Genomic DNA, 56,191 nt, shown 5'->3' with positions numbered 1-56,191 from the left:
GAGTCCCGTCGGCCCTACTCAGCCGAAACGACCCGTCCGGCCGGAACTCATCGACCGGGCGGGTCGCGGCGCATCGCCTTGGGCCATGATCTCGGGATGGATCTTCCCGCGGAGTTGGTTGAGTCGTTGTCGGAGCCGGAGTTCTGGGCGCGCTACACCTTTGCGCATGAGGGGGAGCCCGGGTCGGAGCGGCTGGGTGACCTGGATGTCGAAGAAGACGACGAGGATGAGGACGACTCCTCGGTCAGTGTGGTCTTTGCGGTGGGTGGGGGCTACGCGTTGACGCTCGAGGTCGACACCGGGCTCGACCTGCATGAGCTGGGGCTGGTCGGGCCGGGGGACGAGGAACCCGTGGAGCTCGGGTGGGACGACCTCGCGCACTGGCATCCGTGGGCGCTGCGGTGGTCGGAGCTCGAGCTGATCTGCCAGGCGGTCGGCGATCACTCGGGAGCGGCGCTGGCTCTGCTGTGCCGGTTCGCGGCGGTGTTCGAGGATGACGATGTGGAGTCGGCGGTCGCGCGGGTGGAGGCGGCGTTCGCGGGGTTGAGGCCGGCCGGCTGGGACGGGTACTGGCCCAGTGGTGCGGATTGGCTGGCCCGGGCGGACTTCCGCGGGCAGGGCGTGCACTGGGAGCGGGACAGTGACGGCAGTCTGACCGCGCGGCAGGAGGACGGGCAGAAGCGGGACTTCTACAGTCGCCGGCTGTCGGCGTCGTTCCCCTATGCCGAGTTCGGTGCGCTGCTGGCCACAGCGGAGGCCACCTGCGGCGGGCGATGAAGAGCGCGTGGGCTCGTCAGCCTGGCCAGGCGCGACCCGTCCTCGCCACCCCACGCAATCGTAGGGTCAGCCTAGGGTGGGGCTATGGAGATCAGCGCGCTTCACTCGTACCCCATCAAGGGTTGTCACCGCCTTGACCACGACGAAGCGCGAGTGGACCCGTGGGGTCTCGCCGGTGATCGGCGGTGGATGGTCGTCGACGCGGATGGCGTCGGCATCACGCAGCGTGAGACGCCTCGCCTCACCCAGCTCACCGCGAGGCCGCGTCCCGGTGGTCTGGTGCTCAGCGCGCCCGGACTCCCCGAGCTGGACATCGACGAGCCCGCCGACGGGCCCAAGATCGCCATCAGGGTGTTCCGCAACAAGCCGGAGTACCCGGCCCGAATCGCGGAGAGTGACTGGATCAGCGAGCTGCTGGGGCGGGAGGCACGGCTCGCCTGGCAGGCCGACCCGGGGAGCCGGACGATCTCCGAGACCGGTGAGCCGGTCAGCTTCGCGGACGGCTATCCGGTGCTGCTCGCCAACACCGCCTCGCTGGACGCGGTCAACGACTGGCTGCTCGAGGACGGCGAGGAGGCGGTTCCGATGCACCGGTTCCGGCCGAACGTGGTGGTGAGCGGTGCGCCGGCCTGGGCTGAGGACGACTGGATCGGCAAGCGGCTGCGGATCGGCGAGGTGACGTTCCGCGCGGACAAGCCGTGTGATCGCTGCCGGGTGACCACGATTGATCAGGAGACCGGCGAGACCGGGCGGCAGCCGCTGCGGATCCTCGGCAGGTACCGCAACATCAACCAGAAGCTGCTCTTCGCGATCAATCTGGTCCCGGAGCTCGCACCCGGTGGGACGGGCATCCTTCGCACAGGTGACAGCCTGACCGTTTCGCCTTAGAAGTCTCTTAGATGAGTTGCCCCGGCGGGCGGAGTGCCACCAGGATGCCCCGGTGAGTGCTAAACGATGGCTCGCCGCCGGCGGTGCCGCGGTCCTCGCCGGGTTCCTCGGCGTCGCCCTTCTCCTGCAGAACAGCGGATCGGCCTGCGCCGCGCCCCCGAGCACCTCCACGAAGTCCGGCAAGGCCACGTTCTACGACCTGGCCTCCACGTCCGGCAACTGCTCGTTCGAGGTGCCCGCCGACGATCTGTACGTCGCGCTCGGCCCGGAGCAGTACGCGGCCGGTGCCTCCTGCGGCGCGTACCTCGACGTCACCGGCCCCAAGGGCAAGGTCCGCGTCAAGGTCTTCGACTCCTGCCCGGAGTGCGCCGCCGGCCACCTCGACCTGAGCCGCACCGCGTTCAAGAAGATCGGCAACGAGGTCGACGGGATCATCGCGATCAAGTACAGGCTGGTGACGAACCCGAGCGTGCCGGCACCGATCAGCGTGCGGATCAAGGAGGGCGCGTCGCAGTACTGGTTCGCCGCCCGCATCGACAACCACGCCAACCTGCTGTCATCGGTCAAGGTCGCCGGCCCCGGCCGCAGCCTCACTCCCGCGCATCGCACCGACTTCAACTACTGGATCATCGACAGCGGCGCCGGATCCGGGCCTTTCAAAATCAAAATCACCGATGTGTACGGAAATAGCACGACCGTCTCGGGAGTCGACATGAAGCCCGGCACCGTGCAGAAGACCGGCGCTCGAATGACCGGCGGCTCCAGCACGGTCGTCGCGCCCGCCAAGAAGCCGGTCGTGAAGAAGTCCTCACCCGCCACCACGAAGAAGGCGACCCCGGCCTCCCCGTCAGCGTCCGCACCGGTCCTGGAGTCCGCGACGAGCGCACCGGCCGCGCCGGCCGCTCCCGCTCTCACCGAGGACCAGCCGCCGGTGGATCTGGCAGCCGCCGAGCCCACCTGCTGAGCAGCCGACCGAGGCCCCGCTCCCATCCGGGAAGCGGGGCTGAACGTCGGCAATGATGCTGACTTTCCCGGTCACGGGCGCAGCAACAGCCACCGCGGCGACCCAGGGCGAGATCAACAGAAGAACCTCGGTGAGCACAACGCACTCCGAAAGGCAGAAGAGCCCCCGTCGTGCGGGAGGCTCCTCCGGGCTGCGACAGGCCCGATGCGGCGTGTTTTTTCCGCACTCGAGGGGATTTCTATCCGGCGCCGTGTGAGATCGAGTCTTTCTCACCAACAGCCCCTGCGCCGAAGCCGGGCGCGACCGAGCGCGTCGCGCTGCGATCATCCTTCTCGGCATGTCACACGCTCCGCACATGCGTAAGCACCCTGAGGAGTCACCCCACGGCGGCGACGACGGCGGAGGGCCGGAACAGTCGTTGGAACGCTGAGAGCTCTGGTGCACTGAAAGTTCTTATGCATAAGCTGCACTTGTGAATGGTGGGGTGATCAAGACGGCCGAGCGGGTGCTTGACCTCTTCCAAGGTGCGCGGCTCACTCCGACTCAGCGGCGGATTGCGCACAGCCTGGTGGAGCATGCGGCGAAGGCTGCCTATCTGTCCGCGGCCGAGGTCGCCGAGCTGGCCGGGGTCAGTCAGCCGAGCGTGACGCGGTTCGCGATGGCACTGGGGTATTCCGGGTATCCGGCGCTGCGGCGGGAGTTGCGGGCGCTCACCGCGACCGGGCCGGCTGAGCCGGCCGGGCAGAACGCGATGCAGCGTGCGGTGCATGCCGAGACGGAGCACCTGCGGCGGCTGGGTGAGGACCTGCACACCCTTGATGGCGTACGCGACGCGGCGCGCCTGCTGACCGCCAGTGAGCCGCTGCCGGTCCTCGGTCTGCGGGCCGCCGCGCCGCTCGCCGCGTACTTCGGGTATTTCGCGGCGAAGGTGTTCCCGGACGTGCGGGTGCTTGACGGTGGTGGGACGGGGCTGCTGGACCGTCTCGATCAGGCCCGCGCGGCCGGTGCCGGTGCGATGCTGGCCATCGTGTTGCCCCGCTATCCGCGTGAGGCCGTCGAGGTGGTCCGGGAGGCGAAGGCGGCCGGGCTCGCGATCGTGGCGATCACCGATTCGGCGGTGAGCCCGGTGGCCGAGCTGGCCGATGTGGCGCTGCCCGCCGCAGTCGGTACGCAGCTGGTGTTCGACCTGCACACCGGCCCGATGGCGATGTCCATGGTGCTGCTGCAGGCAATGTGCGACGCGGCTCCGGAGCCGGTGCAGCGCCGGCTGGAGGAGTTCGAGGCGACCGCCGCCCGGCGGCACATCTTCATGGCGTGAGGGAGGAGACGACGATGTCCGAGATTCGCGCGCCGCGCGGTTCCACGTACACCTCAAAGGGTTGGCCGCAAGAGGCCGCCAAGCGGATGCTGATGAACAACCTTGACCCCGACGTGGCTGAAAGGCCGCAGGATCTGGTGGTCTATGGCGGCACCGGGCGCGCGGCCCGCGACTGGCGTTCGTTCCACGCGATCATCCGTGAGCTGGACGAGCTGAAGGGTGACGAGACGCTGCTGGTGCAGTCCGGCAAGCCGGTCGGTGTGCTGCGCACGCACGAGTGGGCGCCGCGGGTGCTGATCGCGAACTCGAACCTGGTCGGCGACTGGGCCACCTGGCCGGAGTTCCGACGGTTGGAGCAACTCGGCCTGACCATGTACGGGCAGATGACCGCCGGTTCGTGGATCTACATCGGGACGCAGGGCATCCTGCAGGGCACCTATGAGACGTTCGCCGCGGTGGCCGCCAAGAAGTTCGGTGGCAGTCTGGCCGGGACGCTGACGCTGACCGGCGGCTGTGGCGGCATGGGTGGCGCCCAGCCGCTCGCCGTGACGATGAACGGCGGCGTCTGCCTGATCGTGGACGTGGACCGCACCCGGCTGCAGCGGCGGATGGACACGCGGTACCTGGACGTGATCGCCGACGACCTCGACCAGGCCGTGGAAATCGCCATCACGGCGAAAAGGGAGCGCCGAGCGCTTAGTGTCGGCGTGGTGGCGAACGCCGCAATTGCCTTCCCGGAACTGCTGGTCAAGGGCATCGAGATCGACATCGTGACGGACCAGACAAGCGCACACGACCCGCTCAGCTACCTGCCGGTCGGCGTCGAACTCGACGACGCCGCGGAGTATGCGCGGACCAAGCCCGACGAGTTCACCGACCGGGCGCGGGCAAGCATGGCCAAGCAGGTCGCCGCGATGGTCGGGTTCCAGGACGCCGGTGCCGAGGTGTTCGACTACGGCAACTCGATCCGGGGCGAGGCGAAGCTGGCCGGTTACGAGCGGGCGTTCGACTTCCCCGGGTTCGTCCCGGCGTACATCCGGCCGCTGTTCGCCGAGGGCAAGGGCCCGTTCCGCTGGGCGGCGCTCTCCGGTGACCCGGCCGACATCGCCGCCACCGACGCGGCGGTGCTCGACCTGTTCCCGGAGAACGAGCAACTGGCCCGCTGGATCCGGATGGCCGGCGAGCGGGTGGCGTTCCAGGGTCTGCCCGCCCGGATCTGCTGGCTCGGGTACGGCGAGCGCGACAGGGCCGGCGTCCGCTTCAACGAGATGGTCGCCGACGGCACGCTGAAAGCGCCGATCGTGATCGGCCGCGACCACCTGGACTCCGGGTCGGTGGCCTCGCCGTACCGGGAGACCGAGGCGATGCTGGACGGCTCGGACGCAATCGCCGACTGGCCGCTGCTGAACGCTCTGGTGAACACCGCGTCCGGCGCGAGCTGGGTGTCGATCCACCACGGCGGCGGTGTGGGTATCGGGCGCAGCATCCACGCCGGTCAGGTCTGTGTGGCCGACGGCACCGCACTGGCCGGGCAGAAGATCGAGCGGGTGCTGACCAACGACCCGGCGATGGGCGTTCTGCGCCACGTGGACGCCGGGTACGAGTCGGACTCCGCCTCCGGCGTGACGATTCCGATGAGCCGATGAGCACGTTCGGCGACCTCTGGGCGGAGATCGCGCCGGTCGGACGGGACGCCGGCGGCGGTTACCTGCGGTATGCGCTGACCCCACCCGAGCTGACGCTGCGCGACTGGTTCCGCACTCAGGCCGAACGAAGGGACATGCTGGTCACCGACGACGGCAACGGGAATCTCTTCGCGTGGCGGGACGAACCGTGGGCGCCCGGGACGGTGCTGACGGGTTCGCATTTCGACTCCGTTCCGTACGGAGGCGGATATGACGGCCCGCTCGGGATCGTGAGCGCTTTCCTGGCCGTGGACCGGCTCGACCGGGGGCGCAGGGTCGGGATCGCGGCGTTCGTCGAGGAGGAGGGTGCCCGGTTCGGCGTACCCTGTCTGGGTTCGAGGCTTCTGACCGGTGTGATGGACCCGGACCGCGCGGCCGGGCTGACCGACCGCGACGGCGTCTCCTTCGCCGAGGCGCTCGGCGCCCGGCCGGTGGGCGCACTGAAGGAATTCGGACAGATCTCGGCCGTCGTCGAGTTGCACATCGAGCAGGGCCGCGCCCTGGAGACGCCGGTCGGCGTGGCGAGCGCGATCTGGCCGCACGGTCGCTGGCGGATCGACTTCGCCGGCGTCGGCGACCACGCCGGCACCACCCGGATGACCGACCGGCACGACCCGATGCTGACGTTCGCGTTCACCGTGCTGGCCGCCAACAAGGAGGCCCGGCTGGCCGGCGCGCACGCCACGATGGGCCGGGTCCAGGCCGAGCCGAACGCCACCAACGCCATCCCGTCACTGGTCCGGGGCTGGCTGGACGCCCGCGCCGCGGACACCGCCACGTTGGACCGGCTGGTCGACGCGCTGGTGAAGAAGGCGACCGAGCGGGCCGGCCGGGACGGCACCGAGCTGACCGTGACGCCCGAGTCGGTGACCGGCGAGGTCGCGTTCGACACCGAGCTGGCCCGCCGGATCTCCGCCCTTCTCGGGGACGCGCCGATCCTGCCGACCGGCGCCGGGCACGACGCCGGGGTGCTCTCCGCGTTCGTGCCGACCGCGATGCTGTTCGTCCGCAACCCGACCGGGGTGTCGCACGCTCCCGCCGAGCACGCCACCGACGCCGACTGCCAAGCCGGGGTGGAGGCGCTGGCCACGGTGCTGGAGGAACTGACGTGAGGTACTTCGCGGAGCACGCGTGGGTCGCCGGCCGCGTCGAGCGGGACGTGCTGATCGAGGTGAGCGACGGCCGCTTCGCCGCGGTCACGCCCGGCGCGCCCGCGGACGGCGAGCGGCTGCCCGGCCTGGTCCTGCCGGGGCTCGCGAACGCGCACTCGCACGCCTTCCACCGGGCGCTGCGCGGGCGTACCCAGGGGAAGGGCAGCTTCTGGACCTGGCGGGAGCAGATGTACGCGGTGGCCGCCTGCCTCGAGCCGGACACCTACCTGGCGCTCGCGCGGGCCGTCTACGCCGAGATGGCGCTGGCCGGGATCACCTGTGTCGGCGAGTTCCACTACCTGCACCACGCGGCGGGCGGCGTCCGTTACGCCGATCCGAACGCGATGGGCGCGGCGCTGATCCAGGCGGCCGCCGAGGCGGGCATCCGGATCACGCTGCTGGACACGCTCTACCTGACGGCGAACGTGGACGGTGCGCCGCTGTCCGGCGTTCAGGAGCGGTTCGGCGACGGTGACGCGGAGGGCTGGGCCGCGCGGGTGGGCGCGCTGGGTGCGGCGGCGCACGCCCGCGTCGGTGCGGCAATTCATTCCGTACGGGCGGTGCCCGCCGACCAGCTGAAGGTGCTCGCCGGGCGCGGCCCGCTGCACGTACACCTCTCCGAGCAACGCGCCGAGAACGAGCAGTGCCGGGCCGTGCACGGCTGCTCCCCCACCGAGCTGCTCGACCGCCACGGAGTTCTCGGTCCCGCCACGACCGCGGTGCACGCCACCCACCTCACCGGCGGCGACATCGAGACGCTCGGCCGCACCGGCACCGGGGTGTGCCTCTGCCCGACCACCGAGCGCGACCTCGCCGACGGCATCGGCCCGGCCGGGCGGCTGGCCGGTGCCGGGGTGCCGCTCAGCCTCGGCAGCGACAGCCACGCCGTGATCGACATGTTCGAGGAGGCGCGCGGGCTGGAGATGCACGAGCGGCTCGCCGCCGAGAGCCGCGGGCACTTCGCGGCGCCGGACCTGGTCGCGGCGTCCACCGGGCACGCGGCCCTGGGCTGGGACGACGCCGGCGCGATCGAGCCCGGCAGGCACGCCGACCTGGTCGCGGTGTCGTTGTCGAGCGTGCGGACCGCGGGCGCGGCACCGGAACAGGCGATCTTCGCGGCCACGGCGGCCGACGTCACCCACGTGATCAGCGGCGGCCGGGCGATCGTGGCCGGCGGCCGTCATCTGACCATCGACGTGCCGAGGGCACTGGCCGAGTCGATCGGAGCTGTCACATGAGTCTGGTTGTCACGAACATCGGTGAGCTGATCACCAATGATCCGGAGCGGGGCGTCCGGCGCGATGCCGCGGTGGTCGTCGACGGCGACGAGATCGTCTGGGTGGGCGACTCCGCCGAGGCGCCGGCGGCCGACCTGCGGCTGGACGCGGACGGTGCCGCCGTGCTGCCCGGGTTCGTGGACAGCCACTCGCACCTGATCTTCGCGGGTGACAGGGCTGCGGAGTTCGGGGCGCGGATGGCCGGCGAGCGGTACACCGGTGGCGGTATCCGTACGACGGTCGAGGCCACCCGCGCGGCGAGCGACGACGAGCTGCGCCGCAGCGCGCGGCGCCTGGCGAGCGAGGCGCTGCGGCAGGGCACCACCACGCTGGAGATCAAATCGGGGTACGGGCTGAGCGTCGCCGACGAGACCCGGTCGCTGCGACTGGCCGCCGAACTGACCGAGGAGACCACGTTCCTCGGCGCGCACGTGGTGCCGTCCGAGTACGCCGACCGGGGCGCCGACGAGTACGTCGACCTGGTCCGCGGCGAGATGCTGGAGGCGGCCGCCAAACACGCGAAGTGGATCGACGTCTTCTGCGACCGCGGCGCGTTCGACGGTGAACAGGCCCGCGCCATCCTGAAGGCCGGCGCCGAACGTGGCCTGGGCCTTCGGGTGCACGCCAATCAGCTCGGCCCGGGACCCGGAGTGCGGCTGGCCGTCGAGATGGGTGCGGCCAGCGCCGACCACTGCACGCATCTGGACGACGCCGATGTGGACGCGCTGGCCGGCTCGGACACCGTGGCGACCCTGCTCCCGGGTGCGGAGTTCTCCACCCGCTCGCCCTATCCGGACGCGCGCCGACTTCTGGACGCGGGGATCACGGTCGCGCTGGCCACCGACTGCAACCCCGGTTCGTCCTACACGACGTCCATGCCTTTTTGTGTAGCTCTCGCCGTACGCGAAATGGGTCTGACCCCGACCGAAGCCGTCACCGCGGCAACCGCTGGTGGCGCCGCGGCCCTGCGCCGCACCGACCTCGGCCGCATCTCACCCGGCGCCCGGGCCGACCTGATCGTGCTTGACGCCCCCTCCCACCTGCACCTCGCCTACCGGCCCGGTGTGCCCCTGATCCGACACGTCCTGCAGCACGGAGCCCCCCGATGAACGTCACCGTCCAGCACACCGGCATCACCCCCGCCGACGTGCTCGCCGTCGCCCGCGGCGACGCCCGCGTCGAGATCTCCCCCGCCGCCGTCGAGGCGATGGCCACGAGCCGCGCCATCGTCGACGACATCGAGTCGTCCGGTCGGCCCGTCTACGGCGTGTCCACCGGCTTCGGCGCACTCGCCAACACCTCGATCGCCCCGCAGCGCCGCGCCGAACTGCAGCACGCGCTGATCCGCTCGCACGCCGCGGGTGTCGGCGCACCGATGCCGCGCGAGGTGGTCCGGGCGATGATGCTGCTGCGGGTACGCTCGCTCGCCCTCGGCCGCTCCGGCGTGCGCCCGGTGCTCGCGCAGGGCCTGGTCGACCTGCTCAACCACGACATCACCCCGTGGGTGCCGGAGCACGGCTCGCTGGGCGCGTCCGGCGACCTGGCGCCGCTCGCACACTGCGCGATCGTGCTGCTCGGCGAGGGCTGGGTGCTCGGCAAGGACGGCGCCCGGATCTCCGCCGCCGAGGCACTGCACGGCGCCGGGCTGCGGCCCCTCGACCTGGCCGCCAAGGAGGGCCTCGCGCTGATCAACGGCACCGACGGCATGCTCGGCATGCTGCTGCTGGCGATCGCCGACGCCGCGCACCTGTTCACCATGGCGGACGTGACCGCGGCGCTGGCGATCGAGGCGATGCTGGGATCAGAACGACCGTTCCTGCCGGAGCTGCACACGATCCGCCCGCACCCGGGGCAGGCGGCGTCGGCCGCCAACATCCACCGGCTCCTGCAGGACTCCTCGATCATGGACTCGCACCGGGACGACCTGGCGCACGCGGTGCAGGACGCGTACTCGATGCGCTGCGCGCCGCAGGTGGCCGGCGCGGCACGGGACACCCTGGACTTCGTCCGGCTGGTCAGCTCGCGCGAGCTGGTGTCCGTCGTGGACAACCCGGTGGTGCTGCCGGACGGCCGGGTCGAGTCCACCGGCAACTTCCACGGCGCGCCGCTCGGGTTCGCCGCCGACTACCTGGCGATTGCCGCGGCCGAGGTGGGCGCGATCGCCGAGCGCCGGGTGGACCGCCTGCTGGACGTCACCCGCTCCCGTTCACTGCCACCTTTCCTGTCACCCGACGCGGGTGTGAACTCGGGCCTGATGATCGCCCAGTACACGGCGGCCGGCATCGTCGCCGAGAACCGCAGGCTGGCCTCACCGGCGTCGGTGGACTCGCTGCCGACAAGCGGCATGCAGGAGGACCACGTGTCGATGGGCTGGGCGGCGGCGAAGAAGCTGCGCACGGTCCTGGACAACCTGACGAGTCTGCTGGCTGTGGAGTTGCTGTCGGCGGTCCGGGGGTTGCAGCTGCGCGCGCCGCTGGTGCCGTCGCCGGCTGGGCGGGCGGCGGTCGCGGCGGTGACGCCGTTCGCCGGCGGGCCGGGACCGGATGTGTTCCTGGCGCCGGTGCTGGAGCAGGCACGTGAGGTGGTCGCCGGGCCTTCGCTGCGCGCGCAGATCGAGGCGGCGGTGGGGCAGCTCAGCTGACCTGCCACAACGCGCTCACCGGGACCGCACGCATCTTCTCGCCGAACGGAAGTGTGCTCGTCCCGGTGTAGAGGACGATCCCGGCGATCAGGTCGTCACCGAGCCGTTCCCCGATGCGTCGCAGCCCGCGGAAATCGTCGGAGCGGACCGTCGAGGACGCCTTCACCTCGATGGCGACGACCTGGCGTCGCCGGTTCTCCAGGATGACGTCGACCTCGACCTTGTTATGGTCGCGGTAGTGGAAGATGTCGACGAGTTGCTCCGACCAGGTCGCCTGGCGGGCCAGCTCGGAGATCACGAAGCCCTCGAGCAGCGGGCCCAGCGGCTCACCCGGGCGCAGCAGCCGGTGTGTGTCCACCGACAGCTGCTGGGAAGCGATGCCACTGTCGACGAAGACCAGTTTCGGCGCCTGGGTGACGCGGCTGCCCAGGTTGCGCGACCAGCCCGGGATCCGCTTGATCAGGAAGACCTCTTCGAGGATCCGCAGGTAGCGGGCGATGGTCGGACGGCTCAGTCCCAGTTCTGACTCGAGCGCTCCGGCGGCGATCAGGCCGGCCGACCGGGCAGCGAGCAGGCGGACCAGCGCGCGCAGCTGGGGCGCCTGCTCGATCCGCACCAGTTCGCGCACGTCGCGGTCGATGAGGGCCTGAACGTAGCTGTCCAGGAAGCGGCTTCGGCGGCGGCCGTCGGACCGGGAGACCGCCTCGGGCAGCCCGCCCCGCACGATGCGGGCCGCATAGTCCGCGCGGCTCACGGTGGACTCGTGGCGCAGCGTGGGCCCCTCGGCGAAGGCCGCGTCGATGAACCCGTCCGGCGTGCCGTCGATCTCGCCCTGGGAGAACGGCCACAGCTCAACCGTCTCCATCCGGCCGGGCAGCGCGTCCGGGGCTCCGCGCAGGCCGAACAGCCGCGACGACCCGGTGAGCAGGAACCGGCCCGGACGGGGGTCCTCGTCGACGGTCGCTTTGATGGCCAGTAGCAGGTCCGGGATTCGCTGGATCTCGTCGATACACATCAGCTCGCTGAACGAGACGAAGCCCGTCGGGTCCGCCTGCGCGGCGGCACGATCCTGTTCCCGGTCCAAATCCCGGCGCAGGGCCGACCGATCCCCCGCGACCACCCGGACCAGCGTGCTCTTGCCGGACTGGCGTGCGCCGCTGATCAGCACGACACGGGTGTCCGCGAGCGCGGCCGCCACCTGCGTCGCGACGCGGCGCGGAACCAGGTTCGGCGAGGTCACAGCGTCACGATAGCGGTTTCAGCTTTCGATTCGCGAGGGTCGGACTTTCGATTCGCGACGCGTCGGCTTTCGATCCGCGGCGTACTTCGCTTTCGATCCGCCGCGGTTACCTCGGAAGTTCCCTGGCTATGACCTTGGCCAGCTCGCGGAAGGCCTTGCCCCGGTGGCTGATCGCGTCCTTCTCGGCCGGGCTCAGCTCGGCGTTCGTCCGCTCCTGGCCGTCGCCGATGAAGATCGGGTCGTAGCCGAAGCCACCCTCACCCCGCCGCGACCGCAGCAGCCGCCCGGTCTGGCGCCCCTCGACCAGGTGCTCCCGCCCGTTCGGCAGGACCAGGGCCGCGGCGCAGACGAACGCGCCGCCGCGGTGCTCGTCGCCGACGTCGCTGATCTGGGCGAGCAGCAGGTCCAGGTTGGCCCGGTCGTCGCCGTGCCCGCCGGACCACCGGGCGCTGAAGACGCCGGGCATGCCGTTGAGCGCGTTCACCGCGATGCCGGAGTCGTCGGCCACCGTCGGCAGGCCGGTGCGCTTGGCACCCTCGCGGGCCTTGATCAGCGCGTTCTCACCGAACGTCAGGCCGGTCTCCGGCACGTCCGGGTAGCCGGGGAAGTCACCGAGGCCGGCCAGCTCGACCTGGTGCAGGCCGAGCGCGGCGTCCAGGATGCGCTGCAGCTCGGCGAGCTTCTTCTTGTTGCCGGTCGCCAGCAGCAGGCGGGCGCTCATGCGGCCAGAGCCTTCGCCTGAGCGGCGGCGAGCTCCGAGCAGCCGAGCACACCGAGATCGAGCAGCTCGTCCATCTGGGCACGGCGGAACACGCCGTTCTCACCGGTGCCCTGCACCTCGACGAAGTCGCCGGCGGCGGTGCACACCACGTTCATGTCGACCTCGGCGGTGACGTCCTCGTCGTAGTTGAGGTCGAGCCGCGCCTCGCCGTCGATGATCCCGACGCTGACCGCCTGGATCGAGGTGTGCAGCACCTTCTCCACCCGGCCGGCCAGCGACTTGCGGTCGGCCAGCCAGGTCACCGCGTCGTGCAGCGCGACGAACGCGCCGGTGATCGCGGCCGTGCGGGTGCCGCCGTCGGCCTGCAGCACGTCGCAGTCCAGCACGATCGAGTTCTCCCCGAGGGCCTTCAGGTCGATGCAGGCCCGCAGGCTGCGCCCGATCAGCCGGGAGATCTCCTGGGTCCGCCCGCCGACCTTGCCCTTGACGCTCTCCCGGTCGCCGCGGGTGTTCGTCGCGCGGGGCAGCATCGCGTATTCCGCGGTCACCCAGCCGAGCCCGGAACCCTTGCGCCAGCGGGGCACCCCCTCGGTGACGCTCGCGGTGCAGAGCACCCGGGTGTTGCCGAACTCCACCAGCACCGAACCTTCGGGGTGGATGCTCCAGTGCCGGGTCAGGGTCACCGGCCGCAGCTGGTCGGCCGTCCGGCCGTCGGGTCGCGCCATGCCCCCAACCCTATGCGTAGCGTGTCGCGCCCGCTTCGTCCGCCCCGGGCTTCCGGCTGTGCGGCACAGCGGGCCGCAGCCGGGCGGCCGCCGCCGGGACGGGCACCGAGGCGGGAAGTGCCTCGTGCGCCTCCAGGAAGCCCTGGACCGACCGCTGCCACCCGAAGTTCTCGGCGCGGGCCCGTGCCGCCGCGCGGCGCTCGACGCGGGGCCGCTCCATCAGCGACGTCACCGCATCGGCGAACGCCTCGGCGCTGCCGGGAACGGCCACACCGGCGTCGCCGACCACCTCGGGCAGCGCGCTCTGCTCGTTGACCACCACCGGGGTGCCGCAGGCCAGCGACTCCAGCGCGGCCAGGCCGAACGTCTCCACCGGTCCGGGCGAGAGCGTCACGTCCGCGCTGGCCAGCAGCGCGGCCACGTCGGCGCGGTCGGCGATGTGGCCGGCGAAACGAACCGGAAGGCGGGCCGCACGGTACGCCAGCGAGGTCCGCCGAGTCCCGTCCCCGGCCATCACCAGGACCGCCGGGACCTTCCCGTTGCGCAGCGCCGCGACCGCGTCCACGGCCAGCTCGGGCCGTTTCGCCGCGGAGAGCCGGCTGGCGTAGACGACCAGCAGCTCGTCGGGTCTCGCGTACCGCGAGCGCACGCCGACGTCCATCCGGCTCGGGTGGAAGACGTCCAGGTCCACGCCGAGCGGGACCTCGACCAGGTTGGGCACGTCCAGGCGGCGGAACTCGGCGGCCGCGAACGAGGTGGTGCAGACGATCGTGTCGAACGCCTCGGCGGTCCGCTGGTTGAACCGGTCGGCGAGCGCGTCGCGTTTCGGCATCCCCCAGACGCCGAGCAGGCCGGCCAGGCTCTCGTGGGAGACCATCATCGAGCGGACGCCGCGCTGGCGGGCCCAGGTGCCGGTCCAGCGCAGGGTGGTGCGATCGGAGACCTCGATCCGGTCCGGCTCCAGGCTGTCCAGCAGCCTGGTCAGCTCGCGCCGGCCGGCCAGCACGCGGTATCCACCGGTGCGGGGCAGCGGAGCGCTGGGGAGCGTGATGACCCGGCCCTGCCTGGTCATCTTGTCGGAGTGACGACGACCCGGGACGACGAGGACCGCCTCATGGCCGGCGCGCTGGTAACCGCGGCCGAGTTGCCGGAGTGCGGTGCGGAGTCCGCCGGTGTGGACCGTGACGAAGTTGGCCAGGCGAACGATACGCATGCAACAACTCCAAGATCACGACAACCGGTCCCAACCCCCCGTTACCGGCTCATCTTTCCCCCCGTACCGGCTCAGAGATCGTATCTGGCACCGGGACGGACGACTTCGACCGGCCCCGCGTACGCGGCGCAGGCAGCCTCCACAATAGAGGCCTCACTGGCCCAAGCAGGTACCAAATGGGTCAATAGAAGCCGGCCCACGTCCGCCTTGGTGGCCGCCTCGCCCGCCTCGCCGCCGGTCAGGTGCAGGTCAGGGGGGTTCGGCACACCGTCGAGGTAGCTCGCCTCGCACAGGAACAGATCGGCGCCCGCGGCGAGTCGCAGGAGGGCTTCGCACGGCGCGGTGTCCGACGAGTACGCCAGCACGCGCCCGTTGTGCTCGATCCGCACCCCGTACGTCTCGACCGGGTGGTTGACCCGGTCGACGGTGACGGTGAGCGGGCCGATCGGGAACGTCCCCGGCTGCAGCCCGTAGAACGTGTAGACGTCGTCGACGGGCTCGCCCTCGGTGCTGTAGGCGGCGGCGATCCGCTCAGCCGCGCCCAGCGGCGCATAGACGGGAACCGCCGGCAGCGGGCCGGCGGGGTCGTAACGGCGGACCACCACGTACGTACACGCGTCCATCATGTGGTCGCAGTGCAGGTGGGTGAGAAGGATGGCGTCGACCTTGCGCATGTCCGAATACCGCTGGAGCGCGGAGAGCGAACCCGATCCGAAGTCGATCAAGAGTCGGTACCCCTCGGCCTCCACGAGATAGGCCGAACACGCCGACTCGGGGCCGGGGAAACTGCCGGCACAACCGAGAACGGTTAGTCGCATGCGGGTCCCTCTGGCTCACATCGGGTCGAACAACACCGGGTCGTCCACGCCCCGCCGGACCGGTCCGCGCTGGACTTCTCAGACCAGTCAATCACGCAGCGAAGCGTACGCCCCGACCAGTGCTTGGCGTTAACAACTGATCGATTTGTCGCTAAATCGACAACGCACATCACAACCGTCGTGACCTCGGTCATCACGATTTCCGCCGTTACGCCGAGTAAGGCAGATGCGTTGCACAGGGTAGTACCTCGAAGGTCAACTTCAGGAGGCCATGTGACCGCCGTCGAACAGGCCCGCACTACCCCTGCGCCGAGTCCGGGAAACACTCCTCTCGTTCCGTGGACCACGGAAGAACCGGCGGCATTGCGATTCCCGGCACCCGACGATCCGGCGCCCAGCGCGCGGCGGATGCTGGGGATGGCGATCTACGGCTCGGGGCTCGGCCTGACCGGTGTCGCGGTGGGCCTGTACGCGGTGGTGGCGGTGTTCGGCGGGGCGCCGGGCTGGTACCTGCCGGTGCTGGCACTGCTCACGCTGATGAGCGTGGCGCCGGCGGCGGCCGCGTTCCTCGCCGTCCACCAGCGGAGGCTGCCGTGGATGCTGATGCTGGCGGCAGCCCCGCCGATGATGACCGCGGTGCTGGTGGCCCTGCAGTACTAGAGCCAAACAGGTTCTAAGCCCAGAGTTGCCCGTCGAGGGCTTCTTCGGCGTCGTTCAGCGTGCCGCCGTACGCGCCCGTCGACAGGTACTTCCAGCCGCCGTCGGCGATCACGAAGGCGACGTCGGCACGCTTGCCCGCCTTGACCGCCTCGTGCGCCACGGCGAGCGCGGCGTGCAGGATCGCGCCGCTGGAGAAGCCGGCGAAGATGCCCTCGACGTCGACGAGCTGGCGGGTCCGCAGCACGGCGTCGCGGGTGCCGACCGAGAACCGGCGGTCGAGGACGCTCGCGTCGTACAGCTCGGGGACGTAGCCCTCGTCGATGTTGCGCAGACCGTAGACGAGTTCGCCGTACCGCGGCTCGGCGGCCACGATCTGGATGCCCTCGACCTTCTCCTTGAGGAAGCGGCCGGTGCCCATCAGCGTGCCGGTGGTGCCCAGGCCCGCAACGAAGTGGGTGATCGTCGGCAGGTCGTGCAGCAGCTCGGGACCGGTGGTCTCGAAGTGCGCGCGGGCGTTCGCCGGATTGCCGTACTGGAACAGCATCTTCCAGTCGGGGTGCTCGGCGGCGATCTGCTTCGCGGTCGCCACGGCCTGGTTGGAGCCGCCCGCCGCCGGCGAGAAAATGATCTCCGCGCCGTACATCCGGAGCATCTGGGTGCGCTCGGCCGAGACGTTCTCCGGCATCACGCAGACCAGCCGGTAACCGCGCAGCTTGGCCACCATCGCCAGGGCGATGCCGGTGTTGCCGCTGGTCGGCTCGAGGATGGTGTCACCGGGGCGCAGGTGCCCGGACTCCTCGGCCTCGCGCACCATGAACAGCGCCGCGCGGTCCTTGATGCTGCCGGTCGGATTCCGGTCCTCGAGCTTGGCCCACAGCCGCACCGGCGGCGCCCCCTCGGGCACCACCGGTGAGAGCCGGGGCAGGCCGACGAGCGGCGTGCCCCCGCAAGCGTCGAGCAGGCTCTCGAAACGAGCCATGAGAACTAAACCCCGAGGAGAGCGGCCGCGGCCGCGAACCCGAGAGCGCCACCGGCCACGGCCGGGAGGATGGTGATCGAGTCACCGTCGTTGAGCTTCGCGTCGAGCGCGCCGAGGAACCGTACGTCCTCGTCGTTGACGTAGATGTTGACGAACCGGTGCAGGTTGCCCTCGGGGGTGATCAGCCGCCCCTTGAGGCCGTTGTGCTTGGCGTCCAGGTCGTCGATCAGGGCGGTGAGGCTGTCACCGGCGCCCTCGACGACCTTGGCGCCGCCGGTGTAGCTGCGCAGGATGGTGGGAACGCGAACTTCGATGGCCATGACTGTCATGCTCCTAGAGACGTCGTACGAGAAAGGGTCGGTCGGGTCGCTGTTAACGGCAGCGACACTCGTAGAAGACCGACGCCGGGCTCTGCCCGAACATGTACGACTGCACGGAGGTGGAAATCACGCCTTCACCGTCGCATCCACGATGTTGACCTCTTCTTCGGTCACCACACCGTCCACGATACGGAACGACCGGATCTCCTCGGCGTCCGGCTCGCGGGTTGAGACGAGGAGATAGTGCGCACCGGGCTCGCCCGCGAAGGAGATGTCGGTGCGCGACGGATAGGCCTCGGTGGCGGTGTGCGAGTGGTAGATGACCACCGGCTCCTCGTCGAGGTCGTCCATCTCGCGCCAGACCCGCAGCTGCTCCATCGAGTCGAACTCGTAGAACGTCATCGAGCGCGCGGCGTTGTCCATCGGGATGTGCCGGGATGGCACGTCGCTGCCGACCGGGCCGGCGATGACGCCGCAGGCCTCGTCGGGGTGGTCCCGGCGGGCGTGGGCGACGATCGCGTCCACGATCGCACGGTCGATGGTCAGCACGTCGTTCACATTACCGTGAGATTTCCGGGCCCCGAGCGTGGCGGTCCCCACATCGGGGCGTTACTTGATCTCGGGGAGCGCGTTCAGCAACGACTCCTGGAGGTAGCCCAGGTACGCGTACACCGAAAGCTGGAACACGCGGCTCGAGCCGGGGTCGTGGAGCACGGCGTCGTCGAGCTCGTCCGCGAGGTCGGTGTCGGCCTGGATGTCGAGGCGGGTGCCCATCGCGAGCCGCGCGTCGTTGATCGCCCGCAGCCACGCCTCGGCAGCCTCGCCGTCGAGCCGGACCTCGCCCTCGCCCTCGTCCGGCAGCGCCGCGAGGATCGCACCGGCCTGGTCGATCTTGCCGGTCTTCAGATCGCCCTCGGTGTAGAGGCGGAACTCCTGCGAGTCCTCCGGGCGATCCGGGTAGATGTCCGGGAACAGCCGGGTGACCACCGGATCGGTGTGGTCCATGCCGTCGGTCAGCAGGCCGACGACTTCACCAGCAACCTTGCGCAGGACACGCACCTCGTCGTGCGCGAAGGTGGCCACGCAATGGCCGCCGCTGCGTCGGAACATGTCTAACCCCACCCGCTTGTCAGGCTCGGTCCACAGTCGCCCAGAGACCGTATCCGTGCAGTTGGTTGGCGTCCATCTCCATGCGCTCGCGAGCACCGCTGGAGACCACCGCCTTGCCCTTGGTGTGCACATCCATCATCAGCTGCTCCGCCTTCTCCTTGCTGTAGCCGAAGAGCTTCTGGAAGACCCACGTCACGTACGACATGAGGTTGACCGGGTCGTCCCAGACGATGGTCACCCACGGCCGGTCCGCGGCCGGTACTTCCTCGATCTCCGGCGTCTCGACGGGAGCAACCTGAGGCAACGCCATGCCCACCATGGTGCCACCGGATTCGGCGAACCGGTGAACCGGAGCACCGAACCGCAGGTCATTACGTGTTTGAACAGCCGCGGGCCGCACATGCCGGCCAGGCGCAATAGGGTAGGCCCGTGGATAGCATCGCGCCGGCTCTGATGACGGACCACTACGAGCTGACCATGATCAGCGCCGCGCTCAAGGACGGCACCGCCGAGCGGCGATGCGTCTTCGAGGTGTTCGCCCGGCGACTGCCCACCGGGCGCCGCTACGGCGTGGTCGCCGGCACCGGCCGCCTCATCGAGCTGATCAGGAACTTCCGGTTCGCCGAGGGTGAGATCGAGTTCCTGCGCTCGGCCGGGATCGTCGACGAGCCCACCGCGGCCTGGCTGGCGAACTATCGGTTCACCGGCGACATCGAGGGCTACGTCGAGGGTGAGTTGTTCTTCCCGGGATCGCCGATCCTGACCGTTTCCGGCAAGTTCGCCGAGTGCGTGGTGCTGGAGACCCTGATCCTGTCGGTGCTCAACCACGACAGCGCGATCGCCGCGGCCGCCGCCCGGATGGTCACCGCCGCCCGCGGCCGCCCGATCATCGAGATGGGCTCGCGGCGCACCCACGAGCACGCCGCGGTGGCCGCCGCGCGGGCCGCCTACCTGGCCGGCTTCGCCTCCACCTCGAACCTCGCGGCCGGGCAGGCGTTCGGCATACCGACCACGGGCACGTCGGCGCACGCGTTCACGCTGCTGCACGACGACGAGCCGACCGCGTTCGGGTCGCAGGTGGCGGCTCTCGGCAAGAACACCACGCTGCTGGTCGACACGTACGACATCAGCCAGGGCATCCGCAACGCCATCGCGGTGGCCGGCCCGGACCTGCGCGCCGTCCGCATCGACTCCGGCGACCTGTCCGTTCTGGCCCAGCAGTCCCGCGAGCTCCTGGACTCCCTCGGCGCCACCGAGACCAAGATCATCGTCTCCGGCGACATGGATGAGTACTCGATCGCCACCCTCGCCGCCGAGCCCGTCGACATGTACGGCGCGGGCACCGCGGTGGTCACCGGCTCCGGCGCGCCCACCGCCGGCCTGGTCTACAAGCTGGTCGAGGTCGACGGGCGCCCGGTCGTCAAGCGCTCCGAGAACAAGGCGACGGTCGGCGGCCGCAAGGTCGCGGTGCGCCGCCACAAGCCCACCGGCACCGCCATCGAGGAAATCATCTTCTCCCAGGGCGTCCCCGATCATCAGGCCAACGACCGGCTGCTCCAGCGCGGCTACATCGCCGACGGTGAGGTGCTGCCCGTGCCCGCCCTCAGCGAGTCCCGCGACCACCTGCGCCAGTGCCTGATCTCCATCCCGTGGGAGGGCCTCAAGCTCTCCGCCGGCGATCCCGCCATCCCCGTCGTCATCGTTCCCACCGCCTGAGGGGTGTTCCCGTGTCCCGAGCGCTGATCATCGTCGACGTCCAGAACGACTTCTGCGAAGGTGGCTCCCTGCCGGTCTCCGGCGGCGCCGCGGTCGCCAAGGGCATCTCCCTGGTGCTGGAGAAGGCCGGTGCCCGGTGGGAGCACGTGGTCGCCACGAAGGACTACCACGTCGATCCCGGTGCGCACTTCAGCGATCACCCGGACTTCGTCGACTCGTGGCCGGCACACTGCGTGGTCGGCTCGGGCGGCGCGGACTTCCATCCCGAGCTGGTCACCGACCGGATCGAGGCGGTCTTCCACAAGGGCGAGCATCAGGCGGCCTACTCCGGCTTCGAGGGCCACACGGAGTCGGGTGAGACCCTCGCCGGCTGGCTGCGGGGCAAGGGAGTCACCGAGGTCGAGGTTGTGGGGATCGCTACAGACCATTGCGTACGCGCAACCGCGCTCGACGCGGCCGCGAACGGATTCTCGACAACCGTGCTGCTGGAACTCACCGCGGGAGTGGCGCGGGCGACGACCGACTCGGCGCTCGAACAGTTCCGTGCCGCGTCCGTCGCGATGACCGGCGAGCCCGTCGTTGACGCTTGAGATCAGGCCCTTCACCGCGGCGGACTGGCCGGCGGTATGGGCGATCATCCAGGAGGTGATCCGGGCGCGGGAGACGTTTCCCTATGACCCGGACATGAGTTCGGCCGAGGCCCGGGACGTGTGGGCCTCCGGCCGTACCATGGTGGCGGTTTTGTCCGGAAAGGTCCTCGGCACCGCAAAGATGGGCCCCAACCGGGGTGGGCCAGGCGCGCACATCGCCACCGCGAGCTTCATGGTCGCGGCCTCCGCACGCGGCCAGGGCGTCGGCACCGGCCTGTGCCGCGAGGCGATCTCCTGGGCGAGGCATGAGGGGTACGCGGGGATGCAGTTCAACGCGGTCGTGGCCACCAACACGGCCGCCGTCTCGCTGTATGAGCGCGAGGGTTTCGAGGTGATCGGGACGGTGCCGCGGGCTTTCGAGCACCCCGCGCACGGACGGGTCGGCCTCCACGTCATGTTTATGGAATTCTAGGCGCGTGTCACGACTTATCGATATATGGCCGCCTTTTGGCCTGATCCTCGGCACTCCACGTCTGGAACTCCGCCTCCCCCGCGACGAAGAGCTCGCCGAGCTGGCCCACATCGCGGGCCTCGGAGTGCACCCGCCCGAGGAACGGCCGTTCCTCACCCCGTGGACCGAGGGCACACCGATCGACCGTGCCCGGAGGGTGCTGGCCGGGCAGTGGCACGACCTGTCCGCATGGACGCCCACCGCATGGACGCTCGCCCTGGGCGTCTTCCACGAGGCTCAGCCCATCGGCATGGTCGCGCTCACCGCCCGGGATTTCGCCGTGGTCCGGCAGGTCACCACCTGGTCGTGGCTGGGCCTGGCGCATCACCGCAAGGGTTACGGCACCGAGGCGCGGGCCGCCCTGCTCGCCCTCGCGTTCGACCACCTCGGCGCCGAATCCGCCCGCACCGACGTGTTCCAGGACAACCATGCTTCGCAGGGCGTGTCCCGCAAGCTCGGTTACGAACCCGACGGCATCTCCATCGACGCCCGGGGTACCGAGGCCCTGGTCTCCGACCGCCTCCGCCTGACCCGCGCGACCTGGGAGCGCACCGACCACCCTCCCGTCACTGTCGGCGGGCTGGATCCGTGCCTGCCGCTGTTCGGCCTGTGAAACCTGTGAGACCTGTGGGGAACGTGATCGCATGAGCTTCCTGATCCTGCACGGCTGGCAGAACCGGCGGCCGCCCGCGCACTGGCAGCACTGGCTGGCCGGCGAGCTGCGGTCGGGTGGTCACGTGGTCGACTACCCGCAGTTGCCGGACCCGGACTTCCCGGTTCTGGAGGACTGGCTGGCCGAACTGCGCACCCGCGTGGCCGCGCTGCCCGGCCCGCACCGCACGGTGATCTGCCACAGCCTCGGCTGCCTGCTCTGGCTCAACGCCGCCGCCCGAGCCGAAGTCCCCCTTCAGGTCGACCGCGTCCTCCTGGTAGCACCTCCCTCGACCGACGTGACCCTCTCCCACCCGGAGATCGCCGGCTTCGCCGTCCCGCGGTCCCTGACGCCCACACTCCTGAAGGCCGCCGCCGCCCACACCACCCTCGTGGGCTCCGACAACGACCCCTACGCCCCCGGCGGCCCCGCCCTCGCCTACGGCGACTGGCTGACGATCCCCACCACGGTCCTCACCGGTGCCGCCCACCTCAACATCGACGCCGGTTACGGCCCGTGGCCTTCCGTCCTGGACTGGTGCCTGACCTCAGACGCCACTCGTCCCATTACCCACCGTCCCGATTCGCCTCGATGAACCGCACGCCCGAATACGGCTCGAACGGAATCCCGCAAAGAGACTCAAACGAGCCCCACAGCGATTCCGGGCCCTGTGGATAACTTGTGGATAATCTTCAAGGGCGGCATTCCCCCAGCCAGAGTCACTGCCGAGTGCAATTCTTCAGGTCAATTTGCGCATTTCGCATTGGGTGACGATTTACGGAACGTGCGATGTGGCGCCGGGCCGCGAGGCGGGCGACGCCGGGTCGGGCTCCGACACGGCATCGGCAGCGGTGACGCTCACGCCTTCGGTGAGGTGCCCGGCTCCGGGGGTGTCCGCGCTTCGGACACGGTCACTGGGAGTGGTCACATCGTCGGGAGGGGCGGTCGTGCGGCGGCGGCGCAGTTCGGCGGGGAGGACCAGCAGGGCTACGAGAATTCCGACGGCGCCGACGGCTGTGAAGCCCCAGCGGGGGCCCAGGGTGTCGATGGCCAGGCCGGCCAGTGGGCCGCCCAGGGCGACGCCGACGGTAAGGGCGGAGTTGTGCAGGCCCATCGCCTCGCCGCGAGCAGCGGCGGGGCTCATGCGGCTGATGGCGTCGGAGCTGGCGGTGATCGTGGGGGCGCAGAGGGCACCCGCGGGGATCAGCAGGAGGGCCAGCAGCCACCAGTTGTCGCCGCCCAGGCCGACGGGGATGGTCAGCAGGGCCATCGGGGCGAAGAGGGCGAGGACCGGGACGCCTCGGCGGACGGTGCCGTAGACGAAGCCGCCGACGAGGGAGAACAGGGCCCAGAGGGAGAGGACGGCGCCGGTCCAGGCGACCTGGCCGGAGTCGCGCAGGACGGCGACCACGGCGACGTCGGTGCCGGAGAGGACCAGGGTGGCGGCCATCGTGACGGCGAGGATGGCGACGAAGCGCGGCTTGAGCCAGGAACGGCGCGGCACCCGCTCACCGGCGGCGACCGGGGCCTCGTGCGCGGCGCGCGTCGGCGGGTTGAGCAGCCACAGGCCGAGGCCGGCCAGGAAGATGCCGGCGGCCAGGGCGAACATGGCGACGCGGGAGCCCGCGGTGGTCGCGATGAGCACACCGAGCGCGGGGCCGGCCATGAACGACATCTCGGTGGTGATCGAGTCGAGGGCGAAGGCGGGCAGCCGGTGCGACTCGGGAGTCAGCGCGGCGATCGACTGCCGGGCCACCGAGAAGGCCGGCAGGGCCAGGAAGCCGCCGACGGCCGCGACCGGGAGCAGTGCCCAGTAGGGCAACGACTGCGCCACCAGCCAGTAGATCACCTCGGCGACCGTGGTCAGCACCAGCACCGGCCGCAGCCCTCGCCGGTCGACCAGGCGGCCCATCACCGGCGCGCCGAACGAGCCGCCGATCGTGGCCGCCGCGCCCACCAGCCCCGCCGCGCCGTAACCCCGGCCGAGATCGGTGACCACATGCAGCGTGAGCACCACGGTCGCGGCCGCGATCGGGATGCGCGCAAGCGTCGCGACCACCAGCAGCGATGGGATCTTCGGTAACGCGAGTGTTTCGCGGTAAGGCGTGAGCAACATGTCGATCCTGACCTCCGCACGACATCCTGCCGTGGGGGTACGACATAAATCCAACGAGTTCCGGCCCGCCCCCGGCTCTACCGGCCCCGCATGTGGCCGAGATAACGCCCGGAACAGCAAACGGCCCGCACCCCCCGAGAGGAGTGCGGGCCGAGTTGCGTCGAATCAGTGGTCGCGGTCGGAGGCGACGTCCTCGCGGTATGTCGCGCCGCCGTCGGACTCGCTTGTCAGCGGGCGGGCGCCGCCCTCGGGCGGACCGGCGAGCGAGTGGCCGGCGGCCAGCTCCGGGAACTTCACGTCGAACGCGGGGCGCTCGGAGCGGATCCGCGGCATCCGGTCGAAGTTGCGGAGCGGGGGCGGGGTCGAGGTGGCCCACTCGAGCGAGTTGCCGTGGCCCCACGGGTCGTCGAGGGTGGTGACCTTGCCGACCTTGTAGGACTTCCACACGTTGTAGATGAACGGCAGGGTCGACAGGCCCAGCACGAACGACCCGATCGTGGAGAACGTGTTCAGGAACGTGAAGCCGTCGCTGGGCAGGTAGTCCGCGTACCGGCGGGGCATGCCCTTGGTACCGAGCCAGTGCTGCACCAGGAACGTGGCGTGGAAGCCGATGAACGTCAGCCAGAAGTGAATCTTGGCGAGCCGCTCGTCGAGCATCCGGCCGAACATCTTCGGGAACCAGAAGTAGATGCCCGAGAACACCGCGAACACGATCGTGCCGAAGAGCACGTAGTGGAAGTGCGCGATCACGAAGTACGAGTCGGAGACGTGGAAGTCGATCGGCGGTGAGGCCAGCAGGACGCCGGAGAGACCGCCGAAGAGGAACGTCACCATGAAGCCGACCGCGAAGAGCATCGGCGACTCGAAGCTGATCTGGCCGCGCCACATGGTGCCGATCCAGACGAAGAACTTCATGCCGGTGGGCACCGCGATCAGGAAGCTCAGGAAGCTGAAGAACGGCAGGAGCACCTGGCCGGTGGCGAACATGTGGTGCGCCCACACGGACATCGACAGCGCGCCGATCAGCAGGGTCGCCGAGACCAGGCCCTTGTAGCCGAAGACCGGCTTGCGGGAGAAGACCGGGATGACCTCGGTGATGATGCCGAAGAACGGCAGCGCGATGATGTACACCTCGGGGTGGCCGAAGAACCAGAAGAGGTGCTGCCAGAGCATCGGCCCGCCGGTCTCCACGTCGAAGACGTGCGCGCCGAGCACCCGGTCCGCGGCGAGGGCGAAGAGCGCCGCGGCGAGGAACGGGAAGACCATGACCGCGAGCAGCGCGGTGACCAGCATGTTCCAGGTCATGATCGGCATGCGGAACATCGTCATGCCGGGCGCCCGCAGGGTCAGGATCGTGGTGATCAGGTTGACCGAGCCGAGGATCGTGCCCAGACCGGAGATGGCCAGGCCGACCACCCACATGTTGCCGCCCACGCCGGGCGAGTGCAGGGAGTCGCTCAGCGGCGTGTACGCGAACCAGCCGAAGTCGGCGGCGCCGCCGGGGGTCAGGAAGCCACCGATCGTGATCAGACCACCGAACAGGTACAGCCAGTAGGCGAACGCGTTCAGCCGCGGGAACGACACGTCCGGCGCGCCGATCTGGATCGGAACGACGTAGTTGCCGAACGCGAACACGATCGGGGTCGCGAAGAACAGCAGCATGATCGTGCCGTGCATGGTGAACAGCTGGTTGAACTGTTCCGGCGAGAGCAGCTGCATGCCCGGGCGCGCCAGCTCGGCACGCATGAGCAGTGCCATCAGGCCACCGAGCAGGAAGAACACGAAGGCCGTGATCATGTACATGATCCCGATCTGCTTCGCGTCCGTCGTGCGCAGGATCCGAGCCAACGCTGAACCCTTGACCTGCCGCCGCACCGGATATGGTCGGGTCGCGATCGGCGACGGCGCAACGGTCGTCACGAATTGCCTCCGTTGTCTCGTTCGTCCCTCTCAGGATGTCCCGAAGATCGGGCGTACCTCCGAGGCAGAATAGTCCCCCACCACTTTTCGGCAGTCGCGGGGTGACCAAGAGACGCGACCGTCCAGGCGAGACGTCCGGATCAGAGTGACGAGACGAGTGACCGGTAGTGGTCGGTGAAGATGCGGAGGCCGCGGCGGCGCAGCATCGGGTCGCGCAGGGTCGGCGGCACGTCGCGGGTGCGGTCGCGCTCCCTGGTTCGGTCGCGGACCTCTGAGCAACGAGGACGGCGGCGCTCCTCGTAAGCCCGCAGGGCAGCCGGGATGTCACCGGACGCGTTGCGCAGCTCCTGCCCGAGCACCCAGCCGTCCTCGAACGACATCGCGGCACCCTGCGCCAGCGTCGGCGCGGTGGCGTGAGCAGCGTCACCCAGGAGGACGACCGGACCCTTTGACCAGCGGTTCAGCACGACCTCGTCGGTGCGGGCGACCTGCACCTTCTCGATCTTGTCCAGGATGGCCGGGACGGGACCGCCGAACGAGCCGAACAGCTCCAGCAGCCGTTTGCGCGGATCCTCCGGGTTCGGGCTGTCGGGAGCGGTCTCGTCGGCATAGCAATACAGCCTGCGGCCGCCCATCGGCATGGCGACGAAGGCCGAGCGCCGGCCGAGCACCGCGGTCCAGTCGGTCAGCGGCGGGCCTCCGGTGACCACCGAGCGGTAGACGATCTGGCCGGTGGGCACGGCGGGTCCACCGAGGCCGGCCTTGTCGCGAATCGTCGAGCGGCGGCCGTCGGCGCCGATGACCAGGTCGTACTCCGAGACCGTGCCGTCGGAGAACTCGACCTTGGCGGCACCGTCGACGATCGCCAGGTCCTGCACGGCGGTCTCGAACCGCACCTCGCCGCCCACGCCGGTGAGCAGCACCTGCTGCAGGTCGGCGCGGGACAGGGCGCGGGACTCGCCGACGCCGGCCCAGAGCGCGGCCACGTCCATCTCGAACAGTTGCCGGCCGCGCATGTCGAGGAAGACCTGCCGGAAGATCAGGTCGCCGAGCGGGCGCAACGGGACGTCGAGCCCGAGCAGGCGCAGCGCGCGTGAGGCGTTGCCGGGCAGATAGATGCCGGCGCCGGGCACGGTCGTGGCGGGCAGAGCCTCCACCACCTCCGGCCGGAAACCGGCGACACGCAGCCCTCGGGCCGCAGCCAGGCCGGCGATGCCGGCGCCCACCACGAGGATGCGCAAGCTCATCGCACCAACGCTTTCTTGTCGATGGATACGCGTCGGAGCCGCAACATTACCGCCCGCCATCGCCGCGGGGGAACGGCAGGTCCGATTTGTTCAATACACCGGCATGCCCGGGCCGTAGCGTCACCCTCATGACTCCTGTTCTCAACGCCTTCGGCCTCGTCGTGGCCGACATGGCCACCTCGCTGGCCTTTTACCGGCTGCTCGGCCTGGAATTCGACGACGGGGCGGACGACGCCCCGCACGTGGAGACCGCTCTCGGCGGCGGGATCCGTCTCATGTGGGACTCGCACGCGACGATCAAGTCGTTCCACCCGGAATTCACCCCGCCCGGACCGGACGGCGCCCGGATCAGCCTCGCCTTCGACTGCGGGAGCCCGGCCGGTGTCGACGCGGCCTATCGCGCGCTGACGGGCGCGGGCCACCCCGGCGAGCACGAGCCGTTCGACGCGCCGTGGGGTCAGCGATACGCCGTTGTTCGCGACCCGGACGGCAACGGCGTCGACCTTTACGCCGCGTCCGCCTGACTCATCAACCCACCGAGTGGCACCCCGGCCAGCGCTTTCACCTCCCGGGAGAGGTGGGCCTGGTCGGCATAGCCGGTGTCGGCGGCGACCTCGGCGAACGCGCGCCCGGCCCGGGCCAGCGCGACCGCCCGGCGCATCCGGAAGATCCGGTGCAGGGTCTTGGGACCATATCCGTAGGCCGCGACGCTGCGCCGTCTCAGCTGGCGCTCGCCCAGACCGGCGGCCGACGCGATCTCGGTGACCGGCCGGTCGTCGTGCGCGGCGGCGGAGACGGCCACCATCACCGGATCCGGATCGTGCCAGCGGCGGGTGGCGGCCTCCTGCAGAGCGGCGGCCGGGTTGGTGGCCTCGGCGATCCGGCGCACCTCGTCGGCCGGCCACAGGGCGTCCAGTGGCACCCGCTGGTCGAGCACCTCGGACGCGGGCAGCCCGAGCACACCCGGACCGGTGCCGGCGCCGAAGCGCAGCGCGTGGTGGCGGCTGCCGGGAACCGGCGCTCCCACCTGCGCGGTGGTGTCCGGCCCGGCGACGAAGACCGAGCCGTCCTGCCAGATGATGTCGAGGCACCCGTCGGGCAGGATCCGGTGCTCGCTCGCGCCGACCGGCGTGACGCTCTGCCAGGCGACGACGTGCGGCAGCGAGGAAGGCCTCTCCGTGTACATGCGGACAGCCAACCAGAGGGGTACGACAAAACCCGGCGCGCGAGAGTTACACCCGTGTATTTCCGGTGCCGTCCGGGCAGACAATCGAGTCATGACGGACCGCCTCGACGAGTACCGCCGCAAGCGGGACGCCCAGCGCACCCCCGAACCCGTCCCGCCCGCCGCGCCGGCTGACACCGGGCAGTGCCGCTTCGTCATCCAGCAGCACCACGCCCGCAGCCTGCACTGGGACGTACGACTGGAACGCGAGGGCGTGCTGGTCTCGTTCGCCGTGCCGCGCGGCCTCCCCCGCGACCGGGCCCGCAACAACCTCGCCAAGCACACCGAGGACCACCCGCTGGAATATCTGGACTTCAGCGGCGAGATCCCGGCCGGCGAGTACGGCGGCGGCCGGATGACGATCCACGACCACGGCACCTACGAGACCGACAAGTGGCGTGACGACGAGATCGGCGTGACGTTCCACGGCGAGCGCACGAACGGGCGATACGTCTTCTTCCAGACCGACGGCCGGGACTGGATGGTGCGCCGGATGGACCCGTCCGAACCGGGCTGGGAGCCGATGCCGGAGACGGTGGAGCCGATGCTGGCGACCAGGGCTGCCGGTCTGCCGCCGGACGACGCCGACTGGGGATATGAGATGGGGTGGGGAGGCAAGCGTGTCACCGCGTACGTCTCAGGGGGAAGGCTGCGTCTCACCGAAGCCGGCGGCAATGATGTGACCTCGTGGTTTCCGGAGATCCGGGCCTTGGGCCCGGCGATGGCGCCGCTCGAGGCCGTGCTCGACGGCGAGCTGGTGGTCTTCGACGGCGCCCGGCCGGCACCGGATCTTCTGGCCCGGCGCGAGGCGCCGAAGGACTCTGCCGCGGCCAAGCGGTTCGCTGAGCGCTTTCCAGCACACCTTCTGATGTACGACCTGACGTGGCTGGAGGGACACTCAACCGTCGAGCTGGTCCGTTACGCGGAGCGCCGGGAACTGCTGGACGGCCTCGCCCTGGCCGGCGACAACTGGCAGACGCCGCCCTGGTTCCCGGGTGGCGGCGAGTTCGCGCTGGAGGCGGCCCGCGCGCAGGGCCTCGGCGGCGTGGTCGCGAAACGGCTGGACTCGCCCTACCTGCCCGGGCGCCGCAGCCGGCTCTGGCTCTCCGTGCCATTGGGGTGACCCGTGCCGTTGGGGTGACCCGTGCCGTGTCATTGACCCGCGCCGTTTCATTGACCCGCGCTCGCGGTGACCGGTGCCGTTGGGGTGACCCCCGCTCGCGCGGGCCGGTGTGGGCAGCGCCAGAATGCGTGCGCCCGTTTCCCTGGGATCCGGCTCGGGCCGGCCGATGGTCGGGTTCCGCTGCGTGGCACACCGGAAGGGCAGAACACTGCGATGCACCCGGACCTGTCCCCCGCTCCGGCAATGATCTCGGAACTCGCGGCCGAACTGTGGAAGTCCGCGGCCGCCGTCCTGGACGCCAACTGGGTCGACGACCACACGGTTCCCTCGCACGCTCTCCACCCGCACCAGTGGAGCTGGGACACCGGCTTCGCCGCGATCGGTCTGGCCTACGTCAACCAGGGTCGAGCCTGGCGTGACCTGCGGAGCCTGTTCGAGGCGCAGTGGCCGGACGGCCGGGTGCCGCACATCGTCTTCGACCCGGCCACGGCTGAGGACGACTACTTTCCCGGGCCGGCCTTCTGGAACGTGCCGGCCTACGGCCGCCGCCCGGCCCGGGGCAGCAGCGGCCTGGTCCAGCCGCCGGTGCACGCGCTCGCGGCGTGGGAGGTCTACCGGCACGCGGCCGCGCACGGCGCCGCCTCGGCCCAGCAGGCGCGTACCGAGCTGGAGTGGCTCTACCCCCGGCTGGTCGCCGCGCAGCGGTACTTCACCGACCGGCGCGACGCGGGCGGCGCCGGCCTGGCCGCGATCGTGCATCCCTGGGAGTCAGGCCTGGACAACAGCCCGGCGTGGGACTCCCCGCTCGCCGCGGTGCCAGCCGATCTCGGACTGTTGAGCCGCTACCACGGGCGCAACCCGGGCGTGGCCGCGCCAAACGTAGCGAACGCGGAGGCGGCGGGCGCGGCGGAGGCGGCGGACCGGGCCACGGGCGCTTCCCGTGTGTGGATTTCGGGTTTGTATGGAGGCGAAAATCCACACACGGACTATGCGCGGTGCCTCGGGTTGGCTGTGGCGTATCGGGATGGCGGGTACTCGGACACCGACCTCGTGGAGCGGCACGGCTTCGTCGTGGAGTGTCCCGGTTTCAACGCGATCCTGGCCACCGCTGAGCTGGCCCTTGCGCAGATCGCGGGTGTGCTCGGCAAGCCCGAGCGGGCGCGGTGGCACCGTGAGGCGGCGCGGCGGATCACCGGGGCGATCGCCGAACGCCTGTGGGAGCCGCGGACCCGGACGTTCCATGCCCGCGACGTGCGTACCGGCCGGCTGAGCCCGGCCCGCTGCGTCAACGGCCTGCTCCCGCTGATGCTCCCGGACCTGCCGGAACACCAGGCCGGCGCGATCATGGCGGAGGCGGCCTCCGAGCGCTTCGGGCTGCCCGCGCTGGGCCAGGGCCGAGCCACGTGCGACTCGGGGCCAGCCGCGCCGGGCCAGGAGCAGAGCACCTCCGGGTCGGAGACGGGCGGGCCGGGCCGGGAGCGGATCGACCCCAGGTCGGAGACGGGCGCGCCAGATCGGGAACGGATCGACGCCGGGTCGGAGACGGGCGGGCCGGGCCAGGAGCAGCGCGCCTCCGGGTCGGAGACGGGCGGGCCGGGTCGGGGGCGGATCGGCCCCGGGTCGGAGACGGGCGGGGCGGGCCGGGAGCGGAACGACCCCGGGTTGGAGACGGGCGGGGCCGGTCGGGGGTGGAACGCCTCCGGGTTGGGGCTGCCGGTGCCTGGTCATGATCGGACGGGGGTGGGGTTTGACGCGCGGGGGGCGTGGCGTGGGTCGGTCTGGGTGAATGTGAACTGGTTGCTGCGGCGGGGGATGTTGGTGCACGGGTTTCACGCTGAGGCGGAGGAGCTGCGGCGGGCGATGTTGCGGCTGGTGCATCGGGGTGGGCACTACGAGTATTTCGATGCTGAGGACGGGTCGGGGCTGGGTGCGGCGGCGTTCACGGGCACGGCGGCGCTGTGCCTGGATCTGCTGGCGGACCGGTCGGTGCCGGTTTATGCGCATGGTTCGGCCGCGGCCTCGGGCCGCGATCTCCGCCCGGCGGTCGCGGCAGAGGCGTGAGCCGCCGCCGGGCTCGCGCGGACTCTCGCGGCGCCTTGGTCGACCCGTATCGTAAAAAGAATTTGATCTTAAATGCGCTCTACCTCGACCGGCCGATCGAGTAATGCTTCCGCGACCTTGGTCAGCTGGCGCATCTGCGCCGGGGTCAGGCGATCGAAGATCAGTTGTTGGACGGCCTCGGCGTGACCGGGAGCGGAAGCGACCACTTTGTCCCAGCCCGCGTCGGTGAGCTCGGCGATCTGCACGCGACCGTCGGCGTCGTCGCGCTTGCGGCGGACCCAGCCCCGTTCCTCGAGTCTGGCCACCACATGGGACAGTCGGGAAAGTGACGCACAGGCCCTTTTGGCCAGCTTGCTCATGGCCAGGCGGCGGTCCGGACGCTCCGAGAGAGTCATCAGTACCAGGTAGCCCATATGGGTCAGACCGGCGTCGCGCTGGAGTTGGGCTTCGAGGGCTGCGGGCACTCTGACCAGCACTTCTATAAGTTGACGCCAGGCGTGCTGCTGCTCATCGGTCAACCAGCGCGGCTCGTCCATGCTGGAAGGTTAGTGGTGATCGCGTCGAGCGGAAGGTCTCGCAGGACTGAGATCGAATGTGCCGCATTCCGATCGGTCGCCGATTCGATCGACTTCCGTGAACGTTGCCGGGTACTCTGTGCGGGGACTTTTTCCCCGAACACGGCGCCGGAACCGGCTGGCTGGGGGGCCTCGGCCGGTTCCGGCGTCGTGTGCCCGGCGCGGAATTCCGCCGGATGAAACGGTGGACGGAACGCCGGGCGAAACGCCGGCTGGACACGCGGATCAAGCGCCGGCGGGAAACGCGGATGAAGCGCCGGATCCGAGGATCACGACGACGGCGGCTCGTCCTCGCCCGCCTCCTCGGCGGCGTCGGCCTCTTCCTTGGTCTTGTGCACCGCGCCGTCGGCGTGCTCCGGCGGGCCGTAAACGGTGTAGAGGACCAGTGGGTTCGGGCCCTCGTTGACGAAGTTGTGCTTGCGGCCGGCCGGCACCACGACCAGATCACCCTGCTCGACCTTGCGGGTCTCGCCGGAGATGATCGCCTTGCCGACACCACTGACGAACGTGAGGATCTGGTCCACCTCGTGGACCTCCTCGCCGATCTCGCCGCCCGGCGGGATCGTCATGACCACGAGCTGCGTGTGCTTGCCGGTCCACAGGACCCGGCGGAAGTCGGGACTCGTCTCCGCGACGGTGGCAATCGTGAAGTGCTCCATGAAGGGCACGTTACCCAGGTCAGGCCCCGCGCAACCGGCCCGGCGGCACCGGCGAGGGCCGGCCGATCAGGTAGCCCTGGACGTAGTCGACGCCCAGCTCGCGCAGCATCCGCAGGGTGGCCTCGTCCTGGACGAACTCGGCGACGGTGTGGATGCCGTACGCCTGGCACACCTGCACCAGCGCGCGCACCAGCACCTGGTCCTGCGGGTTGTCGACGAGGTCGACCACGTACTCGCCGTCGATCTTGACGAGGTCGATCGGGAACAGGCGCAGGTAGCGGAACGACGCGTACCCGGAGCCGAAGTCGTCGAGTGCCAGGCCGCAGCCGAGGTCGCGTACCCGGTCGGCGAAGCGGCGGGCCTCGCTCAGGTTGCCGATCAGCGCGGTCTCGGTGATCTCGAAGGTGAGCTGTGCCGGGTCGACGCGGTAGCGGTCCAGCAGCTTCTCCACCTCGGTGGTGAGCCGCGGGTCGCCGACCGAGCGGCCGGAGAGGTTGACCTGCAGGCAGAGCCCGGGCTCCTCGGCGGCGAGCCGCATGGCCCGCTCCACCACCCACAGGTCGATGTCGAAGACCGCGTCCAGGCGCTCGGCGGCGTCCAGCACCTGGATCGGCGACTGCGGGCCGTCGGTCTCGTCCAGCACCCGCAGCAGCAGCTCGTGCCGGGTCACCTTGTTGCTCTGCAGCTCGAGGATCGGCTGGGAGTAGAGGGTGAACCGGTCGGTGCCGAGCGCGTCGGCCACCCGGGAGCGGTAGGAGCCCTGCCGATCGCGTACCGGCACGGGGTGCGCGACCACGGTGAGCGGCCGGTCCGCCTCGCGGGACTGGCGCCAGGCCTGCTCGGCGTCGATCAGCAGCCCGTGGCTGCCCGCCTCGGCGTCGCGCTCGAACCGGACCAGGCCGCCCCAGGCGCCGGCCGGTGCCTGGTCGCGCAGGGCGGCCAGCAGCGCGTGGGACTGCTCGCGGGCGGCTTTCCAGGAGATGCCGGTGAAGAGAACGGCGATCTCGTTCGGCCCGACGCGGCCGAGCACGTGCTCCGGGCGGGTCTGGTCCTCCAGAAGCCGGGCGGCGGTGCTGAGGACGTCGGCCGCGTACTCCGGGCGGGCACCCTCGTCGCCCGACTCGCCGACCGGGATCCGGATCACCAGCAGCGCGCCGCCGGCACCGCGCAGGGCCCGGTCGATCTCGTCGGCGAACCGGGCCCGGATCAGCAGGCCGGTGGCTGGGTCGGCCTCCACGAGGGAGGCCTGCACGGTTTCGCCGCGCCGAGTCAGCCGGGCCGACTCGCGGCGGGCCCGCTCACGGGATGTGACGTCGCGGACGGTGCCGCGGATGCCGCGGACCGTGCCGTCCGGGCTCATCATCGGCTCGAGGCGGCAGTCCACATCGAACCAGCCGCCGTCGGTGCGCATCAGCCGGACCGTGGTGTGCACGGTGTTGCGGCTGGTCCAGGCCTCGGTGATGGAGCCGAGCGCCTTGGCCAGATCGTCGCGGTGCACGTAGCGCGCGAGGATCTGCCGGGTCATCTCCTTCTCGGCGGGTGGTCGGCCGAGCATCGCGGAGAGGGCGGCGGACCAGACGATCTGGTCACCGGTGGCGGAGTACGTGAACCAGGCCGCCTGCTTGTCGGAGGGCTGGCGTGGCTCGGGCAGGGTGGTCCGCTCCTGTTTCCCGGGCACCGTCATATGCCGCCACCTCCCCCCTTGCACGCGACTGTTCCCCCTGCCACCAACACCCCTTACCTATTACGACCCGTCACCAGGCCGTAGTAACAGTGGATGCAGGCGTCAAAGTTTTGACGTTTCCGCAGGCAAGGCCAGGAGCAGGGAATTATCGCCCATCCAGAGTAACGAAACAACCGAATGGATGACCTCGTTCCCCCGCAATTACGCCGAAATGCCTCCCGCAATCCATGACTGACAGTTACTACGTGTACTTACTATGAAACCTTGCGCATTTGTCTACCCGCAAGCACTCGTCGACATGCACGCAGCGCACCGGGAAGGATGCGCTCAGTCGCTGATCTCCAGTTCGGTGATCCGCTGCCAGACCGGGCGCATCGCCACCTCCGGCTCACGGGCGAAGACGCTGCCCCGGATGCGTACGAACACGCAGTTGCCCACCCGCTCCAGGACCGACTGCCGCCGCATGTCGCTCTCCCACTGCTCCGGCCCGTGGTACGCGTCGCCGTCGCACTCGATCGCCAGTCGCCGCCCGTCCGGAGCGTTCAGCACGAAGTCGATCCGGTAGCCGCCGATCCGGAACTGCGGGATCGGCCGGTAACCACGGGCGACCAGCAGCTTCAGCACGTCCCGTTCGAAGTCGCTCTCGCAGTGCACGGCCAGGTCGGCGGCGGCGGCGTCGGTGGGGAGGTTCAGCGCGTACGACAGGAGCAGCCCTCGGGCGTCGTCGGCCAGCAGGGCGGACGGCCGCACCGAGTGGAAGATCCAGAGCTGGTCCCGGGCGCGGGAGGCGGCCACGTTGATCCGCCGGTGGTAGTCGCGCTTGGTGAACGCGGCGATCCTCGGGTCGTTCTCGGACACGACCGTCGAGACCAGCACCACGTCGCGCTCGTCGCCCTGGAACGTGTACGCGTCACCGACCCGCAACCGCCGAGCCTGGATCTCGTCCTCGCCGATCGCCTCACGCAGCTGGCCGATCAGCTGGTTCGCCTGGCCGCTGCTGCTCAGGAGGCTGATCACACCGAGCGTCTTACCGTCGTACCGCGGGTCGGCCACGATCTTCGTGACCCGCTCGACGAGCGCGGTGGACTCCTCCAGGTTGACGTCGCCGAACCCGGGCAGCGGCTGGCGCACCCCGTTCTCGGTGAAGACGGTCTGGATCGGCGGCAGGGCCGGCCGGTCCGCCCGCAGCGGCATGATCTTGCCGTCGTAGTACTGCCGCGACGAGAACTCGATGATCTGCGGGACGCACCGGAAGTGCTCGGTCAGCAGGATCCGCTCGGGGGAACGGCGTACGGCGTGGTCGTAGAGAGAGGACTCCGGATCGAAGTGCTCGGCGGACGGCACCCCGTCCAGGTGCCGCCGGATCAGCCCGGAGACCGAGCCGACGAAACCCAGCTGCGGGCCGATCTGCTGGTCGTCGCCGACCACCACGGCCCGTTCGGCCAGCGACAGCACCGGCAGCGCGAACAGGTCGGCCTGCGACGCCTCGTCGACGATCACCACGTCGAAACGGGCGCCGCCGGCGAACTGCTCGATCGCCCGGTCCACCGACATGACCCAGACCGGCACCGCGGTGACCGCCGACTCCATGGCCCGCTGGGCGTGCGCCTGCCAGGCCGCGGCACCCCGGCCGGTGCCCTTACCGATCTTGCGGAGTGCGGTGGTCCAGTCGGCGAGCGCGGCACGGCGCCGGTCGTCGAGCGCCCGGGCCACCTCCAGCCACGCGGAGGCGACGACGAGCTCCTGGGTGAGCCGGCGGATCCGGGCGCGCGCCCGCTCCACCCGCCGGGACAGCACGGCCGGGTCGACGTCGCCGACCACACCGTCGAACCAGGTCTGCGCGCGCCGCCACTCCCACGCTTCCAGGCAGGCCTGACCGGAGACGATCGGATGCTCGCCGCTCGCGATGGTCGCGGCCCACTCCGGCGCCGCGGACGCCAGCCGGTCGTGCGCGGCGTGGAAGCGCATCACGTCCGGCTGCAGCAGGACCAGGCGGCGAACCTCACCGATCCGCTCGTCCCAGTCGTCCAGGGTCTTCCACGATTCGACCAGGTCCGGCCAGGGCGCGATCCGCTCGGCCACCGCGCGCTCCACGGCCTGCGCCTTGTCGAGCGCGAAGACCTCGGTCGCGCCGGCCAGCAACTCGGCGACCTCACCCAGACCGGCGGCGTCCGGCTCCAGCTCGCGTTGCGGCATCAGCACGGCGATGCGTTCGGCCAGCGGCGGCCAGCGGTGCAGGTCGAAGTCGAGCGACTGACCGGCCTCGGCGAGCAGGGCGCCGGCCCAGACCTCGGGATCGCCCCACCCGCTGGGTGGGGAGGGGATGGAGAGCCGGTCGACCCACTCCAGCCAGGCGTCGCCCAATCTTCTGCGGGATTGCGTACGGCGTACGCCCGCGACTATCAGGTCGATGTCGGTCGTGGTGCGCGCCGGTTCGTCGTCGACGCGGATCTCGTCGGCGATCCGGAACAGCCCTGGCTGCAGCAGACGGTTCAGCCCTTTGCCCGCGGCGAACCGCTGCCGGATCTCGGCCAGCTTGGTGAGCAGCAGTTTCGGCTCGGCGAGCAGCGGCTCGGGCACCACGATGCGGTGGCCCGTGACCGCCCGGGCCAGGCCGGCGAGCTCGGCGTAGATCGCCTCGGTGGCCGCCACGTGATCGGTCCAGATGGTGCGCCAGTGCGGGTCGTCGAGCAGCCGGCCCAGACGGTCGGTCCAGGTGCCCTCGCGGCGGCGCAGCCAGGCCACCGACTCACGCAGATCGCCGAGGAGATCCGCCATTCCGGAGTGGCGCTCCGCGCGTACCCTCGTCAAATCGACGCCCTGGTCCGCCAAGCGTGACAGGCGCTCCTCGATCTCCGCAGTCCTGGCTCGCTGCGCCGTCGTGCCGGCGGCGTCCGGCAGATCCTGGATCTCCGGCAACGGGCGCATCGCGGCCGCACGATCCTCCGGCGACAGCCGGGCGGCCAGCTTGAGCAGCGTGGCGAAGTCCTCGATGGTCAGCGGCGCCGGGCCGGTCACCGGATCCGGGATCCCGCCGTGCGCCGCGGCACGCTCCCGCAGCCAGGCACCGACCTCGGCGGGCAGCAGAGCGACGCCACCGATCTGATAGGTGACCGCCTCGCTCTCGGCGATCAGGCGCAGGCCCGCCATCGCGGCGGCGAGTTCACGCTCGGCCTCCTCGAGGGTCCGGGTGAGCCGCTCGACCTTTTTCGACTCGGCGTCCTTGTCGAGGGTGGCGGCGCGGTCGGACAACTCGCGGGCGGCCAGCTGCAGCTGAACCAGCTGATCGGTGGTGCGGCCGAGGACGGCCAGGCAGAGCGCCTGCACCTCCTCGGGGAGACCGTCGCGCAGGACGCGGAGCGGCTCCTCCTTCTGGGCGACGACCAGGACCCGCTTGCCGTTGGCCATCAGGTGGCAGATCAGGTTGCGGATGGTGTGCGTCTTGCCGGTGCCGGGCGGGCCCTGGACGGCCACGTTGCGGTGGTGTGCCAGGCGGCGGGCGATGGACTCCTGCGCCTCGTTGGTGGGCAGGGGCATGAGGAGGCGCTCGCCGACCCGGGACCAGCTGTCGGGCTGGTCGTCGGGCATGCGCAGGCGGCTGGGCTCGTGGGCGATGATCGCGGCGAGGGAGCCGACGGCTTGGAAGTCGCCCTCGGTCAGGCGGTCCCTGAGGTTTTCGAGGAAGCCTCTGAGGTGGCGTTGCCGGGGTCGCGCGAAAAGGACTGAGGTGTCGCGGATCGCCGCCTGCTTGTCAGATTTTTCGTCTTTTTTGAGGATTGTTCGGTCGTGGCCCAGGCGGGTCAGGGCTCGTTCGAAGAATTCGCGGCGCTCGAAGTCGTTCCAGAGGTCGACCTCGATCGCGCCGCCGGGGCCGGCGAGGGCGGCGAGCTGGTTGAGGTAGCGGGCGTCCAGACCGGCGAGGGCCTCGACCTGCAGCCGGGAGGGGCCGGCCGGGGAGACGGTGATCAGGGCGCGGTCGGGGTCGTACTCGATCAGCACCGGCGTGGCGACCAGCGGGTAACGGACCCGGGTGCCGTCGATCGTGGTCTCCAGGAGGCCGTGGCCCCAGACGAGCTCGGTGGTGGAGACCGACATGTCGAGTTGGTGCATGCGGTCGAAGAGGCTGCGGTGGAGGTCGCGGGTGTGCTCGGCGGCGGCGGTCAGCTCGGACCAGGGTCGCCAGGTGTCGTCACGCCAGCGGGTGAAGTCCGCGTTCTCCTCCGCCTCCTCCGCTTTCCCCTCTGCCTCTGGGGTGTCCGTCGCGTCCTGGCTGCCGGACGGGGTCGGCTCGGCGGCTGCGGTGATCTCGCCTCGGAGGCGGCGGCGCAGGGCCGGTGGGACGGACACCGGCGGTGGGAGGTCGGGGCGGCCGACGCGGAGCCAGGAGGTGCCGTCGGCGCCGGGGCCGGACTGGCAGTCGGGGTGCTGTGGCAGCGCGTCGAGCCAGTGGGCGTCGGAGGGAACGGTGCGGGACGGGCGTTCCATCTGGGCGCGGACGGCGAGCAGATAGTCCGCCACGGCCACGGCCCGATCCCGGATCGTGGTGGGAGACTCGCGCTGCTCGGCCATCCCCAGGAGTTTAGGCCGTACGGTCGATCCCGCGAGCGTGCCAGGGTGCCTGTCTCCACAGGGATGTCTTTGCAGCCCATTGGCCCGATTCGCGCGCTCTTTCAGGTGGCATCTCGCTCCTCCGGGTCCCGGCCCTGGGCGGAGCGGCCGCCGTCCACCGGGATGATCGCGCCGTTGACGAAGCTCGCGGCCGAGGAGAGAAGGAAGGCGACGGCTTCGGCCACCTCGGCCGGGTCGCCCATCCGGCCCAGCGGCTGGAGTGCGCGGATCTCGTCGAGGAAGTGTTCGCGGTCGGCAGGGGTGAGCGAGGTCAGGTGGGCGTCCGAGCGTTCGGTGGCGATCGAACCCAGTGCCAGGGCGTTCACCCGGATGCCGGCGGGTCCGTAGTCGACGGCCAGCGCACGGGTCAGCCCCTCGATGGCCGCTTTGGCGGTCGCGTAGGGAAGCGCGCCCCGGACGGCCCGCTGCGCCTGGTGCGAGGAGATGTTGACGATCGACCCGCCGGCCGGTGGCTGGAAGTGGCGCAGGGCGGTGGCGCAGCCGACCAGGACCGGGTCCAGGTTGCGGCGAATGATCTCGCCCACCTCGGCCGGGGAGGTGTGCAGCTCGGCGTCCCGGAAGATCGCGGCGTTGTTCACCCAGCCCCGCAGGGGTGCCGCCGCGGCGGCCGAGCGGGCGGCCCGCTCGGCGACGGACTCGTCGGCGGCGTCGCCGGTCACGGGGAGCAGCCGCTTGCCGGCTGGGTGGTCGTCGATCCAGGTCAGGGCGGACGGGTCGGCTTCCAGGATCGCGACGCTCACGCCGTCGGCGGCGAGTCGCTCCACGATGGCCCGGCCGACGCCGCGACCGCCGCCGGTCACGACCACGGACATGTCGTCAGGCATTTCGATCACCCCGGGTTGGGGTGTGCCCCGCCCGCGGAGTTCTCACGCCTCTCAGCAACGAGGGTCCACCCCGGGATCGCCCCTGGGCAGGCCCCGCCTCTGACTGACGGTCTCGTTACGGGAACTGCATGCGGCGCGGGCGGGGGATCACCGGGGGTGGCAGCGGGAGGTCGTCGAGGTGGCTCCAGTTGAGGGTGCCGTTGTCGGTCGACTTGATCTCGCCCAGGCAGGCTCGGAGGAGGCCCAGGTTGGGGGCTCCGGCGTAACCCGCGATGACGACCTCGGGCTTCGGGGCGATCTGTGAGATGGCGGCGCAGATCTTGGCGACCTCGCGTTCGTCGACCGCGTCCAGCGGCAGCGGCGCCTCGATCGGCGAGCGGCGCCACGGCGGGCCGAAGCGGCGGAGCAGTTCGCGAGCCAGACGGCCGAAGGAGCGGCCGACCTCGGCGTCGCGCATCGAGAGGCGGGCGGACTGGCCGTAGCACCACGGGACGACGACGTGCCCGTTGATGAGGACCAGCTGATAGACGGAGCGCGGGACGCTGATGATCTCCGCTCCGGGGAGGGTGCCCAGGAAGAGGACCAGTTCCTCGTAGGGCAACGCCCATCGGGGGTTCGCCAGGACACGCTCCATGGTCTGGGTCATGGCGGGATGAGCGTGGACCTCACGGTCGATCGCCGTGCTCAGGGCCTCGGGGACCCGTGTCCACAGCTCGTCGGCGATTGTCTCGCCGAACTGCTCGATGAGCCAATCACTCGGACCGACGAGAACGTCTGGGCGCATTCCCCACCACCACCGTCCGTGTTACTGACGTCACTGCTGGCTAGAAGAGTTGCACTTCCAATGATCGACTGGAAGAGGGCTGTTCCGAGATCATAGAAACAACCATGAATGAAATCGAGCAAGTCGATCAACACTTAGCCACAGCGCTGGAGCCGGCGGGCTCAGGGCGGCGAAACCTGCAACTTGCGCGGCGAACCGCTCGCGCAAGTTGCAGGACGGTTTCGCTATTCACCCGCACCCGATATTGAACCCCAAGGTTATTTCCGGGCGGTGACAGAGAAGGAAACATCATTTCACGTGACGTGATCAAATCCCGCGCCACCAGGGTAGGCGGCTGATCGATGATCATCTGACGGCCGGCGCCACGGAGCCTTCCGCGTCCCGCAACCGGTTGCAGCGGAAGAGGTGCGGTTTCGCTCGGTCCGTGCGGCGCGGTGGCCCCGGGGGGACAGGGGCGCGCTAGGCGGGAGCCGACAGCTGAAGTGTCGGATACCCGTCAGTTCTCCGGGTTGCCACTCGGCGCGGTCCGTGGGCGCCCTCGGCGAGGAACCTCCGGAGTCTGATCACTTCCGCCCGTCCCGGCATCGTCATTGGAAAGAATCCAGTCTCGGGAAACCCTTTCGCGGACCGGAAAGGATTAGTCGAGAAAAGAGCAATTATGGTACGCCGGGATCGCTCGTGAGCGACTGCGGAAAACAGGAATTCAGCGCCGCGAAAAGAATGGTCGACGAGCGCGGCGGCGATGCATTTCCGCGATGATTCGGCAGGCCAGGACGCCACGCCGGACCGAAATTGTCCCCACCGGAAGGGACCATGACGGTCCGTATCCGCGCGATCTCCGTCAGGCTCGGAAACGTGAGTGAGAAGAGCTTGAGCGGTTCAGGTTTCGCCCTCGGCCGGCCCGCCCGCCGGTCAGACCGGGTCCACCGTGTCCCAGGAATATCGGAAGCCGCCCGGCGGTAGACGCCATTCCCGCAGCACAGCGAGCAGCTCCTCCTCGTCCCCGGCGGTCGCGTGGCGCAGGCGCACGGCACCGAGGTCGTTGTCGTACCCCTCGAGCCGGTCCGCCTCGAACTCCCAGTGGGTGATCCGGAAGCTGCGGGCGGCGTCGCTGTACACGCGGCCGGAGCGGCGGGCCTCCTCGTCGGCCGGGCCGAGGCTCGGAACGATCTGCACGAAGGACCAGCGGTGCGGCTGGGAGGCGGGTACCCGTACGCCGAGGCGGCGACCGAGACGCAGCGCCGCCAGCTCGATCGGCGGCCAGTTCCACTCGGGACGACTCATGATGCGGGCAGCGTACCCAAGGGGGTTACGGTGCCCAGGTGATTGCGAACGCGCTCGTCAGCCCGGCCGAGGAGGCCGCCGCCGTCATCGCCGCGGTGCTCGGTGACCTCAGAACCGGCGGCCACCGCGGGGTGGTGGTCGACTCGCCGCCGGGCGCGGGCAAGTCCACCCTCGTCGTCCGCGCGGCCGGTGAACTGGCCGGCACGGGTGCTCCGCTGATGATCGTGGCGCAGACCAACGAGCAGGTGGACGACCTGATCGACCGGCTCGGAACACGGTCGCCGGAGGTCACGGTGGGCCGGCTGTCGGCGGTCGACTACGAGGCGTCCGCTCGGGTACGCGCACATCCGGCCTGCCGGGTGGCGCCCAAGGTGGCCGACCTCGGCTCGCCGGCGGTCACCATCGGCACGGCGGCCAAGTGGGCCACGGTGACCGAGGGGACCTGGCCGTGGGCGATCGTCGACGAGGCGTACCAGATGCGGTCCGACGCCCTGCTGCGTGTGGCGCCGCGGTTCGAGCGGGCGCTGTTCGTGGGCGACCCGGGCCAGCTGGACCCGTTCTCGACGGTCGAGGTGGACCGGTGGACCGGTCTCTCCTGGGATCCGATGCAGAGCGCGGTGGCGGTGCTGCTGCGGCACAACCCCGACCTGCCGGTGCACCGGCTGCCGGTGTCCTGGCGGCTGCCCGCGTCGGCGGCTCCGGTGGTGGCGCAGGCGTTCTACCCGTTCACCGGGTTCCGGTCGGGTACCGGTCCGGCGGATCGGTCGCTCGGGTTCCAGCGCTCCGCCGAGAACGAGCTGGACGAGGTGCTGGACGTCGCGGCGGCCGGCGGCTGGGGTCTGCACGAGCTGCCGGGGCGGTTCACCGTGCGTACGGACGCGGAGGCGGCGGCTGCCTGCGCGGCGCTGGCCGGTCGGGCAGTGACCCGGGGCGGCGTCACGGCGTCCGAGGCGGGGACCGGGCCGCTGACCCCGGACCGGATCGCGATCGGTGCGGCGCATCGCGACCAGGTGGCGGTGATCCGGGCGCTGCTCCCACCGGAGGCCGCGGAGGTCACCGTGGACACGGCGAACCGGTTGCAGGGCCGCGAGTACGACCTGACCGTGGTGCTGCACCCGCTCTCCGGCCGGCGCGACGCCACGGCGTTCCACCTGGAGTCGGGGCGGCTCTGCGTGCTGACCTCCCGGCACCGGCACGCCTGCGTCGTGGTGGCGCGGGCCGGGATCGCCGAGCTGCTGGACGCGCACCCGTCGACCGAGCCGATGCACATCAACGTGCCGGTGAAGTTCCCGGACGGGTGGGAGGCAAACCAATCGATGCTCGCGCATTTACACAGCACGTCACCCAACGGTAACCGTCAATGAGGCTACCGTTGGCATATGGAGCGCGACGGGGTGTATCGCCCGATTCTGCGGCCCCGCCGAGGCGAATTGACGGCACTGGCCCACCTGTCCGAGGAGGAGGCCGCCCGCGTCGAGCCGATCGTGGAGCTGGACCCGAGCGAGAGCATCCTGCCCCTGCTCCGTGAGCTGCGGCCGCGGACCGGGGCGGTGGCGCTCGACTTCGGCAACCTGCCGGACTCACCCGGCGAACCCTCGGTGCTCGTGGCGGAGAAGCTGCGGCGGATGGGAATCGGGATGGTTCCGGTGCTCCGGCCGTACGAAAGCGGTTTTCGCCTGAAAGCCCACGGCCTGGCCGCACGCATGCACCTGGACCGGGCAATTCTGCGGCTGAGGCCGCATGCCGACGCCGGGAATCCGGCGGAGGCCGACTCCGCCACCGAGCGGGTCCTGCGCGCCTCGGAACTCGGCCCGGAGAACGTGGACCTGCTCATCGACCTGGCCGAGACGGCCTGCGCGGCGCACGCGGACGAGGTGGTGGAGCGGGCCCGCCGGGTGCTGCGCTGGGCACGCACCGCGTCGTGGCGATCGGTGAGCGTGGCCTCCGGCGCGATGCCGCCCAACCTCGACGACCTACCCACCGACCGGCCGGTCCGGGTCGGCAGGCTCGACGCCCGCGTCTGGGCCCACCTGGGCGAACCCGGCGTCGGCTACGCGGACTACGGCGTGACGTCACCGGTGCGGCGGCTCGGCGTGCAGCACCACCGGCAGCTGCCGACCCTGCGCTACACGTCCTCGCTGGACTGGTGGATCTATCGATGGGCACGCCGGGGCGGGCGAAGCGACGACCGCTGCCACGACCTCTGCCGGACGCTGGTGACGTCACCACAGTGGCCGTCCACGGGCGCCCGCTTCTCGTGGGGCGACGCGGAGATCGCCCGGCGCGCCCGAACCGCACGCGGCGCGGGCAGCTCGGCCAGCTGGATCGCCTGGGGCACCTCGCACCACATCTCTCATGTGTTGACCGAAAGTGTCGTACGCTTGTTCTAATGTCGCTCACGGCTGCCCTCGCGTTTGCCCGGCACGGCATCCCGGTCCTGCCGGTGCACACGCCTGACCAGGGTGGCGTCTGTTCCTGCGAGCGAGGAGCGCGATGCGAGCGACCCGGCAAACACCCCCGCCTCCGGCACGGCCTCACCGAGGCGTCGACCGATCCGCGGCAGATCACCCACTGGTGGCTGCGCTGGCCGCGCGCCAACGTCGGCCTGCGCACCGGCGTGATGATGGACGTCGCCGACATCGACTCGGCGGAGGGCTGGCACGGCCTGCTGCATCTGCTCGGCGGCGAGCTCCCCCGCGGCCCACAGGTGCGGACCGGCGGGGGCGGCCGCCACCTCTGGTTCCACCCGACCGGATTCGGTAATCGCGTGCGGCTGCTGCCCGGCCTCGACTGGCGAGGCGCGGGTGGTTATGTGCTGGCGCCGCCGTCTCGTCACGCGAGCGGGGCGGACTACGTCTGGCTGCGGCGCCCCGCGGGCGACATGCCGATCAGCCCGGCCACGTTGCGGTCACTCATCGAGGGGCCGCCGCCGGCTTTCCGGGACCATCAGGTCACACACCCCCATCGGTACGCGGAAGCCGCCCTCGAAGCCGAGGCGGACCGGGTGTCCCGTGCGCCGGTGGGCTCCCGGAACGACACGTTGAACCGGGCGGCGTTCGCGCTGGGGCGGTTTGTCGGCGCCGGGCTGCTGGACGCGGCGGATGTGCGGCGGGAGTTGGGGGCGGCGGCTCGGTGGGCGGGGCTTGGCGCGGCGGAGATCCGGGGGACTTTGCGGTCGGGGTTGACGGCTGGGCGGCGGCAGCCGTTCAGCGGGCGGGTGCGGGATGCGGCTTGAGTCGGGCGCGGCGGGGACAACGCGGCGGCGGCCAGTTGCGGCGGGACAGCCGGGCGGTCGGGCGCCTGCGCGGGCGGCACGACGCGGCGCCTGGGCGGGCAGCGCGGCGCCTGGGCGGCACGACGCGGCGCCTGGGCGGCACGACGCGGCGCCTGGGCGGCACGACGCGGCGCTTGGGCGGGCGGCGACGACCGGCTGAGCGAGGCGGCGCGCGGTCGCAACGGGTCGTCGCGAGCGGTCGGCTGAGCGGGACGCACCCGGCCACGCCGTCCCCAACACGCGACCCTGCCGTCCTACCCGACCCCGCCGGCCCCACCTGCCACGCCGGCCCAATCCGGCCGCGCGGCAGTGCCGGGTTGAGCGGGAGCGCGCTGGCACGTCGTGGCTCAACGCCGGCCGGCTGAGTGGGACGGCGGGTGAAGGGCGACCGCGCAGAGCGACCGCGCAGAGCGACCGCGCAGAGCGACCGCGCAGAGCGACCGCGCAGAGCGACCGCGCAGAGCGGCTGAGCGGGGCGACCGCGCAGAGCGACCGCGCAGAGCGGCTGAGCGGGACGGCTGAGCGGGACGGCTGAGCGGGACGGCTGTTGGAGGTGGCGATGAGTGGGCGGCGCCGCGAGGTCGGCGAGCGGGTGGGGTGGTTGGGGGTTGGGTGGGCCGTTCGGGCGGTGGGAAACGGATGATCGGGTCGGGGCTGGAGGGGGTGGGGGCTGAATACCGCCGGTAGCCTGGCGAGCAGATCGGCCGGGGGGCGACGTGCTGCGATGGGACGTGATCGGCGACGCCGAGCGGGATGTGCTCGCTGATCCGCCGCGCCTGCGTTCGGTTCGGCGGATTGTGGGTGGGCCGGTTCCGGATGAGGCGTTCGATCGGCTTGCCATGCTGGTGCGGATGCTTGTGGACGCGCCGATGGGTGTGGTGTGCCTCGTCGATGAGGAGAAGCAGCACTTCGCGGGGCAGGTGGGTCTGCCCGATCAGCTTGCGGCGGTTCGGGAGATGCCGCTGACCCGGTCGTTCAGCCGGCATGTGGTGGTGTCCGGGGAGCTGCTGGCGATCGCTGACGTACGCACGGATCCGCGGATGCGGGACAACCCGGCGATCGAGGAGGTCGGGGCGATCGCCTACGTGGGTGCGCCGATCAGGGACGCGGACGGGCTGGTCGTGGGCGCGCTGTGTGCGGTGGACCAGGAGCCTCGGATCTGGACGGCGAGTGAGGTCGCGCTGCTGAGCGAGCTGGCGGCGGTCTGCTCGTCGGAGGTGTGCCTGCGGATCGCCCGGACGGCTGCCGAGGAGAGCCGGCTGGCGGCGGAGGCCGCGCGCGCGACAGCCGAGGAGGAGCGGGCCGCGGCGGAATCGGCTCGAACCAGTGCTGAGGAGAGCCGACTGGCCGCGGAGGCCGCGCGCGCGACAGCCGAGGAAGAGCGGGCCGCGGCGGAAGAGGCGCGGACCAGTGCTGAGGAGAGCCGGCTGGCGGCGGAGGCTGCGCGGGCGACAGCTGAGGAGGAGCGGGCCGCGGCGGAGAGGGCTCGGAATGAGGCGGAGGAGGCTCGGGCGGCGGCTGAGTGGGCGCGGCGGGAGTCTGAGTCGGCTCATCATCAGTTGGAGTTGCTGGCGGAGTTGACCGAGGCGTTGGCGGCCACGATGGACGTTGACGAGGCCATGCGGCGGCTCGGGGGGATCGTGACGGCGCGGATTGCGGACTGGTGTGTGGTCACTGTGGCCGAGGATCCGGGGCATGGGGCGCTGGTGTCGGCTACGCATCGGGAGGCGGAGCGGGACACGGACATGGTGCGGCTGTCCGAGTTGATGGCCGGGTCGCGGGCGGACCTGCGGACCATGCTGTCGGCGGTGCGGCGGGACGGGCGGGTGGTGCGTACGTCGGATCTGCGCAGCCAGATCACCGACGCCGAGCTGGGTGCGATCACGGCGCGTGCGGGACTCGGGTCGACGCTGGTGGTGCCGATCACGTCGCCGGTGCGGCTCACCACGTTGGGCGCGGTGCTGCTGGTGAACGGGCCGGAGCGGGGACCGTTCACGGCGGTCGAGGAGCGGACGGCGCTGGAGATCGGGCGGCGGGCCGGGCTCGCGGTGGAGAACAGCCGGCTGTACCGGGAGCAGCGGCACATGGCGGAGGTCCTGCAGCGGAGCCTGCTCACCGAGCTGCCGGACATTCCGGGCGTCGAGCTGCACGCCCGTTATCTGCCCGCGCAGGACGGTGCGGCGGTCGGCGGGGACTGGTACGACGCGTTTGCCCAGCCCGACGGCAGTGTCGTGGTGGCGGTCGGGGACGTGTCGGGGCACGACATCGAGGCGGCGGCGACCATGGGGCAGCTGCGGAATCTGGTGCGCGGGGACGCCTATGGGCGGGACGAGGAACCGGGTGCCCTGCTCAGCGCCCTGGACCAGGCACTGCACGGGCTGGCGGTGCCGGCGTCGGCGACCGCGGTGCTGGCTCGGATCCGGGCGTCGTGGTCGGGGTACGCGGTAAGTTTCGCCAACGCCGGGCATCCGCCGCCGCTGCTGCTCCTGCCGAACGGTGAGGTGCAGGTTTGGTGGGTACCGCCGGAGCCGCTCCTCGGGCTGCCACCGCGCGAGCCCCGGACGACCGCGAAACGGTTCGTGCCGGCCGGGTCGACGCTGGTCCTCTACACCGACGGGCTGGTGGAGGACCGGGAGCAGCTGCTCGACGACGGGGTGGCGCGGGTCTCCGAGGTGCTGCGGGAGTTTGCGGACCGGCCAGGTGACGAACTCTGTGAGCGACTGCTGGAGGTGGCGCGGGGCCGCAGCGACGACATCGCCCTGCTGCTGGTGAAGCTGGCCTAGGAGCCGGGTGACCTGCCGCCGGGAGACGCAACGAGCTAACGCGGCGAGACGCAACAGGCTGACGCGGGAAGACGCAACGAGCTGACGCGGCGAGACGCAACGAGCTGACGCGGGAAGACGCAACGAGCTGACGCGGGAAGACGCAACGAGCTGACGCGGGAAGACGCAACGAGCTGACGCGGGAAGACGCAACGGGCTGACGCGGCGAGACGCGACGGCTGGCGCCGGGAGACGGGACGAACTGACGATGGAGGGCGGCGTCACTCCTGCTCAGGACCAGCCGGTGGGCCGCCGTGAGTCCACGGTGTCTCGGTGGGATCGGGGAAGGCGCCGCCCGGCCGGTACGCCTCGCTCAGTGTCGTCACGATCAGCCGCTCCCCCACCGCCGGAACGCTGCCGGGCTCGGCCACCAACTTCCGGCCCATCCCGCCCGACAGTTCCAGGAGTACGTCACGGCCCGCGCCCGCCGGGGAGATCGAGACCACTTTGGCCTTCTGCGCGGGACGGGACGGGGACGTCAGCGACGTGCCCGGTTCCACGCGTACCTCCTCGGTGGTGTGCACCATGATGCGCGGGCGCAGGACCGGCCGCTTCCCGCTGTCGTCGACGCGGTCGGGGTTGGCGAGCGTGACCTCACCGGCGAAGGCCGCGCCGGCGAGGCGGTACTCGGCCAGTACGAGGGGGTCGTCGAAGGCGCGCTGGACCGCGTACCGGGCGGCCGCGTTCTCCAGGCGCTGGAGCCGGGCCGCGGCGGCGACCGCGCCGTCGCGGCGGGGCTGTGGTGCGCCGCCCTCGGCGACGTACTGGGCGAACGCCGTGAAGGCGTCCCGGTCCGCGTCCCAGCGGGAGCGCACCCGCTCGCCGATCGGCAGGGTTCGCAGGAGGCCGAGTGTCCGCCACATCCGCTCCCAGGTCGGCAGCAGCAGTTCGCGCAGGACCGCCGGGAGCTCCGGTGAGGCCTGTTCGATGAGTGGCGCCAGGACCCGGTTGTCGAAGTCCGGGTCGGTGGCGGGACCGGCGACCGGGCCGTTCTCCGCCTCCCGGGCCGCGTCCGCGCCGGACTCGATCCAGGCCAGCAGCGCACCGAGTTGTGCGTCCTCCGCACCGCTCTGTCCGGTGGCCCAGTGCAGACCGAGCGCCTGCACCGCGTTGAGCAGCAGCGACGACCCGGGCACCTCGGCGCTGTTGGCGAAGAACGTCAGCCAGCGGCCGAGCAGCGGCACGCCGGCCGGGACGGGGTACTCGCCGTCGGTGGTGCGGAATCGGGTGGAGCGGCCGAGCAGGCGGAGGAAGTCGACGCCGGCCGGGTTCGGCACCCAGACCTGCGGTGCGTCGAGGTAGCGCTGCCGCACGTCCCTACCCCGGTCGACGGGGACGTCCTCAGCGTCGGTCGCGAAAGACTCGAAATAGGGCAGAACACGCGAAGAGAGATCGGCGAAAAAGGCGAAACGGTCGTCGCGGTTGCGAGGTTGCGTGACGACCAGCAGCTGCGGGTCAGAAGCCGCAAAACCGACCATGGCGGCCAGCGGCGCGTTCGCCTCGCCGGCCATGGCGAGCGGGATCAGCACCAAGGGATGGTCATGGACGTGCAGGTGGCGAACGGTGGCGATGGGCTGAGCGCGACCCGACGCGACCGCCTGTGCTCTCGCGAGCGCGGTCAGCGTACTCATGAAAGAACTTCGGACCGCAACCGCGACGCTGCCCGCAGCACCGCCGCGGCCTCGGCCTGCTCCTCGGTGGGCTCGCGGCGCCCCTCGGCCAGCGCGAGCACCTCGTCGATCGACTCGATGCCGCCGAGCGACTCCCGGACGGTCCGGCCCAGCGCGGCCGTGCTGCCGGACGCCTCGTGCCGGCAGAAGACGGAGAGTTCGCACGTGGAGAGGCACTCGGGCGCGTAGTGGGGCTCGACGTGGCCGAGTGCTTCGGTGAGTTCCTCGGCGGTGAGCGCCAGGTCGAACGTCATGTCGTCGGGCAGGCTGTCGATCAGCGCGTCGATCGAGGCGAGCCGGGAGAGCTGGCGGCGGAGGGTGGCGAGTTGCTTGCGGACGTCCAGGCGGACCGCGACCGGGTTGAGCGAGAAGTTCTCCGGGCAGACCAGCACGACCTCGTGGTCGACGAGCGACGGGTCCTGACCCTGGCGCTCCAGCAGGGCGCGCAGGGCGAGCACGTAGACGGCGGCCTGCACGGCGGCGGCGGACACCTTGGCACTGTCGGCCTGGCCGTCGATGATCGCGAAAGACTTGATCTCGACGACCTGGAGGCGACCCGAGGCGCCCGAGGCGCCTGCGGAGCCCGCGGGGCCCGCAGTGCCCGCGTGGGCGTACGCGATCAGATCCGGTTCCAGGTAGACGGTCTGCCCGGCCACGTCGAGCGTGAGCAGCGGATGGTCGATCAGCGCGGCGCGGGCGGAGGCCAGCAGCGCAGCGGTCCGCGCGTGCCGATCACCGAGAAGGCCGTCGCCGCCAAGGTCGTCGCCGCCGAGATCGTCGCTGCCGAGATCGTGACAGGTGACCGGAGGCGCTCCGAGCACCGACCGCAACAGGGCGCAATCATCGGCCTTGAGCATCGCCTCGAAGGCGTTGCCCCGGGACAGCGCGAAGCGGGACTGCCCGAAGCTGCCGGGGAAGCCGATCCGCTCGGCCAGTTTGAGCTTGTCGACGCCGGCCGCGTCCAGCACCGCGCGGCGGGAGCAGCCGGGGTTGCCGGTGAGCGCGGCGATCGTGCGCGCGTTGTGCCGCTTGGCTCGCCCCGGGCCACGGAGCTGATCAAGCTTCTGCACGGCCATAACTTTAGATCTTCATATGCGGTGTGGCGAACGGCCGCGCGACTCGCCGGGTTTCACCCACCAGAGGTGAATAAAGCGCACGTATCAGACACAAAGACGGCCGCGCGCTACGTTCGAAGACATGCCGAAGGCCATCTGGAACGACGAAGTGATCGCCGAAAGCGACGACACGGTGGTTGTCGAGGGCAATACGTACTTTCCTCGCACCAGCGTTCGCGACGACGTGCTCGTCCCGTCGGAGACGCACACCGTCTGCCCCTGGAAGGGCAAGGCGTCCTATTACTCCCTGCGCGCCGACGGGCACACGGCACCGGACGCCGCGTGGTTCTACCCCGACCCCAAGCCGGACGCCTCCGCGGTCCGCGACCGGGTCGCCTTCCGCAGAGACGTCCGAGTAGAGGCCTGACCCACCAGCGAGGCCCACTCACGCTCACGTGATGCGCGGGTGGGCCTCCTCGATCGACTTCACTTCCAGGTAGTCCAGCATGTCCTGCTGCTCGGCGAGATCCAGCGCACCGAACGCCGCGTAGGCCTCCTCACGCGCGTGCGTGGTCTCCGCCGCCAGCAGCGCGATGATCGCCGACCAGGCCAGCGAGACCCGGTCGAAGAGCCGCGCCAGGCGCAGCGACGGCAGCCGCGACAGCATCGCCACCTTGGTCGCCGCGTCGTCGTCCCGCGGCACCCGGTCGCAGAGCTCGAAGAGAGCCTTTCCCCGGTACGGATGCTCGGACTCGATCATCCGGGTCAGCTCCGCGTTGCTCATCCGGTCCACCGGCGGCGCGGGGCCACGACGCGGCAGCGCGGGCGGGTCACCGTGCACGACTGTCCCGCCCGCTCTCGAAACCGTTGCCGGGAGCCTGATGCGGCAGCGTGGGGGTGTTCTGGAAGGTCGGGAACGGTGGCGACGGCATCACCGGCTCAGCCGACTCCCTCTCGGCGGTCCGGACCGTGTCACCAGCGTTTCGTTCTCCACCCAGCACTATTTGCCCTCCGTAACCGACTTGCGCAGTCACGTCCCATCAGATCACGTCCGCGCAAACCTGTGCGAGCACCCACGGTAGTGACTCCCGCTGGTCACCCGACCCGACGACCGCCGTAACCTTCAGGCAACGCATCGACCGCTACCGAGAGAGACACCGGGGAGGGACCGTGGACGCAGGCCAGGACGGCGCGGGGGCACCGACGGAATGGCGATCGGTCATGGTCGATCTGTCCGGCTCCTCCCTCGCGGAACTCGTCGATGAGTTCGACGCGGACGACGACTCGGCTCTCGCCCGCGCCCTGCGCCGCGTCACCGACGATCTGGCACGCCCCGGTGAGCCGATCGCCGGCTTCAACTCCGCGCTGTGACCACGCGACTCTCTCCGTTCCGGCTCAGCGATCCCGCGTTCGCCGCGCTCGGTGCCGGCCGGCCCGACGCCGGCACTCTCGCGACGCTGCGCCGGGCACAGCTCAGCCGCCATCTCCTGCTGCTGCGGGAGATCCGGCGCGCGCAGCGCGGGTCGCCGGCCTGGTACACGCGACTCACCCGGGCGGATCCGGGCGAGGCCCGGCGGCAGATCGCGGATCCGATGACCGGGCTCTGGGCGGCGCACACGCTGCGCACCGGGGGGACGGAAGGGCCGCGGCCGGGTGGTCACTCTCTGCGGTCAACTCACGGTGATCTCACTTTGACGGTACGGCTGGACGACACCGATCCGCTCCGGAGCCGATTGGGTCTGGCGCCAACCGGCCCGCTCTCGGACACCGAGGTGACGCACTGGCAGCACTGCCTCGACGAGGCGTGGCGGGTCCTGGTCGTCCGGCACCGCGCGGCCGCGTCGACGATGGCCGCCGTGCTGCGGGTGATCGTGCCGGTCCACCCGGACCCGGCCGCGGAGGGGATCAGCTCGACGTCGGCGGAGGCGTTCGGCGCGGTGGCCATGTCGCCACCGGCCGACCCGGTGGCGCTCGCGGTGGGGCTGTTGCACGAGGTTCAGCACAGTGTCCTGAATGCCGTTCATCAGCTGTTCGAGCTGGTACTGCCGGGTGGGGAGCGCGGGTATTCGCCGTGGCGGGACGATCCGCGGCCGGCGTTCGGGATTCTGCACGGAACTTATGCGTATTTATCCGTTACGCGCTTCTGGCGAACCGAGGCCGCCGCGGGAAGCCGCGCCGGGGCGTTCGAGTTCGCGCGGTGGCGGACGGCGGTGGCGGAATCGGCGCGGGCACTGCTCCCGGGCGGGACGTTGACGGCGGCGGGGACACGGTTCGTGACCGCGCTGCACGAGGAGGTCCGGCCGTGGCTGACGGACCCGGTGGATTCGGAGGTCGAGCGCCTCGCCGGGCTGGCCCGCGAGGACCACGTCGCGCGGTGGCGGCTGCGGAACCTGGAGGTGACGCCGGCGGACGCGGCCGAGCTGGCGCGGGCCTGGCGGGAAGGGCGACCGGCTCCGAGGGTGCGGTCGATACTGGGGAAGGCGCTGGGGCGGGAGCTGGAGAACAGCCCGCGGGCCCGCCTGGCACGGGAGATGGCCAAGAGCGGCGGGGCGAATGACCCGGCAGCACCGCCCGGCGGTCGCGTGAGGGCCGGTGATGACGCCCTGCTGCGGGGTGACCTCGGCAGAGCGCGAGTCGCGTACCAAAAATGTCTTGATTTTGGAAACGACGACGCCTGGAGCGGCCTCTCCCTGGTCTCCCCGCACGAGGCTTTGCGAAGAAACCCCGAGCTGGTGAGGGCCGCCGCGCTGGCGATTCCGGAGGCGGACGTCGCCGCGCTGGCCGATTGGCTCTCCCAATAGCTCATCTGCGCCACCCCGGGACCGATCTGTGCAGCCGGAGGTGGATCGTGGGTCGCAATGCTCTGCTGGACCGGGTACGGGTCGGTGTCGACGACGCCGCTGTGCTCGCGTCGCTGGTGCTGCTCGCCTGGCCGGTGGCTGACACCGCGCATCCGTTCGGGATGACCGGCCGGATCGTGCCGCTGGTGGCGGCGCTCTGTCTGGGGCTCGCCGTGCTGCTGCTCGACGGTGGCCGGCCGCTGCTGCGCTACGCGGTGACCGCCGCGGCGCTGATCGCGGCCGGGGCACGGCATCTGAACGGTGATCTGTCGCCCGCCGCTACCTGGCTGGTGATGCTGGTGACGGCCGCGGTGGTGGTGCGCCAGTTCCTCGGTGAACGGCCGGAAGCCGATCCGAACCGGCAGCAGACGCTTCTCGCCCAGCAGGCGTTCCGCGACCCGCTGACCGGGCTCGGCAACCGGAAGATGTTCGTCGAGTACGCCGAGGAGGTGCTCGCCACCCCGGCCCGCACCAAGACCGCGGTGATCCTGGTGAACCTCGACGGCTTCAAGCACGTGAACGACCACTTCGGGCACATCATCGGCGACGACCTGCTGCGCGCCGCCGCCGATCGCCTCGCGGTGAACGTCCGCGCCAACGACACCGTGGCCCGTCTCGACAGCGACGAGTTCGCGGTGCTGCTGCCCGGCCTGGAGGACGAGCAGGCGGCCCTCGCGGTCGCCGAGCGCGTGCTGACCGAGCTGCACCGGCCCCTCGAAGTAGCCGGCGTCCCGGTGACCATCAGGGCTCGGGCCGGTGTCGCCGTCGCCGACACCGAGGACGTCCTCGACGCCGTGCTGCGCCGCGCCGACCAGGCGCTGCTGCGGGCGAAGGTCGAGGGTGGCGGCGTGGCCCGCCGGTTCGACCCGGAGATGTTCGCCGCCGCCGAGCGCCGCCGCCTCGCGGAGGCCGACCTGATGCGCGGTCTGGAGGCCGGCGAGTTCGAGGTGCACTACCAGCCGATCGTCGACCTGGACGGCGGCCACACGGTCGGCGTCGAGGCGCTGGTCCGCTGGCAGCACCCGGAGCGCGGCCTGGTGCCGCCCGCGGTCTTCCTCGACCTGGCCGAGTCGCTCGGCCTGCTCCCCCGCCTCGGCGGCTGGGTGCTCGAGGAGGCCTGCCGGCAGGCGATCGGCTGGCAGACCCGGTTCCCCGGCTTCGAGCTCAACGTGAACCTCTCGGCGTCCCAGCTCGGCAACCCGCGGCTGATCGACGAGGTGAAGCAGATCCTGGAGCAGACCGGCCTGCCGCCGCAGGACCTGGTGCTGGAGCTGACCGAGTCGGTGGCACTGACCGACCTGGTCGAGTCGGCCCGGGTGCTGAGCGCGCTCAAGTCGCTCGGCGTGCGGATCGCCCTCGACGACTTCGGTACCGGGTTCTCCTCGCTGAGCCACCTGAGCTCGCTGCCGGTGGACGTCATCAAGATCGACCGGTCGTTCGTGCAGGCGATGCCGGAGACCGGGGACGCGTCGGTGGCCGAGGCGGTGCTGCACATCGCGCGCACCTTCAACCTGTCGCCGGTGGCCGAGGGCATCGAGAACGCGGATCAGGCCGCCCGCCTGCGCGAACTGGCCTGCGGCCGGGCTCAGGGTTACCACTTCGCCCGGCCGATGCCGGCCAGCAACGTCACCGAACTGCTGGACAAGCAGGGCGTGCCGATCGCTCGCCTGTAGAGCCCTATAGCGGCGGGAGATCGATGTCGGTCTCCAGCCGTAGGCCAGCGGCGGTTGTCCGGAACACCGGATGGCCGTCGCCGAACGCTTTGGCGAGCCCGGTCAGCGCCTGCTGCTGCGCGGCCTCGTCGTTGTCCGCGAGGGCGAGGTTCCACGCGCAGGCCAGGGTGTCCGGGTGGTCGGCGCCGCGCACCCCCTTGGACCGGCGCAGGGTGTCCGCGGCCAGCTCCCGGGCCTGCTGCGCCTCGCCGGCCGCGGCCAGATCGGCGGCCAGCCCGTTGGCGCAGCTCAGCGCGAACGGGTGGTCGGCGCCGACGCTGCGGCGCAGTCCACTGAGCACCTCGTGGTCGATGGTGCGGGCGTCGCCGTACCGGCCGGTGGCCCGGACCACGGCGGCCAGACCGGCCGACGCCGCGAGCGTGAACGGGTGCTCGTCACCGAGCACCGCGTGGTACCGGATCACCGCTCGTTCCAGCAGCTCGTGAGCGTCGTCCAGGTCGCCGTCGATCCGCGCGCAGTTGGCCAGCGAGACCACCGCGGCGAGGGTGTCGACGCTGAGGTCGCCGAACTTCTGCCGGCACGCGGACAGGTTGTCCTCGGCCATCGAGCGGGCCGCCGGGTCGCCGCGGCGGCGGGCGGCCATCGCGGCGAACCGCCCGGCCCAGAGCGCGAACGGGTGGTCGGCCGGCAGGTTCGCGGTGTGCTGCGGCGCCAGCAGCGCGGACGCGCCACCGTAGTCGCCGAGCCCGAACAGGTCGTACGCCAGCCCG

50 protein-coding genes, 1 tRNA gene and 1 pseudogene (2 of these 52 only partly in view) are annotated in these 56,191 nt (G+C 70.9%); 27 read left to right on the top strand and 25 right to left on the bottom strand.

The annotated features are described in order from the left end of the window. The 10 genes from AB0M02_RS09570 to hutH all read left to right on the top strand — a co-directional run. Window positions 1–17, top strand: a tRNA-Leu gene (locus AB0M02_RS09570) (it extends 59 nt beyond the left edge of the window). 79 nt (window positions 18–96) lie between these two features. Next, window positions 97–777 (top strand): hypothetical protein, encoded by a 681-nt coding sequence (locus tag AB0M02_RS09565; protein ID WP_364223981.1) that lies wholly within the window; start codon window positions 97–99, stop codon window positions 775–777. An 84-nt stretch (window positions 778–861) separates the two neighbouring features. Beyond that, a complete protein-coding gene (locus AB0M02_RS09560) occupies window positions 862–1,665 on the top strand; it encodes an MOSC N-terminal beta barrel domain-containing protein (RefSeq protein WP_364223979.1) in 804 nt (267 codons plus the stop codon). Between the two features lie 52 nt (window positions 1,666–1,717). Then, window positions 1,718–2,629 (top strand): expansin EXLX1 family cellulose-binding protein, encoded by a 912-nt coding sequence (locus AB0M02_RS09555; protein ID WP_364223977.1) that lies wholly within the window; start codon window positions 1,718–1,720, stop codon window positions 2,627–2,629. A 472-nt stretch (window positions 2,630–3,101) separates the two neighbouring features. Continuing rightward, complete coding sequence (locus AB0M02_RS09550) at window positions 3,102–3,947, top strand: MurR/RpiR family transcriptional regulator (RefSeq protein ID WP_364223975.1); 846 nt, start codon at window positions 3,102–3,104, stop codon at window positions 3,945–3,947. Window positions 3,948–3,961: 14 nt separating this feature from the next. Continuing rightward, a complete protein-coding gene (gene hutU / locus AB0M02_RS09545) occupies window positions 3,962–5,593 on the top strand; it encodes a urocanate hydratase (RefSeq protein ID WP_364223973.1) in 1,632 nt (543 codons plus the stop codon). Continuing rightward, window positions 5,590–6,744 (top strand): allantoate amidohydrolase, encoded by a 1,155-nt coding sequence (locus tag AB0M02_RS09540; protein ID WP_364223971.1) that lies wholly within the window; start codon window positions 5,590–5,592, stop codon window positions 6,742–6,744. The genes hutU and AB0M02_RS09540 overlap by 4 nt, the downstream gene beginning before the upstream one ends. Next, window positions 6,741–8,021, top strand: coding sequence for a formimidoylglutamate deiminase (locus AB0M02_RS09535; protein WP_364223969.1), 1,281 nt, complete (start codon window positions 6,741–6,743; stop codon window positions 8,019–8,021). Before AB0M02_RS09540 ends, AB0M02_RS09535 begins: the two co-directional genes overlap by 4 nt. After that, entirely contained in the window at window positions 8,018–9,169 is a 1,152-nt protein-coding gene (gene hutI / locus AB0M02_RS09530; protein ID WP_364223967.1) for an imidazolonepropionase, read from the top strand. Before AB0M02_RS09535 ends, hutI begins: the two co-directional genes overlap by 4 nt. Continuing rightward, window positions 9,166–10,701 carry a histidine ammonia-lyase gene (gene hutH / locus AB0M02_RS09525; RefSeq protein WP_364223965.1) on the top strand — a complete coding sequence of 512 codons (1,536 nt, stop codon included), beginning with the start codon at window positions 9,166–9,168 and terminating at the stop codon, window positions 10,699–10,701. The genes hutI and hutH overlap by 4 nt, the downstream gene beginning before the upstream one ends. Here the strand turns inward: hutH and AB0M02_RS09520 are convergent. The 5 genes from AB0M02_RS09520 to AB0M02_RS09500 form a co-directional block, all read right to left on the bottom strand. Next, entirely contained in the window at window positions 10,694–11,941 is a 1,248-nt protein-coding gene (locus AB0M02_RS09520) for an ATP-binding protein (protein WP_364223963.1), read from the bottom strand. The two genes, hutH and AB0M02_RS09520, sit on opposite strands and share 8 nt — an antisense overlap. 106 nt (window positions 11,942–12,047) lie before the next feature. Further along, window positions 12,048–12,662 carry an RdgB/HAM1 family non-canonical purine NTP pyrophosphatase gene (rdgB, locus tag AB0M02_RS09515; RefSeq protein WP_364223961.1) on the bottom strand — a complete coding sequence of 205 codons (615 nt, stop codon included), beginning with the start codon at window positions 12,660–12,662 and terminating at the stop codon, window positions 12,048–12,050. Further along, a complete protein-coding gene (rph, locus tag AB0M02_RS09510; RefSeq protein ID WP_364223959.1) occupies window positions 12,659–13,387 on the bottom strand; it encodes a ribonuclease PH in 729 nt (242 codons plus the stop codon). The genes rdgB and rph overlap by 4 nt, the downstream gene beginning before the upstream one ends. Before the next feature lie 10 nt (window positions 13,388–13,397). Then, a complete protein-coding gene (locus AB0M02_RS09505) occupies window positions 13,398–14,600 on the bottom strand; it encodes a glycosyltransferase (protein WP_364223957.1) in 1,203 nt (400 codons plus the stop codon). Window positions 14,601–14,671: 71 nt separating this feature from the next. Next, a complete protein-coding gene (locus AB0M02_RS09500; RefSeq protein WP_364223955.1) occupies window positions 14,672–15,418 on the bottom strand; it encodes an MBL fold metallo-hydrolase in 747 nt (248 codons plus the stop codon). A 363-nt stretch (window positions 15,419–15,781) separates the two neighbouring features. Between AB0M02_RS09500 and AB0M02_RS09495 the strand changes: the two genes are divergently transcribed. Next, on the top strand, window positions 15,782–16,078 hold the full coding sequence (locus AB0M02_RS09495; protein ID WP_364223953.1) for a hypothetical protein: 297 nt from the start codon (window positions 15,782–15,784) through the stop codon (window positions 16,076–16,078). 13 nt (window positions 16,079–16,091) lie between these two features. Here the strand turns inward: AB0M02_RS09495 and AB0M02_RS09490 are convergent, their stop codons facing one another. The 5 genes and pseudogenes from AB0M02_RS09490 to clpS form a co-directional block, all read right to left on the bottom strand. Beyond that, on the bottom strand, window positions 16,092–17,057 hold the full coding sequence (locus AB0M02_RS09490) for a cysteine synthase (protein ID WP_364223951.1): 966 nt from the start codon (window positions 17,055–17,057) through the stop codon (window positions 16,092–16,094). Window positions 17,058–17,062: 5 nt separating this feature from the next. Next, complete coding sequence (locus tag AB0M02_RS09485; protein WP_364223949.1) at window positions 17,063–17,377, bottom strand: MoaD/ThiS family protein; 315 nt, start codon at window positions 17,375–17,377, stop codon at window positions 17,063–17,065. Window positions 17,378–17,429: 52 nt separating this feature from the next. Further along, window positions 17,430–17,926 (bottom strand): annotated as a pseudogene (locus AB0M02_RS09480) (M67 family metallopeptidase). A 60-nt stretch (window positions 17,927–17,986) separates the two neighbouring features. Next, entirely contained in the window at window positions 17,987–18,487 is a 501-nt protein-coding gene (locus AB0M02_RS09475) for a DUF2017 domain-containing protein (RefSeq protein WP_364223947.1), read from the bottom strand. Between the two features lie 19 nt (window positions 18,488–18,506). Next, window positions 18,507–18,797, bottom strand: coding sequence for an ATP-dependent Clp protease adapter ClpS (clpS, locus tag AB0M02_RS09470; protein ID WP_364223945.1), 291 nt, complete (start codon window positions 18,795–18,797; stop codon window positions 18,507–18,509). A gap of 119 nt (window positions 18,798–18,916) precedes the next feature. Here clpS and AB0M02_RS09465 point away from each other — a divergent pair, with 119 nt between their 5' ends. From AB0M02_RS09465 to AB0M02_RS09445, 5 genes are read left to right on the top strand one after another with little or no spacing between them, the layout of a single operon-like run. Further along, a complete protein-coding gene (locus tag AB0M02_RS09465; protein ID WP_364223943.1) occupies window positions 18,917–20,203 on the top strand; it encodes a nicotinate phosphoribosyltransferase in 1,287 nt (428 codons plus the stop codon). An 11-nt stretch (window positions 20,204–20,214) separates the two neighbouring features. After that, window positions 20,215–20,793: a nicotinamidase gene (locus tag AB0M02_RS09460; protein WP_364223941.1), complete on the top strand. Its 579-nt coding sequence runs from the start codon at window positions 20,215–20,217 to the stop codon at window positions 20,791–20,793. Next, window positions 20,783–21,265 carry a GNAT family N-acetyltransferase gene (locus AB0M02_RS09455; RefSeq protein WP_364223939.1) on the top strand — a complete coding sequence of 161 codons (483 nt, stop codon included), beginning with the start codon at window positions 20,783–20,785 and terminating at the stop codon, window positions 21,263–21,265. Before AB0M02_RS09460 ends, AB0M02_RS09455 begins: the two co-directional genes overlap by 11 nt. 4 nt (window positions 21,266–21,269) lie before the next feature. Next, window positions 21,270–21,917, top strand: a complete 648-nt coding sequence (locus AB0M02_RS09450; RefSeq protein WP_364223937.1) for a GNAT family N-acetyltransferase — start codon at window positions 21,270–21,272, stop codon at window positions 21,915–21,917. Window positions 21,918–21,948: 31 nt separating this feature from the next. Further along, window positions 21,949–22,551 carry an alpha/beta hydrolase gene (locus AB0M02_RS09445; RefSeq protein ID WP_364223935.1) on the top strand — a complete coding sequence of 201 codons (603 nt, stop codon included), beginning with the start codon at window positions 21,949–21,951 and terminating at the stop codon, window positions 22,549–22,551. Between the two features lie 180 nt (window positions 22,552–22,731). Here AB0M02_RS09445 and AB0M02_RS09440 read toward each other — a convergent pair whose 3' ends face one another. The 3 genes from AB0M02_RS09440 to AB0M02_RS09430 form a co-directional block, all read right to left on the bottom strand. After that, window positions 22,732–24,072, bottom strand: a complete 1,341-nt coding sequence (locus tag AB0M02_RS09440) for an MFS transporter (protein WP_364223933.1) — start codon at window positions 24,070–24,072, stop codon at window positions 22,732–22,734. Window positions 24,073–24,237: 165 nt separating this feature from the next. Next, window positions 24,238–25,992 (bottom strand): cytochrome c oxidase subunit I, encoded by a 1,755-nt coding sequence (gene ctaD / locus AB0M02_RS09435; RefSeq protein WP_364223931.1) that lies wholly within the window; start codon window positions 25,990–25,992, stop codon window positions 24,238–24,240. Between the two features lie 140 nt (window positions 25,993–26,132). Beyond that, window positions 26,133–27,239, bottom strand: a complete 1,107-nt coding sequence (locus tag AB0M02_RS09430; RefSeq protein ID WP_364223929.1) for an FAD-dependent monooxygenase — start codon at window positions 27,237–27,239, stop codon at window positions 26,133–26,135. A gap of 128 nt (window positions 27,240–27,367) precedes the next feature. Between AB0M02_RS09430 and AB0M02_RS09425 the strand changes: the two genes are divergently transcribed. Further along, window positions 27,368–27,763 carry a VOC family protein gene (locus AB0M02_RS09425; RefSeq protein WP_364223927.1) on the top strand — a complete coding sequence of 132 codons (396 nt, stop codon included), beginning with the start codon at window positions 27,368–27,370 and terminating at the stop codon, window positions 27,761–27,763. Here the strand turns inward: AB0M02_RS09425 and AB0M02_RS09420 are convergent. Then, window positions 27,745–28,425 (bottom strand): helix-turn-helix domain-containing protein, encoded by a 681-nt coding sequence (locus AB0M02_RS09420; protein WP_364223925.1) that lies wholly within the window; start codon window positions 28,423–28,425, stop codon window positions 27,745–27,747. The two genes, AB0M02_RS09425 and AB0M02_RS09420, sit on opposite strands and share 19 nt — an antisense overlap. A gap of 91 nt (window positions 28,426–28,516) precedes the next feature. Here AB0M02_RS09420 and AB0M02_RS09415 point away from each other — a divergent pair, with 91 nt between their 5' ends. Both AB0M02_RS09415 and AB0M02_RS09410 read left to right on the top strand, forming a co-directional pair. Continuing rightward, entirely contained in the window at window positions 28,517–29,587 is a 1,071-nt protein-coding gene (locus tag AB0M02_RS09415) for a DNA polymerase ligase N-terminal domain-containing protein (RefSeq protein WP_364223923.1), read from the top strand. 243 nt (window positions 29,588–29,830) lie between these two features. Then, window positions 29,831–31,648: a hypothetical protein gene (locus tag AB0M02_RS09410; RefSeq protein ID WP_364223921.1), complete on the top strand. Its 1,818-nt coding sequence runs from the start codon at window positions 29,831–29,833 to the stop codon at window positions 31,646–31,648. A 68-nt stretch (window positions 31,649–31,716) separates the two neighbouring features. Here the strand turns inward: AB0M02_RS09410 and AB0M02_RS09405 are convergent, their stop codons facing one another. From AB0M02_RS09405 to AB0M02_RS09375, 7 genes are all read right to left on the bottom strand, one after another. Beyond that, window positions 31,717–32,184, bottom strand: a complete 468-nt coding sequence (locus AB0M02_RS09405) for a MarR family transcriptional regulator (protein ID WP_364223919.1) — start codon at window positions 32,182–32,184, stop codon at window positions 31,717–31,719. Window positions 32,185–32,492: 308 nt separating this feature from the next. Beyond that, complete coding sequence (locus AB0M02_RS09400; RefSeq protein ID WP_364223917.1) at window positions 32,493–32,882, bottom strand: cupin domain-containing protein; 390 nt, start codon at window positions 32,880–32,882, stop codon at window positions 32,493–32,495. Between the two features lie 19 nt (window positions 32,883–32,901). After that, window positions 32,902–34,566 carry an EAL domain-containing protein gene (locus tag AB0M02_RS09395; RefSeq protein WP_364223915.1) on the bottom strand — a complete coding sequence of 555 codons (1,665 nt, stop codon included), beginning with the start codon at window positions 34,564–34,566 and terminating at the stop codon, window positions 32,902–32,904. A 327-nt stretch (window positions 34,567–34,893) separates the two neighbouring features. Then, complete coding sequence (locus AB0M02_RS09390) at window positions 34,894–39,135, bottom strand: AAA domain-containing protein (RefSeq protein WP_364223913.1); 4,242 nt, start codon at window positions 39,133–39,135, stop codon at window positions 34,894–34,896. 101 nt (window positions 39,136–39,236) lie between these two features. Next, window positions 39,237–40,019 carry an SDR family oxidoreductase gene (locus AB0M02_RS09385; protein ID WP_364223911.1) on the bottom strand — a complete coding sequence of 261 codons (783 nt, stop codon included), beginning with the start codon at window positions 40,017–40,019 and terminating at the stop codon, window positions 39,237–39,239. A 115-nt stretch (window positions 40,020–40,134) separates the two neighbouring features. Then, window positions 40,135–40,803, bottom strand: coding sequence for a hypothetical protein (locus AB0M02_RS09380; RefSeq protein ID WP_364223909.1), 669 nt, complete (start codon window positions 40,801–40,803; stop codon window positions 40,135–40,137). A gap of 912 nt (window positions 40,804–41,715) precedes the next feature. Next, window positions 41,716–42,087, bottom strand: a complete 372-nt coding sequence (locus AB0M02_RS09375; protein WP_364223907.1) for a hypothetical protein — start codon at window positions 42,085–42,087, stop codon at window positions 41,716–41,718. Between the two features lie 38 nt (window positions 42,088–42,125). Here AB0M02_RS09375 and AB0M02_RS09370 point away from each other — a divergent pair, with 38 nt between their 5' ends. The 4 genes from AB0M02_RS09370 to AB0M02_RS09355 all read left to right on the top strand — a co-directional run bounded on the left by AB0M02_RS09370 (window position 42,126) and on the right by AB0M02_RS09355 (window position 48,144). Then, window positions 42,126–43,451, top strand: a complete 1,326-nt coding sequence (locus AB0M02_RS09370) for an AAA family ATPase (protein WP_364223905.1) — start codon at window positions 42,126–42,128, stop codon at window positions 43,449–43,451. Between the two features lie 15 nt (window positions 43,452–43,466). Continuing rightward, a complete protein-coding gene (locus AB0M02_RS09365; RefSeq protein WP_364223903.1) occupies window positions 43,467–44,477 on the top strand; it encodes a beta family protein in 1,011 nt (336 codons plus the stop codon). Continuing rightward, window positions 44,477–45,322, top strand: coding sequence for a bifunctional DNA primase/polymerase (locus AB0M02_RS09360; RefSeq protein WP_364223901.1), 846 nt, complete (start codon window positions 44,477–44,479; stop codon window positions 45,320–45,322). Before AB0M02_RS09365 ends, AB0M02_RS09360 begins: the two co-directional genes overlap by 1 nt. A gap of 755 nt (window positions 45,323–46,077) precedes the next feature. Then, window positions 46,078–48,144, top strand: a complete 2,067-nt coding sequence (locus AB0M02_RS09355) for a SpoIIE family protein phosphatase (RefSeq protein WP_364223899.1) — start codon at window positions 46,078–46,080, stop codon at window positions 48,142–48,144. Window positions 48,145–48,404: 260 nt separating this feature from the next. Here AB0M02_RS09355 and AB0M02_RS09350 read toward each other — a convergent pair whose 3' ends face one another. Together AB0M02_RS09350 and AB0M02_RS09345 are read right to left on the bottom strand one after the other, a co-directional pair. Then, window positions 48,405–49,814 carry a hypothetical protein gene (locus tag AB0M02_RS09350; RefSeq protein WP_364223897.1) on the bottom strand — a complete coding sequence of 470 codons (1,410 nt, stop codon included), beginning with the start codon at window positions 49,812–49,814 and terminating at the stop codon, window positions 48,405–48,407. After that, on the bottom strand, window positions 49,811–50,929 hold the full coding sequence (locus AB0M02_RS09345) for a hypothetical protein (RefSeq protein WP_364223895.1): 1,119 nt from the start codon (window positions 50,927–50,929) through the stop codon (window positions 49,811–49,813). Before AB0M02_RS09345 ends, AB0M02_RS09350 begins: the two co-directional genes overlap by 4 nt. Window positions 50,930–51,050: 121 nt before the next feature. Between AB0M02_RS09345 and AB0M02_RS09340 the strand changes: the two genes are divergently transcribed. Next, window positions 51,051–51,335: a DUF427 domain-containing protein gene (locus tag AB0M02_RS09340; RefSeq protein WP_364223893.1), complete on the top strand. Its 285-nt coding sequence runs from the start codon at window positions 51,051–51,053 to the stop codon at window positions 51,333–51,335. Between the two features lie 24 nt (window positions 51,336–51,359). Here AB0M02_RS09340 and AB0M02_RS09335 read toward each other — a convergent pair whose 3' ends face one another. Further along, entirely contained in the window at window positions 51,360–51,692 is a 333-nt protein-coding gene (locus tag AB0M02_RS09335; protein ID WP_364223891.1) for a hypothetical protein, read from the bottom strand. Window positions 51,693–52,078: 386 nt separating this feature from the next. Here AB0M02_RS09335 and fxsA point away from each other — a divergent pair, with 386 nt between their 5' ends. From fxsA to AB0M02_RS09320, 3 genes are read left to right on the top strand one after another with little or no spacing between them, the layout of a single operon-like run. After that, window positions 52,079–52,279, top strand: coding sequence for an FxSxx-COOH cyclophane-containing RiPP peptide (fxsA, locus tag AB0M02_RS09330; RefSeq protein ID WP_364223889.1), 201 nt, complete (start codon window positions 52,079–52,081; stop codon window positions 52,277–52,279). Then, window positions 52,276–53,709, top strand: a complete 1,434-nt coding sequence (locus tag AB0M02_RS09325) for an HEXXH motif-containing putative peptide modification protein (RefSeq protein ID WP_364223887.1) — start codon at window positions 52,276–52,278, stop codon at window positions 53,707–53,709. Before fxsA ends, AB0M02_RS09325 begins: the two co-directional genes overlap by 4 nt. A gap of 47 nt (window positions 53,710–53,756) precedes the next feature. Further along, a complete protein-coding gene (locus AB0M02_RS09320) occupies window positions 53,757–55,421 on the top strand; it encodes a bifunctional diguanylate cyclase/phosphodiesterase (protein WP_364223885.1) in 1,665 nt (554 codons plus the stop codon). A 4-nt stretch (window positions 55,422–55,425) separates the two neighbouring features. Here the strand turns inward: AB0M02_RS09320 and fxsT are convergent, their stop codons facing one another. Beyond that, on the bottom strand, window positions 55,426–56,191 hold the final stretch of the coding sequence (fxsT, locus tag AB0M02_RS09315) for an FxSxx-COOH system tetratricopeptide repeat protein (RefSeq protein WP_364223883.1). 1,658 nt of this gene lie beyond the right edge of the window; the window shows 766 of its 2,424 coding nt (coding positions 1,659–2,424); its start codon lies off the right edge, out of view; its stop codon occupies window positions 55,426–55,428.

Origin of the sequence: Actinoplanes sp. NPDC051861, assembly GCF_040681145.1 — a bacterium.
Taxonomy (GTDB): domain Bacteria; phylum Actinomycetota; class Actinomycetes; order Mycobacteriales; family Micromonosporaceae; genus Actinoplanes.
Note: the sequence above shows the minus strand (reverse complement) of the source record. Positions and strands in the feature narration are given on the sequence as shown.

What these genes read in the sequence shown, in the direction of transcription:
- AB0M02_RS09565 (WP_364223981.1), top strand. Translation starts at nt 97, where the DNA reads ATGGATCTTCCCGCGGAGTTGGTTGAGTCGTTGTCGGAGCCGGAGTTC.
- AB0M02_RS09560 (WP_364223979.1), top strand. Translation starts at nt 862, where the DNA reads ATGGAGATCAGCGCGCTTCACTCGTACCCCATCAAGGGTTGTCACCGC.
- hutU (WP_364223973.1), top strand. Translation starts at nt 3,962, where the DNA reads ATGTCCGAGATTCGCGCGCCGCGCGGTTCCACGTACACCTCAAAGGGT.
- AB0M02_RS09540 (WP_364223971.1), top strand. Translation starts at nt 5,590, where the DNA reads ATGAGCACGTTCGGCGACCTCTGGGCGGAGATCGCGCCGGTCGGACGG.
- hutI (WP_364223967.1), top strand. Translation starts at nt 8,018, where the DNA reads ATGAGTCTGGTTGTCACGAACATCGGTGAGCTGATCACCAATGATCCG.
- hutH (WP_364223965.1), top strand. Translation starts at nt 9,166, where the DNA reads ATGAACGTCACCGTCCAGCACACCGGCATCACCCCCGCCGACGTGCTC.
- rdgB (WP_364223961.1), bottom strand. Translation starts at nt 12,662, where the DNA reads ATGAGCGCCCGCCTGCTGCTGGCGACCGGCAACAAGAAGAAGCTCGCC.
- rph (WP_364223959.1), bottom strand. Translation starts at nt 13,387, where the DNA reads ATGGCGCGACCCGACGGCCGGACGGCCGACCAGCTGCGGCCGGTGACC.
- AB0M02_RS09505 (WP_364223957.1), bottom strand. Translation starts at nt 14,600, where the DNA reads ATGCGTATCGTTCGCCTGGCCAACTTCGTCACGGTCCACACCGGCGGA.
- AB0M02_RS09500 (WP_364223955.1), bottom strand. Translation starts at nt 15,418, where the DNA reads ATGCGACTAACCGTTCTCGGTTGTGCCGGCAGTTTCCCCGGCCCCGAG.
- AB0M02_RS09490 (WP_364223951.1), bottom strand. Translation starts at nt 17,057, where the DNA reads ATGGCTCGTTTCGAGAGCCTGCTCGACGCTTGCGGGGGCACGCCGCTC.
- AB0M02_RS09485 (WP_364223949.1), bottom strand. Translation starts at nt 17,377, where the DNA reads ATGGCCATCGAAGTTCGCGTTCCCACCATCCTGCGCAGCTACACCGGC.
- AB0M02_RS09475 (WP_364223947.1), bottom strand. Translation starts at nt 18,487, where the DNA reads ATGTTCCGACGCAGCGGCGGCCATTGCGTGGCCACCTTCGCGCACGAC.
- clpS (WP_364223945.1), bottom strand. Translation starts at nt 18,797, where the DNA reads ATGGCGTTGCCTCAGGTTGCTCCCGTCGAGACGCCGGAGATCGAGGAA.
- AB0M02_RS09445 (WP_364223935.1), top strand. Translation starts at nt 21,949, where the DNA reads ATGAGCTTCCTGATCCTGCACGGCTGGCAGAACCGGCGGCCGCCCGCG.
- AB0M02_RS09440 (WP_364223933.1), bottom strand. Translation starts at nt 24,072, where the DNA reads ATGTTGCTCACGCCTTACCGCGAAACACTCGCGTTACCGAAGATCCCA.
- AB0M02_RS09430 (WP_364223929.1), bottom strand. Translation starts at nt 27,239, where the DNA reads ATGAGCTTGCGCATCCTCGTGGTGGGCGCCGGCATCGCCGGCCTGGCT.
- AB0M02_RS09425 (WP_364223927.1), top strand. Translation starts at nt 27,368, where the DNA reads ATGACTCCTGTTCTCAACGCCTTCGGCCTCGTCGTGGCCGACATGGCC.
- AB0M02_RS09420 (WP_364223925.1), bottom strand. Translation starts at nt 28,425, where the DNA reads ATGTACACGGAGAGGCCTTCCTCGCTGCCGCACGTCGTCGCCTGGCAG.
- AB0M02_RS09415 (WP_364223923.1), top strand. Translation starts at nt 28,517, where the DNA reads ATGACGGACCGCCTCGACGAGTACCGCCGCAAGCGGGACGCCCAGCGC.
- AB0M02_RS09410 (WP_364223921.1), top strand. Translation starts at nt 29,831, where the DNA reads ATGATCTCGGAACTCGCGGCCGAACTGTGGAAGTCCGCGGCCGCCGTC.
- AB0M02_RS09405 (WP_364223919.1), bottom strand. Translation starts at nt 32,184, where the DNA reads ATGGACGAGCCGCGCTGGTTGACCGATGAGCAGCAGCACGCCTGGCGT.
- AB0M02_RS09400 (WP_364223917.1), bottom strand. Translation starts at nt 32,882, where the DNA reads ATGGAGCACTTCACGATTGCCACCGTCGCGGAGACGAGTCCCGACTTC.
- AB0M02_RS09395 (WP_364223915.1), bottom strand. Translation starts at nt 34,566, where the DNA reads ATGACGGTGCCCGGGAAACAGGAGCGGACCACCCTGCCCGAGCCACGC.
- AB0M02_RS09390 (WP_364223913.1), bottom strand. Translation starts at nt 39,135, where the DNA reads ATGGCCGAGCAGCGCGAGTCTCCCACCACGATCCGGGATCGGGCCGTG.
- AB0M02_RS09385 (WP_364223911.1), bottom strand. Translation starts at nt 40,019, where the DNA reads ATGCCTGACGACATGTCCGTGGTCGTGACCGGCGGCGGTCGCGGCGTC.
- AB0M02_RS09380 (WP_364223909.1), bottom strand. Translation starts at nt 40,803, where the DNA reads ATGCGCCCAGACGTTCTCGTCGGTCCGAGTGATTGGCTCATCGAGCAG.
- AB0M02_RS09375 (WP_364223907.1), bottom strand. Translation starts at nt 42,087, where the DNA reads ATGAGTCGTCCCGAGTGGAACTGGCCGCCGATCGAGCTGGCGGCGCTG.
- AB0M02_RS09365 (WP_364223903.1), top strand. Translation starts at nt 43,467, where the DNA reads ATGGAGCGCGACGGGGTGTATCGCCCGATTCTGCGGCCCCGCCGAGGC.
- AB0M02_RS09360 (WP_364223901.1), top strand. Translation starts at nt 44,477, where the DNA reads ATGTCGCTCACGGCTGCCCTCGCGTTTGCCCGGCACGGCATCCCGGTC.
- AB0M02_RS09350 (WP_364223897.1), bottom strand. Translation starts at nt 49,814, where the DNA reads ATGAGTACGCTGACCGCGCTCGCGAGAGCACAGGCGGTCGCGTCGGGT.
- AB0M02_RS09345 (WP_364223895.1), bottom strand. Translation starts at nt 50,929, where the DNA reads ATGGCCGTGCAGAAGCTTGATCAGCTCCGTGGCCCGGGGCGAGCCAAG.
- AB0M02_RS09340 (WP_364223893.1), top strand. Translation starts at nt 51,051, where the DNA reads ATGCCGAAGGCCATCTGGAACGACGAAGTGATCGCCGAAAGCGACGAC.
- AB0M02_RS09335 (WP_364223891.1), bottom strand. Translation starts at nt 51,692, where the DNA reads ATGAGCAACGCGGAGCTGACCCGGATGATCGAGTCCGAGCATCCGTAC.